This window comes from Paucibacter soli, from assembly GCF_037482845.1.
In the GTDB taxonomy this organism is placed as follows: domain Bacteria; phylum Pseudomonadota; class Gammaproteobacteria; order Burkholderiales; family Burkholderiaceae_C; genus Paucibacter_B; species Paucibacter_B soli.
On record NZ_JBBHJW010000015.1, the window covers coordinates 1 to 50,147 of the forward strand.

Here is a 50,147-nt window from a genome sequence, read left to right on the forward strand (position 1 = left end):
ACTACTCGCGGGCATCCTTCTCATTTGCTTCTGTATTCAGTTGTCGCACCACGTGCTCAGGCGGTTTGTGGCCCATCCATCAGGATCCACTCGGCTTTCCAACTGGTGACCTTGCCTTGCGAGTCCTTCTCGCCCGGAGTGAACCTGCGGCTGTAGCGGTTGTCGCCGAGCTGAACGACCTCTCGGCTCGCCGCATTGGGCTTCAGCCGATTCAGTTCTGCGGCCGGGATGCCTGGTGCGCTGATGTCCTCGGGAGGGCTGATGCGCTGCTGCAGGGACTGCAGGCGGTTCATGGCGGCCGCCGGCGGCGGCGTGCGAGCCACCGGCGTCTCTGGAGCCTTGAACAGGGTCCGGGGCTTTCCTGGTTGCGGCTGCATGCCGGGCGCCGGCTTCTGCCAGCCGCCGTACCGCTGCGTCGCCCCAGAGAGGGATCCAGCGCGGGCTCGGCGAGCCGCCACCCTCGTGGCCATTCTGTCGCGGGCAGCCTCCTCGGCCTTCTTGGCCAGGGCCTCGTTCTGCATGAACTCTTTGATCGCCTGAGCTTCGTTCCAGGCCGCGCGCTCACCATCGTTCTCGTAGAAATGATAGTAGGCGTACTTCTGATTTGTGTCGGATTCGGACTGCCTGTAGTCGACGCTCACGTCGAGCTTGTCGTCCTCTTTCAGTTGCCGGATGTATTCAGAGAGTCGCGTGCTGCCAGTTTGCTCAGCCCATTCCTTGTTGCTGACCCAGCCCTCGCAGATGAGCTTGAAAGCTTCCTGCTTCCGGTTGACCGCCTCGGGACCGCGACGACGTTTGAGTCCCTTGGCGCGCGCCTCCTCGAGAGTGTAGTCCGGCTTCTCCGGCAGACCGCCATCCGCGTATGGGTGGCGGTTGACCAGAGCGCGCAAGGCGTCGGCTACGCCGTGCTGCACTTCGTGCTCGGACAGAAACTCAATTCCCGCGGCCACAACCTCGGGAGCCTGCCTGGGCAGGTGGTGGATCTGCTTCTCACCGTGGTCCTCGGTGTACCGAGACTCCACCAGCATGGTCAGCCCGAGTGCGTTGACCAGGTAGGCCTTGGTGATCGCCAGGCGGCGTTCCTTGGCATCCGATGAGGCCAGCTCTGGGTCTACCCAGTAGCGACTCATCAGCTCGATCAAGCGAGCGAGCCGAATCGCCATTGGACGAACCACCCTGGCTTCGATATTCCGCTTGGCGATTTGATGAGTCATGTTTGAGTTAAGCTATTCGCATAATATATCATGTACACAGCTCCTCCTGTCTGCCAGCTTGCACTAGAGCAGCCTTAGCTGCTCATTCTTCAAGCATCCTGGGCCTGGACCAACCCGCCAAGGACCGGATCGGCTGCAGCAGTGATCGCCGCGCCCATCATCTTCAGGCATGCAGCCTTCACTTCCTCTGTTAGCGAAAGCCCGGCCTTCTCCATCTCCAAGGCAAAGATTCCAGCAAGGGTTTGGGGCAAAGGCATCTGCCATGGGTGCGTGAAGAGCGCCGCCGGCGGGCCGAAGGCCTCTGCCGCCTCCCTCTGCTGGAATAGGTGCGCAGAGCCATCATGGTGAAAGGCACCCCAGGCCGCAGCGATTGGGAGGCTCAGTTGGACTTGCTCATTGCCAGCGCTGAGCTTGTTGGCGATGACCTTGATCTGCTTCTTGATCTCCGCACGGATGGCGCGCGCTTCCCGGTGCTTCGGGTTTTCTGATAACAGGATCTCCGCCTTGACCAGGCGGCGCATCAGCTTCTCAATTTTGGTGGCCATAGAGCATCCCCTCAGGCATTCATCGCTGACTTTGCGATGTCGTGTTGATGATCCGCGCGGCCCGAAGTTCGATCAGCTCTGCCGACCATCGATCTTCGCGCAGACGACTCAGCTCCCGGTCTCGGACCAGGGAGGCAATTACATCGGCCGCACGTGTGCCAGCAAACTCGGCCAGGACCTCCTTCACGCGGACCGGGTGAACCGCCTCGTGCGGACCTAGATGGGTCAGGTTGAAGGAGTCACCCAGGCAGGCCTGGAAGTAGTTGAACGCAGGCTCCCCAGCTGAGGCTGCCGATTCCAACTCTGGCGCGGCTAGTGCAGCGCCATCCAGGCCCAAGAGCTGGGTCAGCGCCTGGACAAGCTGACGCTGGTCCTTTACCGGAATGCTGGACGTGGGTCCGATTGCTGCGTCGATGGAGGTTTTGATGCGGTCGAGGTGATTCATGAGGCTGTTCCAATCCCAAAGAGGGATATCACATGCTTGGCCATCTGCCCAGGGGCAGTTTTCGATGCCCTATCGGGCTTTGGCGAGCTGGCAAGGGGGAGAGTGGAAATTTCGCGAATGGCGAAGGGGTTGCTTTTGTTGAGGCGCCGATGCCCCGGGCTGGAAACGCCGAAAGGGGCTTGCGCCCCCTTGGTGTTGATGGGGTCGAGGCCTTTGCTTATGCGGCGGCCTTGAAGGCCAGGACATTGCTAGGCGGCGTATCGCTGGCAATTTCGGTCAGTTGGCCAGAAGAGATGCCCAGGACGATTTCACCAATATCGTCGTCGTCTGCAGGGAAGGCCCCGACGGGGGTGTTCAAGTCGGCGTCGATATCGCTGGCATCAAAGCTCACGGCCTTGACATCGCCGCCAACGTTCAGGGTGGCGGCATCCACGGAAGCCGGCACTTGGGCCACGACTACTTCAGCTTCTTGCTTGTCCTGTGCATTGGTTTCAGTCTTGGCTTCAGGATTGACCTGAACCTGAACTTCAGCAGCAGGTGCTGTTGCGGCCTGCGCGCCGGCCTCGACGACCAAGAAGTCATCCTTGGAGCGGCCACCAATGCAAAGGTCCTTGAGCCACTTCGGAGTCGGGCCGCGGCCAGACCAGCCGGCACCCGTCGCCGGGTCGCGATACTTCACAGCATTCAAGTAGCCAGCCTGCAGGGCCAAGTTGGTGCGAATCGCCGGGGGAAGCTTGGCAACTTCTTCGGTCTTTGCGGCAGGCGCTGGTGCAGCCACTACCGAAGCCGGAGCCGGAGCCGGAGCCGGAGCCGGAGCCGGAGCAACAGCCACCACCGGTGACACCACGCCGATTTGAGCAGCCAGTTGCTCCAAGCTGATGGCGCCGCTCTTTAGCAGGTCGATCACGCGGTCGGTAGCGGACTTGTTCAGGTCAGCCTGGATGCTCGCGATGCGCTGGGCAACAGCATCCTTGGCGACGATGATGTGCGCTGCGATGGCTTGTTCAGCGATCACCAGATCACGCGCCATCTGTTCTGCGACCGCCAGCTTGGCTTCGGGGCCGCCTTGGGTGCTGGTGATGACGGAGCCGATGCCAGCTGCCATCGAGGCCAGCATGGCGTTGACGGTGCCGATGTGAGCGATGTTGGTGCCGGTCATATGCAACTCCAGGAGAATCAGTTCAGTTGCCTTTGAGATATTACATACACCACGCTCTGTCAATGATGTTGACTCCGAATGTTTTCAAGACTCTGGCTGTTGGCGCCGACCTAAAACTGAGCCACTTCTGAGGGGTGTGCCGATCTAAAACTGAGCCGGTGTTCGACCTAACCTGCTGCCTTTTTGTGCAGCGGGGTTGATGAGTGATCACCATGGACATGATTGGCAGGATCCGGCGGCTGCACAGCCGGGGCAAGAAGAGCGAGCGCGAGATTGCGCGGATGACGGGGCTGTCGCGCAACACGGTGGCCAAGTGGCTGCATGGGGGCCCGGTGCTGGAGTCGCCGAGGTACGAACGCAGCGAGCGCGACGGCAAGCTGACGGCCTATCAGGAGACGATCAAGCTGGCCTTGAAGGCTGACGCGAAGCGGCCCGCGCATGAGCGGCGCACGGGGCGAGCGCTGTTTGAGGAGATCAAGGCGGCGGGCTATACCGGCTGCTACAGCCGCGTCACCGACTTCATCCGGGCCTGGCGCCAGGGTGAGGGTCAGGCGGCGTTGACGAAGGCCTTTGTGCCCTTGGCATTCGAGCTCGGCGAGGCCTTCCAGTTCGACTGGAGCGAGGAAGGCTTGGTGGTGGGTGGCATCTACTACCGGGTGCAGGTCTCGCACATGAAGCTGTGCGCGAGCCGGGCCTTCTGGCTGGTGGCCTACCCGGGCCAGGGCCACGAGATGCTGTTTGATGCGCACACCCGCAGCTTTGCGGCGCTGGGCGGGGTGCCGCGCCGGGGCATCTACGACAACATGAAGACGGCGGTGGACAAGGTCAAGAAGGGCAAGGGCCGCATCGTCAACGCGCGCTTCTCGGTGATGTGCGCGCACTACCTGTTCGACCCGGACTTCTGCAACGTGGCTTCGGGCTGGGAGAAGGGCGTGGTCGAGAAGAATGTGCAGGACAGCCGGCGGCGCATCTGGATCGACGCGGCCCGGCAGCGCTGGGGCTCGTTTACCGAGCTCAATGCCTGGCTGGCCGAGCGGTGCCGGGCGCTGTGGAGCGAAGTCCGGCACCCCGAGCACGAACAGTTCAGCGTGGCCGAGATGCTGGAGCACGAGAGGCCGCACCTGATGCCGATGCCCGAGCCGTTTGACGGTTATGTAGAGAAGCCGGCGCGGGTGTCAAGCACCTGCCTGGTGTCCGTGGCGAGGAATCGTTACTCCGTGCCCTGCGAGCTGGCCGGGCAGATGGTCAGCACGCGGCTGTACACGAACAGCGTGATGATTGTGGGCGACGACAACCGCATGGCTGCGCGTCACGAGCGGCTCAGTGCAGCGGGCCAGACCCGCTACGACTGGCAGCACTACATTCCTTTGCTGCAGAGGAAGCCAGGCGCCTTGCGCAACGGCGCGCCCTTCGCCGACATGCCCGAGCCGCTGCAGCAGTTGCGCCGCGGGCTGCTGCGCATGCCTGGTGGAGACCGGGTGATGGCGCAGGTGCTGGCCATCGTGCCCACGGCGGGGCTGGACGCGGTGCTGGTGGCGGTGGAACTGGCGTTGGAGACCGGGCCACCGGGGCGTGTGAGCGTGGAGCATGTGGTGAACGTACTGGCCCGGCTGAGCGATGCGCCGGCCCCTGAGAACGCGGTCACGACGCTGCAGGCGAGCGTCGCGCCGCTGGCCGACACGGCGCGCTATGACCGGCTGCGCCAGCAGGCTGAGGAGGTCGACCATGAGTGATGTGCTGATGGAACTCAAGGGCCTGCGCTTGCACGGCATGGCGGCGGCCTGGGCCGATCTCGTGGAGCAAGGCGGCCGCGAGAGCTTGGAGAGTTCGCGCTGGCTGATCGAGCGACTCTTGCAGGCCGAGGTCGTTGATCGCGGCATGCGTTCGGTCAAGCACCAGATGCACGTGGCCAAATTCCCGCTGCACCGTGACCTGGCGGGCTTCGACTTCGAGGGCTCGGCGGTGGACGGCAAGCTCATCCACACGCTGGCGCAGCTGAGCTTCACCGAGACCGGGCAGAACGCCGTCTTCATGGGCGGGCCTGGCACGGGCAAGACGCACCTGGCCACGGCCATCGGCGTGTCCGGCATCACGCACCACGGCCAAGCGGGTGCGGTTTTACTCGACGGTGGATCTGGTCAACCTGCTGGAGCAGGAGAAGGCGCAGGGGAAGGCCGGACGGCTGGCGGTGAGCCTGCTGAATATGGACCTGGTCATCATTGACGAGCTGGGCTACCTGCCCTTCAGTCAGGCCGGCGGCGCCTTGCTGTTCCACCTGCTGAGCCGGCTGTACGAGCACACCAGCGTGCTGATCACGACCAACCTGGACTTCGCCGAATGGAGCAGTGTCTTCGGCGACGCGAAGATGACCACCGCCTTGCTGGACCGCCTCACGCACCACTGCCACATCGTGGAGACCGGCAACGAGAGCTATCGCTTCCTGCACAGCTCGGCGGCGGCGAAGAAGCGGATCAAGGCGAGGGAACAGGCGCGCAAAACAGGCAAGGCCGACGCTGGCGCCTGAGCCGTTGCAACCGGCGCATCACGACAGCAAGGAGGTCAACGAACCAGGCATAGACCTACACTTATCCACAGCTGACCCTCTCACGGGCAGCGATATTCCCTGGCTCAAATTTAGATCGGCAGGGTGGCTCAAAATTCGGTCGGCGCCAACAGCGCGGGGTTCTGGGCGCACTATCGCGTACATGGTGCGGTGCTCTAAGCTCAGACGCTCCCAGTAGTCGTCGCTGAGGTCAGCGGGCTTGTTGCTCAGGAATGTCATGGTGTCACTGAAACTCAACGAGTTCGACCGAGACCTCGATGTCGTAGTGCTTTTTCATGAGCTCACAGAACTCCAGCCACTCTTTGTGGCCGGCCGGTTCATGGGTGCAATGGATGCATTCCTTGGATCCGTTCATTTGTGCCGTCACCGTGGTATGGACATCGAGGCCGAACCTCTTGGAGAAGCGGCCGACAGTCGACCCGTCCATCGCGAAAACCCAGACCGTCGAGCCATCTTGACTTACCTGCACCTGGTCGTCGGGGGTTGCTTGGTTAGAGGGGGCGCTTCCGGCACTTTTATTTGCGTCGGACTCGACAGTTAGCTTGGTGACCAGGCCTGCGTGGATCATCAGACAGTTCCTCAATTGCACCTACAGATATCACATCGCTTCGCGCTTGCAAGCCCGAACAGTCTTCTTTAATCGTTTGCTGGTTTACCCTCAAGCGCGGGGACCAATTCCATCAGCAGTGCGGGCCCCGTCCGCTCAAGATCGACAGCGGCCTGATAGCCAAGCAAGTACGCCTCCGAAGAAGTCTTCATAACGGCACAGCTTTCCATCGGACTCTTCAAGTAGCGCACCTGGGTTCCTGTCGGATAGTGCTGATTCCAGGCTCTGACGTGCTCCATGGCCATTGGAAGATTCGCCTCTCCCAGATCACTCGAGCACTGTTCATTTTCGACGGTTTTCGTATTCATCTGCGTTCTCTCCCTGCTTGGTTCCAGTCAATCTATCGATAGATATCATCACCGACCATATTCTCCAAGACCGAACGACTCTCGGGCATCATTGCATCATGAGCAGACCACCCTCCGAGCCCCCGAAATCGATTCGACTTACAGCGGACAGGCGCCGCACACTCAGAGTGCACCTGCTTGGTTTGGCCTCGGCCGGCCAATCAGTCACAGTTGCCAGAACAAAGTCTGCAGCGTTCGAATTGTTGGGCCTGGACCTCACACAGGAATTGACCGAGAAGACTCTTGCCGACTTCGGGTTCCAAATGAGCAACGATGTCGAGCCCTATCTGGCGCCTGATGGTCGCTTGGCATCGTCGAGGATCTGGGTCGTCGCTCCGGGCCCGAATCCATTGTCCCCGTCAGAGCGAGCTCGGCTCCTCGACGGTCGCCTGCAGGTTCTTGTTGGCGCATTCATTGACGACCTACTCGAGGACCCTCAGTTGCAGTTTGCTGATCTCGGTGACCGAGCAACCGAAGCCACACGCCTATTTGCGCTGACGCTCTCCAAGGCGGTTCAGGCTCGCGCCCGCTTCGCAGCGCAGAAGATCATCCCGTCCTGCGGAGACGTCGCCTCGCTGACTTTCAAGGGAGCTGCCCAGACAGGAAAGCAGCATTGAGCTCGAGCGCCAGGGGGCATCTTCCGCGGACTGAGAGGGCTTGAGCCTTCAACGATACGCGAGAGCTCCCTTGTCCTTTATGGGGTCTCGACCAGCGCCCACACATCCCCCTCTGCTGAGCCTGGGATTTGGGCCGGTGCTGCCGGGGAGGTCTTGGTGTCGTTGTTCATGGCGCCTCTATCTCGGTTGGTTTGCGCTGCAATCAGGGGGCTGGACGACGCTTGGCGTCATTCCGCTTGGCGTCGGCTACGAGCATCATGAGACCTACGCTGATGGGCGCCGGGAGGTCTCGGCACTGCATCTCGTGATCACATGCTGCGGCCGAAATCTCTTGGCGGAGCGCCTTCAAGATCTCTGGAGTCTGGTTCGCTTGAAAGAGCGGAAGTAGTTCTTCCTGCCACATTGCTTCAGCTTGCCGCAGAAGCTGCTGCTCAGCATCGGCCATGGCCTTGATGCGAGCGGCCAGCTCAGGACTCAGGAGCGGATTCGCCGTGACAGCGGAGAGGTCAATATTTTGATTTCCTGCCGGTGCGGTGGTGCTCATTTGGGTGCTTCGAAATCTGGTTGCGTCAGCCTTTCAGATATCACATCCGCCTCGATGCGCAAGCCCTTGGCAAGTTTGTCTGCAGATGATATTTACTATGAACCATGAGCCAGATCGCCCCCTCCTCTTGCCAGCCTGCATCCACCTCCCACCGCTTCGCGGTCGGAGATCGCGTGAACTGGGTCCAGGTGCCGAAGTCCGGTTGGGGTTTGGGTCAGTGCGTCGCGGGTGTGGTTCGCAAGCTTGGTGCCAAGCGCGTGCTGATCGAGGTCAAGTTCAGGCCCCCGTATAGCCGCAGCAAACTCTGGGAAAGTGCGCTCAAGTGGGTCTCGCCTTCGCAGCTGGAGCAACGAATTTATCCGTCGTCGGCGCATGCTGAGCTGATGCGGCTTGAGGTTGCCGGATTTGTCCTCACGCCCTGGATGCACCCCAATGGTGTTTCGAGGCACTTCAAGGACGGCACCTATTACGGAGCCATCGACTCTGATGGGGTTCACGCCACTAGTCCGCATCACCTGACCTGCACAGCGCCATGCACGAGTCCAGAGCAGGCTATCTCCGATGCGCACCATTCCCTCCAGCATGGTGGCTACCGGGCCCACCTGCTCACGCAGATCGACATCCGGGCGCATTGGCTTCGCACTGGCGCAGTTGTTGGCGACAAGGCGGTCACCACGCAAGATGAGATTGGATTGCTGCGCGCTCGTCTGCTCAAGCTCTTTACCGCATTCCCCGAGCAAATCCAGCCCTGCGATCCAACGCTGGTCGATCTTGCTCAATCCGTCGACTCTTCAAAGGTTGGTTCCTGTGTTTGATTCTCTCAAAGATCTCGGCGGCGATTCGGCTCCAAAGATTCCGAAGTTGCCCGATGGCGGCGGTCTTGCTGCATCCATGCTGCAGGCCTACATGTCGTCCGACACGCTCTCCAACAATGCCCTCTACGAGCAGTTGATCGAGAACGGCCTGCTGGATCGCGCCGCAGTGGAAGCCAAGGCTCCTGTGGGCAAAGATGGAGTGCACTTCAGCCTTGCAAAGCGTCGAGTCCGCTGGTGGCAGCAGCACCTCAAACAGCACGGAATCATTGAGCGAATTCCCAGTGAGCGCGGCACCTGGCGCCTTTCCGACCGCAACAAGAAGGACATGACCAAGGCGCCGCCTAAGACGGTCATGATCGGCTTCTCGACTGAGCTTGGTGTGGCGCTCTGGGGTGCTTGCAATGATGTCTTTGGCTCGATGACGGAGAGCATTGCCGTTGCCATCACCTCGCCGCCCTACCCGCTCGCCAACCCACGCGCCTACGGGAATCCTTCTCAGGAGGAGTGGGTGGACTTCGTTTGTCGCTCGCTCGAACCTATCGTCAAGCGCCTGCTGCCAGGCGGCACCATCGCAGTCAATTTGTCGAACGACGTCTTCGAGCCTGGTTCGCCCGCGCGCTCTCTCTATCGCGCGAAGTTCGAAATCGCGATGTATGAGCGCTTGGGCATGTCGTTGCTCGATCAGGTCATTTGGGAGAACCCGAGCAAGCCGCCTGGCCCGTTCCAGTGGGCCAGCAAGCGTCGCATGCAGCTCAACGTCGGGTACGAGCCGATCCTGGTCTTCTGCAACGACCCTTTGAAGTGCTTCGCCGACAATCGCCGTGTTCTCCAGCCTCACACCGAGACGCACAAGAAGCTCATCGAGCGCGGTGGCGAGCAACGTGCGCGCAGCAACTCTGACGGCTCCTACCGTGTCTACCAGGGCTCCTATGGCAATGAGACCGCTGGTCGGATTCCGAAGAATGTTCTTCGCTATGGGCACTCTTGCGCCGATCAGCGCAGCATGCGAAAGATGGCAAAGGCGGCCGGCCTGCCGGTCCACGGCGCATCGATGCCGCTCGCACTAGCTATATTCTTGGTGAAGTGGCTTTCCAGACCTGGAGATCTGATCGTGGACCCTTTCGGCGGAACACAAACCACAGCCAAAGCCGCCGAACTCCTGGGGCGCTTATGGGCCACATCGGAGATCTACGCCGAGTACGTTTGGAACGGCAAGTTCCGTTTCAGCTCGCAGATGGTGGAATAGTTCACGCTTTATGCTTGTTTGCATCACGCGAGCCTGGAACCTGTTCTACCTCAAGCTCTTGACGCTTGTCAGTTTTCGGGCTTTTCGATTTCAGGTTCAATCCGTTCCTGCAACGCGGATCGTCCTTCTGCAAGGTGGTGTTGACTCGCTGCGCGAATTTTTTGCCGAACGTATTTGAGGGCCATTCTCACTCGATTTCGATTGTGTGGCCCGCCATGTTGTCCTGCCCATCTCGTGGGGCACATGAGCCGAACAGTCGCGCTACTTGAAATTCTTGCGACCGTCAAGTACCTCTCCTGACAGTGTCCGGTGTCGCTGATCTAGGTTTCAATTCATCACATCGATAGATCGACAAAGCGTCGACAAAGACGGGTGGAGATGATAGTGATAGATCAGGACTTCAATCGCCACATAGGGCAACCAGGCGGTGATGTTCAAATGGAATCATTGTTGAGGAAGAGTTGGCTCTTCAGGGCTCATGAAGCTCTCAAGCAATTCTCTACCTCCCTGGATGATTTCAGCGACATGCGCTTGACTGACGCCCCTCGTGGCTGCGGGCGCCCGCTAGATGTCAGGCGCAAGGCTTCTATACGTGAATTCGAAACCCGCTGATTCCTATTCCTTGTACTCTCTCACCAAGCGTGAGCGCGAGTATTTGCTTTGGGCGCTTCGCGGCAAGACCGCAAAAGAGACGGCCAAACTCTTGGGTGCATCGCCCAATACGGCCTCCAAAATGTTGCGCGCGGCCGTTGTCAAGATGGACGCGCCGAATAAGTTCGTTGCGGCCATGAAAGCTAGCCGCCTTGGGATGTTGGAGATCGTTTCCATTGATTCCCAAGCTGACGCAGCTCGGGCCTCTGCTTCAGGCCACCCGGGCGTTCTGCCGGTGGATCCAACCACTTGGCCAGCCGTTCTCATCCCCCTCGAATCGGTGGAGTCCCTTCAGTTTGAGCACGTCGAGACTCAGATATTTGACAGCGACTCTCTATCGAATACTGCGTCGCCCCCTCCCTTGGTTGGTTATTCGTTTTGGAGTGTGGACACCCCTTCTGGATACATTGGACTCTGCTGGTTCTGGACTGTGATCTCTTTTGGTGTCACTGCGCTCTGGGACCCGATGAGCATTCATTCCAACTTGGTTGCAACTTCATCGGGTCTTGGCTCCAGCAATCGGCATGTGCTCGCCAGCCTTGTGTCTCGTCTGCCTTGGCAAATCGAGGCCAATCGATGCATGGACAATACTGCTTTCTCGGCAGGTAACGCGCCAAAGCGGATACGGAAATGTCCTCAGGAGGATCGACCGGGCCGGGCTTCAGGGCCCTTGTGGTTCCTTTGTGCGTGTGATATTTGAAATTCATGAGCAAGATTCCTGAGTACCTCTACCACTACACCGTCGGTCCCAAGCTGAAGCAGATTGCGGATTCGGGTCGATTGGAGCCCAAGGGCTTTGGCCTGGCTAAGTGTTGCATCCCATGTGATCATTTGCCCTTCAGGAGTTGGGCGCTGTTCAAAGCCCGAGACGTGATGCGAGGGCTGGTGCAATCGCTTCAAGCCGATCAACGCCGAAGTCAGATTGCCGCATGAGCCAAGTCCACGCCCGAGCCCGCACCACTCCGTTGATCCGAGCCGAGATCCAAGCCTCGGTGCTGAGCCAGGCCGAGCTCGCCCAGCAGTACAACGTCAGCCGCGCCACCATCGCCAAGTGGAAGGGCCGCGACGGCACGCAGGATCGCTCGCATCGCCCGCACAGGCTCGCCACCACGCTCAGTGAAGGCCAGGAGCTCATCGTCGCCGAGTTGCGTCGGCTCACGCTGATCCCGCTGGACGACTTGCTGACAGTGGTTCGGCAGTTCATCCACCCCGAGGTCTCACGCTCGGGGTTGGATCGCTGCCTGCGTCGCCACGGTGTGAGCAATTTGCGCGACATCCAGGCCGCTGCGTCGGACGAGGGCGACAAGCCGACCAAGACATTCAGGGACTACGAGCCGGGCTTTATGCACGTGGACATCAAGTACCTGCCACAGATGCCAGACGAGGCTGCAAGGCGCTACCTGTTCGTGGCCATCGACCGCGCCACGCGCTGGGTGTTCCTGCGCATCTACGCCGACCAGGGCGAGGACAGCAGCGTGGACTTCCTGGAACGGCTGCATGAAGCCGCGCCGATGAAGATCGCCAAGGTGCTGACCGACAACGGCAGCCAGTTCACTGACCGCTTCACCAGCAAGAAGCGCGAGCCCACAGGGCGGCACAAGTTTGACGTGAGGTGCCAGGCACTGGGCATCGAGCACCGCCTGTGCCCGCCTCGCCACCCGCAGACCAACGGCATGGTGGAGCGCTTCAATGGGCGCATCAGCGAGGTCGTGCGCCAGACGCGATTCGGTTCAGCAGCGCAGTTGGAACAGACGCTCAACGCCTATCTCAAGACCTACAACCACGCCATTCCTCAACGCGCGCTGGCGCATCAGACCCCGGTTCAGGCACTCAAGAAATGGCGTTCGGAAAAGCCGGACCTGTTCAACAAACGGGTGTATGAACAGGCGGGTCTTGACAGCTAAGCAGCGACGCGAAAAGCCTGTGCTCTGGTTCTCTGAGAATCCAGTTTGGGAACCGACTGCCAACAAGGTGATCTCCACTGACGGTGGCGAGACCTTCAGGCGCCCTGCACTTCGTGAGTTGCATGAAATCGCCGGAGGTATCTTCCGGTTTCGTGTGATTCCGGCGGCGCTCGCGAAGCGCTCGGGGGCTCAGATCAAGCTCTTCCAGTGGGGCAAGATTCAAAGTGTCGCTCATATCGCGCCTTCTGAAGCGGCAGCAATGGTCACTGCTGGCCTCGGTTGGGGCGCAACCCCAACGCATTGGTGGGGCTCCCTGGAGCCTCTCCCCTTGTCGCTGATTGCCGAAGGCTTGATGCAGCTTGAACGGCGTTCGGTGCCGGCGATTGGTGAAGGCCCAGACGTCTGGAGCCTTGTCGGCCTTGATGAGGCTGTGGAAGGCTATTTGGCGCGCGGACTGCGTGTGCATCAGACAACGGCCTCCGAGAATCCCAAAGTCTGGGGAGTCTGACCGATGTCAAGATTCAAGATCGTCGTCCAGGCCTGTCGTCGTGTCCGGGTGCCGCACTACGGTCCTGAGGCATACACGGTTGATCGACAGGAGCGAGAGTTCCCGTACGGGAAAGGGCGTCCTCACCGAACCGGCGCTGAGGCGAAGGAAGCCGCGCTATCGTTCGCTCGAACCCTGTTCTCCGAGTCAACGGAAGTGCAGCTGATTGCCAGGAATGGCTGTTTTGGGCGGAGTCAGATTGTTGAGCGATCTGAGCGAGAGTTCGATGTCTTCTTCGATGGCACGTCTCCCAGCCTTCGGTGGCGCATGGAGGCGGCATCTTCTATCGAATGACGCCGTAGGCACATGATTGCGCACCAAATGGTGTATATGGTATTCTGTATGTCAGCTGAATTCCTCAACACCACAAGGAGACGAGCGTGCTAAAGCCCGCCGTCGGCACTTCAACTCTGCGCAATCCCGCGACCGCCAATGACTGGCGCTCTGTGCAGACCGCGCTCATGCGCGTCGGTGAGTTTCTCCAGAAGCCTACGCGCTTGGTCCTGATCGGATCGAGCGTCGGCATGTGGTACGGCCAGCCCGGCCGTATGACAGAAGACGTCGACATCTGGTCGCCCAGATCCGAGGTCGACTTGGCGGACATCTCCCAGGCCTGCGAGAAGGCCGGCATCCACTTCGATCCTCGCGAGTACGACGTGCCGCGTGACGGCCTCTACCTGCAGATGGTCACACCCGGTGTGGTCAACGTGGGCAAGTGGAAGTCCGAGTCCTCGATGTTCAAGTCCGGGAATCTTGAGGTGGTCCACCCGCCGGTCGAGAACGTGATCGCTTCCAAGCTGGTACGCGCTCAACCCTTTGATATCGACGACATCGTCTTCTTGATGGGGCGCTTGCAGGTATCAATGACTCAAGTTCGCGCGGCCGTGGCAACTCTTCCAGAGTCCGCTCGCGAGGTTGCAGAGGAAAACATGATCTACCTGGAGATCCGCGACGAACTGCTTGCGGATGTCAACGAATTCGCGGACCGAGCAACGATGCCGAAGCGCCGCCCGCATCCATGAGTCAAAGGGCGCATTTTACATGATATCATTTACACCCGTACCAACCGACATCAAAGGAGACGGCAACATGCTGACTCGAATCCTGCGCCTGTTGGCGCCGTTCCTGCTGGGCCTTGCGCTGTTTGGCGCCGGCGCACAGACCATGCCGGATTCGTCGTCGACCTCGACGACAGCTCCGATGCAGAAAACGTACTGCCCGAACATCCCGTTTCCTTGGTATGCGGCTGGCACCGTCCCTCCCGGCTACTACAAGTCTGTCTCGACTAGCGACTGCTTGCCGATTCCGTCCTGCCCAGGCAACCAGTATTTCAATACCGGCGCTGCCGAGACCTGCATGTGCCCTGGCGGCACGAGCTGGGACAGTTCGGCCGGCTGGTGCCACGTTCCCTGCCCGGGTGGCACTTCGTGGGATGGATCCAGCTGCGCCAGCATCTGCCCGTCGGGCACCTCCTGGAACGGATCCAGTTGCGCGAGTATTTGCTCTGCCGGCCAGACTTGGAACGGCAGCGCCTGTGTCAGCTCGTGCGCTTCAGGCCAGACTTGGAACGGCACCAGTTGTGTAGGTAGCTGCCCTGCAGGGCAGACCTGGACTGGTGCCGCCTGCGTCAGCTCGTGCCCTGCCGGCACTATCTGGGATGGCTCTTCATGCGTTGGCTCCTGCCCTGCTGGGACCTCCTGGGATGGTTCCATGTGCGCCTCCAATTGCTCTGGCGGTCAAGTTTGGACTGGATCCGGATGTGGCTGCCCTGTCGGCTCAACATGGAATGGATCGTCATGCGCTCCAACGGTAGGTTCCCCGCCCGTTATCACTGGCTTCACCGTTGGCCCAGCGTCCGTCAATGTCGGCAGCAGCTACTCGGTGAATTGGGGGAGTAGTGGCGCAACTTCAGCACAGATCCAATGCTCAGGCGCATCGGCCGCAACGTACGCACTGAATCCACCTTCTGGCGGGTCCGGTTCGTTGCCGGCAACAAGGCCGGGATCGACCGACTGCGTGATGGTGGCCACCAACGCATCGGGGGGTGCATCAAGTGCGGCGCCGACGGTCACCGCTGGCTGCCCAGCAGGCCAGGTCTATGTCGGATCGACCTGCGGCGCTCCGCCCTATTTTTCATCGTTCACGGTAAGCCCAACGTCTGCTCCCATTGGGTCATCATTCACGATTTCATGGTCGGCTGCATATACAACGACAGTGTCCATCAGTTGCTCTGGCGCCAACTCTGGCGCCGCATCTGGCGGTGCTGCCGGCAGCGCAACGCTGGCGGCAACGGCTGTGGGGTCTAGTACATGCTCTGCCACAGCAATCGGAAACTACGGCATTGCTAGCGCAACAGCCCCGGCAGTAACTTCAACGTGTCCGGCATCGATGCTATACAACCCCGTCACTCAAAAGTGCGAGGTTGCCGCTCCCCCGGGTCCAGCCATCGGACCTCGCGTGGTCAATTTGATGGTGCCCTACCACCTTGGAGACGGCGCGCCTGCCTGGGCGCAGGTGCTCAGCTTGACGGTTGACGGGACCGGTACCGCATCGCTAGGTAGCTGTACAGTCTCCGCCTCCACTCCGTATTGCAGCGGCGTGCTTCCGTCTGGGAATATGTCGAATGGGCGTACAACGATCGGCTACTCCATCGAACTCTCAGGCGACTCAATCTCAGTATCCACAGACGCTGATGGTGGCCCGTTGGACTACTACCAGACGAGCGTATACGCAGGGCGCTATTTCGGGTCTTGGAGTGTCAGTATGAGCTCAATGACCTCGCGGTCGGTTGGCTGGACGGCGACAGACTACATGAATGCGTCGCGGTGACCCGCTGCATGTGAATTCATTCGTCACCATTGGCGAAAAGGCCAGCATATGCTGGCCTTTTTCTATGCACTGACCCAAACTCGCTTCTGTTCTGTTGATACACAGGAGCCCACTCTTGCGCAACGAGCCAACAGGTGATATCTCGAGCTCGTGAGTACATTCATGAATACCTCCCTGCCCGCCAACATTCTCGACTCCGTCTCTGAGCGCGACCGCCGCAGCATTGCAATTCGGGTCCTTCGCTCCGATGTGACCCTGGGCGACTTGCTCAAGCGGTGCGCCGGGGAGTCGGCTGAAGCTCGGCAGGCCAAGGTTGAGATGGCCTGCGCCCTGTTGATGGCCACGCAGGATGCTCCAGAGGATTTGCAGCTGTCAGATCCTGTGCTGTACAAGCGGCTGCGCGAGCGCATTACCGAAATCCGGATGTCTGGATGGCTGCGCTGAAGCTGACTCCGCAAGCCGCCAAGGCTATTGAGGACTTGGCTGCGACAGCCTTCTGGCGCCGGGTGGCGCGTGAAGGCTACCAGGCCACCTTCGGGTCCATCGACACCAGCGAAGCCGAGGCCATGCTGATCTCGGCCTACACCGCCGATGATGTGCGCACCTACATGACCCAACGCGGCATTCCGGGGACACCAATCGACGTCATCGAGGCGGCCAAGGTCATGATGGTCAAGGCTCAGGATGAGGGTCGCAATCTGCTGGGCCCGATCTACGCCGACGACATCAAGACCTGCCGGACGCCGTCCGTCACGGATGCCATGCTTGAGGAGAGAGTCCAGGCCCCGACGAAGATCATCGGCGGCGGGATGCTTGCGGCTCACGGAACCTTGGTCGTTCGGCCGCCCTTCCCGGCTTTCGTGGTCGGGACTTCGAAGGCGCCCGCCGGCGTCTTCATCGTCAAAGAAACGGCTCGAGCTCTTGGCCGCCAAGTCTTCATGCTCATGCAGCGCCAGCGCACGACCCCGATGTCGTCTGGCGCCATCCTCACCGAAGGCATGCTCCTGATCCCCGCGCCCGATGAGGCACACGGTGACCTATGGGAGCGCCTGGTACCGAATTCAACCCGCAGCGTTGCTTCCATGCGCGCTGTCACCAGTGATGGCCTCAATGAAATCTCCTTCACCTGGTAGCGCCCGCGTCCCGCCATGGTCCGACACCCGGAAGACCTCGAACGGTCGCACCTGCGCTGAGAACTTCGACGCCTGGTTTGCCGGCAGTTGCGTCGTCGACGCCGCCGGCGTGCCGCTGACAATCTTCCACGGCACCAATCAGCCCATTGTTTCCTTCGATGAGGAGCGACTGGGCTCCAGCACCTACTCGACCTCTTCGAAGCTCGGCTTCTGGTTCTCGGACAGTGAGATCGTCGCCGAGGACTACGCCAACAAGGCGGCGCGGATCGTGATCTCCGAAGTCGAAAAGCATGAGCGGCGCACTGCCCAGCTGCTGCGCGACATGGCGGAGGCAGAGCGCCGTAGGGACCATGCTCGTGTTGACGAGCTGACCCACGAGCTCGAGGCGCACGACATCCCCCCAACACGTGAAGGCGCCGTCGGGCAGAACGTGGTTCCGGTCTACCTGGTCATTCGCAGCCCGCTGATCGTGGACGTCAAGGGCGCAGCCCACTGCACTGGCGAAGGTTCCAAGGTCATCAAGCAGGCACTGGCGGCCGGCCATGACGGTGTCATCTTCCTCAACACCGCGGACACCGAGAGCATGACGGTGGCGAACCACTACGTGGTCTTCAAACCCCAGCAAATCAAGAGCGCGATTTCCAACTCCGGACTCTTCGGTCCAGACTCCCCCGATATCTCGGACTCAGATCCGAGCCCGGGCCTGGACGCGCAGCTTTCGAGATCCAAAGATCAGTCCCGGCCCCGGATGCGGGCCTGAGTCAACAGAAAGCGTGGATGTCATGGTCTTTCGCTTTTCCGCACTCAGCACCTGGTTCCCGAAGACGTTGCACGGCAAGACTGCCTTGTGACACAAAGTCGGCGCCGGTTTCTACTTCCTGCTGACGGTCGCGATCTTCACGGTGCTGGTCTTGGGCGACATGCTGAGGACCTCGTGGCCCCTGGTGGCCATGGCTGCGCCGCCGATGGTGCTGCACGTGATCCTGGCACTGGGAGCGCGGCGCTGTTCCAGGTGGGCTCGGATCGGCTCCATCTTCGCCGGCATCTCGCTGCTGTTCGCCTTCCCAATCGGCACGCCCTTTGGTGTCCTGATCCTGATGAGCTCGCTGCCGCGCTGGAGTGTCACCCCTGCTGATGTGGCTGGCGCTTAGATCGCCCGTGAACTGATCGTCACGCGCGACGACCCTCAACCTTCAATGTCGCGTGCTGCGATCAAGAAGCGCTTGCAAGGCTTGCTTGGCAGCTTCCCGATTTGGTGATGTGCACCGCTCGTAGTTGTCCCAGGCGCGAATCTCGTCGAGATCGCGCTGGATCGAGTCCGTTGCCATGGCGTCCATTGGCTTGCCCGCGTACTTGGCCTCCACAGATTCGGCAGTCCAGGTATTCGCCTGCGGCCTCAGGTCACTGATGGAGAACGGGTTCGACGGCAAACGAGGGGCGCTCATGGCAGGAGACTTTCCTTGTGGACGTTCACTTGGACCAAAGCTGCGAGGCCTCTCGCTCTCGCTCTTGCATCGACAGCAACGCAGGCGAGAAGTTCTCTTTCAAGCCAAGGTAGACCAGGCCGTAGTCGGTCAGGTAGGCGTGCAGGTTCGCGGCCTTCACTGCGTCAATGAACATGGTGATGCCCAGCACCGATTTGGCACCGACAGATGGCATTGGCCCTGCAAGCACGGCTCCATCATTCATGGCGACCAATGCAGATTGCCAGTTCTCATGCTTGGCGCCGCGGGCCCAGGCATCGCACGGGTGGATCACGCGCTTCAGCATGTCATCGATAGAAGGCTGCATGTTCATGTTCTCTTACCTTGGTCGGGCCGAGCGCTGCTTTTCGCCAACGTTGACGGCCAGTGATTGGTCTCGCTTCTGGATGAAGCTAGACAGCATCCGGTTGATGATGATCTGGAGGTCATTGTCGCCAATGGCGAACTCCTGGTAGACGCCCACGATTCCTGCCTGGGGATTGCGGCGGACCCAGTCAGCCAGCGCGCTCGCGGCGCCCGCGGTAGCGCCGGCTTGGATCAAGTCGCGCTCGAAGTCGCCCGGGAAAAGGCATCGATTGAAGTGCGCCAGCTCTTCGAGGCTGAACTTCGGTGCCTGGTTGTCGCTTGCGGTCATCAGCATCTCAATGTTGTGTGCAACCCAGATATCACCTGGAGCCTTGAACTGCAACCATCACGACTGCAGAAGGTTCATCCGAATCCGTCAGGTCATCTCTTCGCTGAAATCTATGCATCGCCTGCGTCATCTCGAGCTGAAGATCGGCTACATCAACATCGGCTACCGAGCTGATGGTTTCCCGGCTGCCTTCGACAAAACTCGCGCTGAGTGCAATTGGAGCGTTGACGACTTCCCTCCCGACAATGGATGGGGGAAGGCATATCCTGATGTCGCTCCCACAAGGGCCAAGGAGGCCACCTATGACCCCGTCGCCAAGGAGCAATTCAGCCTGAAGGCTTGGATCGACACCAACGCAGCAGGCAAGAGCCAGTTGCTTGTTCGCATCAACGAGAACCCAGCCATATGCAAGGGATCATTCCTGGTGGATCCCGACAGGTTCTATGTAGAGCAAGGTGGCAAGACCGTGTCGGTGATCCCGGGATTCGACTTTGGCTACAGCTGCACCAAGAAGCCGATCACCTTGGCACTTCAAGGTGACTTCAATCCGGACGCGCCGTTCACGCTGAAGGTCGCGCCGTTCCATTTCCACACGACAGACACGATCACCTTCATCTCGACCGTTTCGCTCCCGTAGTCCTTGGGTCGGGTGCACGGATCGGCTCCGTGCGACATCACTTTGTCGTGGCCGGCAGCATGCCCTGCAGCATTTCGACCTGGCGCCGCAGCTCATCTGCGGCCGATTCAGCGGCCGCGGCACGGCTGATCGCTGCGTCGTATTGGCCCAGTCTGGCCTCCAGGGCCTGGACTCTGGTCTCAGACCCCTCTCTGGCGCGCGACTCCGCACTCTGCTGCGCCTTCACCCCGGCGAGCTCGAGCGCAGCCTGGCGCAGCTCGGCCTGGGAGGCTGCGGCAAGTTCGCGAGTTGCGGCTTGTGCTTGCGCCAGATCCCTCTCCAGATCCTTGATCCTGCCGTCTCGTGACTGGATCCCCGCTTCCTGATCTGCGACACGAGCCAGGAAGTCCTCGACGCGCGCCCGCAGGCCTTCAATCGTCTGGGTGGCCTGGCCAAGAGAAACCTTGGCATCCTGGGCATGGACCAAAGCCGCCTGGCGCTCTGCATTCGCGGACTCGATCCCAGCTTGCGCAGCTTCCAACCTTCCTGCCAGCCTGTCCCTTTCAGTCGCCAACTGCAGGTTGGCGGCCTCCAGTTCCTGTACGCGCGAAGAGAGTGCCGCCTGGGTGGTGGCCAGCTCAGCCAGCTGCTCGTCCTGCTCTGCGATCCGGCCGGCCCACTTGGCCTCTTCCTCAGAGCGGACCTGGCGTAGCGCCATGCCCCAAGCCGCGGTCAGCTCGGTGGGTACAGGACTCAGCCTCTCCCGCTCTTTGGCGTCCTGAGCCAGGTTCCAGGTCTTGAGGTATGGGCCAACGGTGGTGTTGCTCCCTCCCAGAAGCTTGACCAGCTTCGCCTGGGTCGGCCTCTCCCCGCGCTGGAGCATGTCGTCACACGCGCGGTGCACCTCAGCTTCAGTAACAGCTGTCTTGGCCATGGGGACTCCTGCGATTGGGTATCGCTACTGTATCGTATTGGTAATGTATCGATACTACTCGATACGATACGACTCAGTTGTCGCCCGGGCGGCAGCACATGCATTGCCCTCTCGGGCTTTTGCGAGCTGGCAGAGCGGAGGGTTCAGCTATTGCGGGGGCCGGCGCCGCGGTGCGCCTTGCTCCAGTCGTACTTTTCGCCGTTCGGCAGGTGGCCGTTCTCAACGGTATCCACACCAGACTTGCCAACGCAGTTCTCTAGCTCGGAGGAAAAGCACACGTGCCGATTGCCCGCCTTGCGCAGGTCGACGGTGAGTTGCTGCGCGGCCTGGAACTCCTTGTCCTTGAATTGTTCGTGGCCGATGGAGCCGTCTGGCGCCTGCCAAAAAATGATGATGCTCATGTCACGATTGTAGCGCATTGAATATCGTATGCGCAGCGACACTTTGATTCCGGCTGAGGTTGCCCTGGATAACAGTTTGCCCAATTGAAACTTGATGGTGTATGTTATATCTTGTCTGAATTGATAAACGATGCCGACATCATGACCGAAGCCCTCCAGAACAACGATCTCGACCTCGCGGCAATCGACCCCCGCCGTGGCGCGAAGTACAGCCCCAACCTCCATGCGTTCCTCAAGCGCGGCCGCAACGCCGTGCAGCAGCGCCTGGCTCGGGTCTACAAGGATCCGGAGGGCGTTCTCTGGCTCGGATATCCCGATGATGAGTTCTTCATCGGCGCGCGCCTGATGAGCATCCTGTGCAATGGCGCCAAGACCGAGACCTTTGCTCACACGCGCTTGGTGCAGTCTTTGACCGAGGTCGAGGACTTCTGGCTCAGCTATGTTGTTAACGGTCGTTGCGCCATCGACCCGGCGCACACGCAGTCTTTCATCGGCGACGACAGCCGCTGGTCTGTTGATGGCGAGCAGCGCACCTGCAACTGGTGCAGCGGCGCCACCCAGCGAATGAAGCGCTGGACCGAAGTCACCGAGAAGTCTGGCTGGGTCGCAGAACCCACATCGACTGCTGTTTGAACCCCACCTGAGCCCGACTCCCATGAAGATCCCTTTCGCTACCACCCTCATCTACGGCTTCAACTGCATCGCGCGCGCCATTCGTGGCATCTCGAGCAACTCCTTCGAGGCCCAATACCTGCGCCTGGCTCGCAATGTCCTCAAGAGCGGCGTCCTGCAGGCTAATCGCACCGAGTACAAGGCCGTCACGCTGCACGGCGCCTTCCTTCGTTTTGACGTCTCCAAGGGCTTTCCTGCAGTGACGACCAAGAAGTTGGCCATCAAGTCCGTTGGAGGCGAGCTTGCGGGCTTCCTGCGCGCCGTCAAGGACTCCTCGATCTTCCGCGCCCTGGGCTCTGGCGTCTGGGATCAGAACGCCAACGAGGACCAGGCCTGGCTCGACAACCCCTTCCGTGATGGCCCCAACCAATTGGGCCCCGTGTACGGCGTCCAGTGGCGTCAGTGGCCGGCCTACAAGACCATCGACATGACGAGCCCGAAGGCTGCTCAACGCATTGAGGCGGCCGAGGCCAATGGCTTCAAGGTCGTGGCCACGGTGCCGAGTGTTGATGGCCAGGATGCAACGCAGACCCTGATGTTCAAGACCGTCGACCAAGTGCGTGAGTGCCTGGACAAGCTGGTCAACAACCCGGCCGACCGCCGCATCCTCTTTCATGGCTGGAACCCGGCGGTGCTGGACGAGATCGCCCTGCCGGCGTGCCACATCCTCTACGTCTTCTCGGTCAACGTGGCCGCCAAAGAGCTTTCGCTGCACATGACGATGCGCAGCTGCGATATCGGCCTGGGCCTGCCGTTCAACTGTGCATCGGCCGCCACCCTCATGGAGCTCATGGCTCGCCTGAGTGGCCTCAAGGCCAAGTGGCTGTCCGTGAGCCTCGCGGACGCGCACGTCTATGAAAACCATTTCGAGATGCTGTACACGCAGATGCGGCGCCTGCCCAAGGCCGCACCACGCGCCGTGCTGAGCGACCGCATTCCGTCCTACGCCGCCACCGGCCGCTATGAGCCGGAATGGTTGGAGCGCTTCGAGGCCAGCGACCTGACCCTCGAGGGCTACGAGCATCACGCAGGCATCAAAGCTGCTATGGCGGTCGGCAAGCCTGTGGGCAGCAAGTCGGCCTGATCGGAGAAATTTGTGAGCACATCCCCTGCTCCCCTGCAGCTGATCCTTGAGCAAATCTGCCGCGCATCCCCCGACTACAGCGGGTTGGCACGAAGTGCCTGGAGGCAAAGCCGACCCGCTTAGTCGCGGGTCAAGCGGCTGGCACCTCGCGCCATGCGAGGTGCTTTGTACCTTTGGTTTCCATGTGATATCTGATACTCGTGTCCTCCAAGATCATCCGCACCGAAGCGCATGCGCTCGCAGCATCGACTGAGGTTCGTGCCGATATCGACGCCGGAGCAGCTCAAGTCCGACTCCGATCACCTGGCTGCGCGCAAAGATCTCGACTCCTTTTTCGCCAAGCACCAGCACTACTTCGAATTTGCAGGCCGCACTGACCCGGGGACCGGCAAGCTCTATATCGAAAGCAAGCCCGCCCTGGATCGCGAACGCTTTCGCCTGTTCCAGGCCTATGTCGCAACGAACGATGACGGCCACAAGGTCGACGCCCAAGCCAAGAAGGCGGCGGCCGCTGAAATACCTCGCCGGCGAGCGCCTCGGTAGCGACTCCACTGGAGGGTTTGCAACTTCCTAATGTTCAGTGTTGGTGGAATATGTTTACAGGGTTGACAATCCATCGCGTATAGCGTATCTTGTGTGCAATTCCAAAGGATCAAATGAGCGCCGTCACCCACATCGCCGGAACCATCTCGCACATTTCCGCCCACTCGTGGGATGAGCACCTCAATACCTTCTCGGTGGTTGAGCTGCAGACAGCGCATGGCTTGGTGATCCTGAAGAACGTGGTGGTGCCGCGCATTTGCGATCCGGTCATGAAGATTGGCGGTGATGTGGTGTTGGCCACGACTTCGCCCGAGGGTCCTGCCGAGAAGTTCATGGTCTGGGCCGTTCGCGATTTGGATCAGGGCGTCACGTACGCCGACAAGTCGCTCTTCGTGGTGCGCGATGGCGCTGTCGCGCAGGCCTTTCTCTTCTCCCTGATGTCACTGATCGTGATCCCTGTGGGTCTGGTGCTCTTCGTTCTGCCTGGCGTCCAGGCGATAAACGCTCTCTGGAAAACCTGGCGGCGCGCGCTCGCTGTGCCGACGGTTGGCCAGATCGAAAGCGCGGTGCAGGCCATGGAGCTGTTTCAAGTTCCCGTCATGGCTCTGGTCGCCTGAGCCATCTTTCCGAAATCCGTTCAACCAATCCGAAATCCTCCACTCCCAATGAGCAACATCATCGAATCGAAGAATTCTCAGCCCCTGGTCAGTGGACCCGGACGAGTGATTGGCGTCCGCCTTGCCGCTGGTGTTGCCGCCCTCGGCATCCTCGCCTTGCTGGCGCCGCTGATCTGGGGTGCAGTTAGCGCCGGCGCCGGCCTCGTGGTCCTGGGCGCTCTGGCAGCAATCGGTATCGGCGCATTTCAGGCGCTGCCCTACCTGGGCCAGAAATGGGAGAACAAGTTGCTGGCACTGCGCAAGCTGGAGGCCCGTCAGAACCCTATCGAGCAGTTGCAGAACTACCTGATGGAGCGGCGCTCACAGGTCAACAACTTCAAGGAAGCCGTCAAGCTCATCGGAGCCCAAATCAAGAGCCTGGCGGACATGATCGATGACCGCGTCAAGAAGAAGCCTGGCTATGACGCAACTCGCCAGATGCAGTCTGTTCAGGCCATGCGTGAGGCTCACGAAAAGCTGGTCACGAAGTACAAGAACGCCGAGGCCGCGCTCGGTGAACTCCAGGAGCGCATCGAAGACAAGAAGTTCGAGTGGTCATTCAGTCAGGCTGGTCAAGCCGCGATGCGCAGCTTGAACTCGACGAGCGGCCAGGACCTGCTGAACGAGATGCTCGCCGACGAGGCTTTCTCCAGCGTCCGTGACAACTTCAACTCGGTCTTCGCTGACCTCGAGCTCGAGGCGGTTCGCTTGTCCAGCGAGAAGCAACTGACCTTCGGCAGTGAAACGCTGGACCTGTCGGCCATCAGCATCCCTCAACTCGACCGTGTGAAGGCCTGAACCATGTTCTGGAAAGTCATCAAGTGGGCCGGCACGGCCGCCCTGATCGTCATCGTCGCCCTCGCTGCCGTCTTCGGCGGCGACAGCAAGCCATCCAACCCTGATTCGTCGACGACGGATTCGACCGAACTGCAGCAGCCGGCCAAGAAGTTCAACTTCTGACCCTTTTTCGACTGACGAAATTTCCTCACTGACAAAGGATTGAATCTATGAAGACCAAGCTGAAACTGATTGTTGCCGCCGCCGCTGTGCTGCTGTCCTTCAATGCCGCCTTCGCCGCCAAGTTGGACGATGCGCCGTCGGCATCCTGCGATGGCCTGAAGGTCGCCACCGGTCCAAAGGGCAAGGGCTACTCGAAGCTGTTCGGTGACATCGCCAAGGCCTGTGGCGCTGAAGTGAACCTGTGCGAGGTGACCACGAGCGGCGGCCTGGACAACCTGAATGCCATGTCGACCAAGGATGCTGACGCCGGCATCGCTCAGCTCGACACCTGGACGACCATGAAGAGTGGCGACGAGAACATCGCCGGCCTGCAGGGCGTGATCGGCATGAACTACAACTACCTGCACGTCGTCACCTCTGCCGGCGGCTTCATGATCGCCGGCGCAAAGAAGTGGGGCGGCATCAGCAAGGAAGACGACAAGCAAGTCACGATCCAGCGCTTCAGCGAACTCCGCGGCCGCAAGGTGGCGCTGGTCGGCTCGGCCCAGCTGCTGGGTCGCCAACTGGACCGCAACCTGGGCTACGGCATGCAGCTGATCGACGTCGAAACGGACCAGAAGGCTTTCGAGCTGGTTCGCACCGGTGCCGTCGCCGCGGCTCTGTCGGTGAGCGGCTGGCCCCACGGAACGCTGAAGACCCTGAAGCAGGACTCGGGCCTGTCGCTGGTGCCGTTCGATGCTCCCGCCGCCGGTGGCCAGGTCGTTCGCACGATCAACTACAAGGGTCTGGGCGTCTTCAACAACAACGCGCTGGCCATGCCCAACATCCTGTTCTCTCGCCCCTTCAAGGGCGAGAAGGCTGCTGAAGTCGGCAAGGTCAAGGCCTGCGTGACCGCCAAGCTGCAAGAGCTCCAGGAAGGCTCGTTCGAGCCGGGCTGGAACGAGATCAAGGACCCGGGTAACACCTACGACGTCCCGAAGTTCACGGCTCCTAGTGGTAAGGCTGTCGCCAAGTCCGCAAAGAAGTAAGCCGACAACTGCTTAGGGTGCGATGTGACCACTCCGCCGGCGAATCCACTTCGCTGGCGGTTTGTTCCCAAGTTCAAGCCCTGTTGTGCCCGATCCGACTCTGACAAACATTTCCATGCAGACCCACCTTGACCCCGATCTGATCGCCGACCGCGCAGGTGACCGCAACCACGGCCTTGGACCGGTTTTGCGCGATTTGCGCCGCAGCGCCGGCATGACTCACGCTGCAGTCGCGGCCCCCATGGGCTTGGGTCGCACCAGTCTGTGCAACATCGAGCGCGGCAACCAGGCCATCACGATAGAGAAGCTCGCGGCCTTCGCTGACCACCTCGACATCGAAGTGACGATCTCGTTCAAGCCCAAGAAGGGCGGCCGCAAGAAGGGCGTTGGCAGCGCTGCAGTTGTCCTGAGCGCTCGGGATTGTGGTGTGAAGTCGGGGGTTCGTTCGTGACGCCGAGTCCTGCATTGCCCTGCGCCGCTGCCTCTGCCAATGACGCAAAGAAAAAGCTGGCGCTTCTGAAGGGCGCCAAGCTGATTCGTCGCGGCAAGCCGGTCGAGGCCGTCATGCACTACCGGGCCAAGATCATCTGCAGTCCGAAGGAAGCAATGCTTGCCTTGGGACTCCAAAAGTAAGTCGACTACATGCTCACCATTGCCGTTTCCAGCCGCTCCCTGTTCGACCTCGAGGAGGCCAACCAGGTGTTCGAACGCGAGCATCAGCGCGGCTTTGATGAGTACATGCAGCGCACCGAGAACGACCTGCTTAATCCTGGCGCAGCCTTCGGCATGGTGCGCAAGCTGCTCGCTCTGAACAGTGGCACGGGCCACAAGGGGCGAGACCGGGTCCAAGTGGTGCTGCTCTCTCGCAACTCGACGAGTGCCGGCATGCGGGTGATGAACTCTGTCCATGCCTACGGCCTCGACATCGAGCAGGCCCTCTTCACTTGCGGCTCCGACCGCTTCAAGTACGCCCAGGCGATGAACGCCGATCTCTTTCTCTGCGCAACACCTGGTGACGCCAGGAAGGCGCTGGAGAACGGTGTGGCAGCGGCGTCCATCGTGCCTGGTGCTCATCAGCAATCCGAAGCCGATACGCAGGTGCGCATTGCGCTTGACGGTGACTCCGTATTCTTCTGCTCTGAAGCCGACGAAATCTACCGCCAGCAGGGCCTGGGCGCGTTCCGCGACACCGAGCTCCTGAAGGCTCAGATCCCTCTTGGCGCGGGCCCATTCAAGCATCTGCTGACCAAGCTCTGCGAGTTGCAGAAAACACTGCCTCCAGAGAAGGCGGAAAACCTGAACATTGCCCTGTTCACTGCGCGCGGCTTGCCAAGCCATGGGCGACCTATCAGCACGCTACGTGCCTGGGACCTCTCGATCAGTGAGTCCTTCTTCCTGGCCGGGCGTCCCAAGGGGCCCTTCCTGGCCGCTTATGGGGCCGACATGTTCTTCGATGACACAGGCCAGAACATCGAGTCCGCTTCCGAGCATGGGGTTCCCGCGGGTCGTGTTCATGCCGGTGGTGAAGGCATCGTTGCCGAACCCGTCTAATGCCGAATGGAGCAGTTCGCCGTCAATCAGCGAGTCCAGGTGGTCAACACTGCCCGCCTGACCCGCACCTCTGGCCAGCCCGCCTCAGAATGGCTGCTGCGCCGAGTCGGCGCTGTTCGCGCGCCGGCGCTCGGCACTCCCGGGGCATGGATCCGCATTGATGAGTCACTTCCGCCACTGCTCCGCGGCAAGTTCCCGGCGAATCACCCTAACGGCCGGAATGTCCTCCTCTTCCCGTGGGAGTGTGAACTCGCCCAGGATCGCGGCTACGCGCCTTTCCATCGCCTAGAGTTTGCCCAAGCTCTGACCGAAGCTTGCGGCCTCATGGATGCCGCCCTCCTCGCCGGCGAAGGACATGGTGCTGATCGCACCTGGTGGCGCGACGTGACAGAAGAGCGGCGCGAGCAAAGCTCGGCCGGCCTGGGCGAGCATGTCTACCGCGTCGGTGTCGGGAGCCGGAAGGTCTCTCTCCTGGTCTACTCGAGCGTCAGCACCGCTACGGAGTGGAGTCGCCCTGCAAGTGATGACGCTATTCGGTTCGTCTACGAGGTCCGCAAGGCGACCCCGCCGCTGTACCTGGACGGTGGCGCGCGCGTGAACCGGACTGGCCTCACGCCCCTTGACCGAGTCCGAGACCGGGTTTTCGACCTTTTGGCTCCTGGCACTGTGTCTCAGCTGGCGCGACTCACGTGGTCGCTCGACCATTCGGCGCGGCGCTGAGTAAGGCATTCGATGGACCACCGCTATCTACTCATCGACTTTGACGGTGTCTTCCATCCGGAGGATCAGCACTTCGCGGTTGAGGACATCAAGGTTCCGCCCGCAATCCTGAGAGCGGCTGGCATGTTTGTGCACGTCGATCTCTTGGCGAAGCTGCTCACTCCGCATCCGGATGTCCGCCTGGTGGTTCACAGCAGCTGGCGCAAGACGCACGGCGACACTGAGCTGCGAGAGCTGCTTGGCCCACTGGGAGGCAGGTTCATTGGGGCGACTGATCGGGCCCTGGACCGGCAGTTGTCCATCTTCGACTTCGTCGTTCGCCGTCGAATCGACTCACACCGGTATCGAGTGCTCGACGATCAGGTCGAGATGCTGCAGGAGCTGGGTGACGTGGTGATCCCTTGCGATCCGATTTCCGGCATAGCTGCTCCCTCTACGCTTTTGCAGCTCAAGACATGGCTTGATGATTGACATCCTCTCCACCCAAAGGCTTCGCGCTATAGATGGAGATTCCCGGGGAGGCTCAGTCCCGAGATGGTTCCTGCCAACGGAGGCTCGACAAGCCCTCCTTGAGCCGCTGAGCGCGGCCTTGTGCGCGGCCTGGGCCGCGCCTTCACAGGCGTGAGTTCCCCGCAGTGTCCTGGGGTACTTGTCGGGCATCCGCCCGGCTGGATTGAGTTGGCCGAGCTCAGTTGTTGCTGAGCCTTGGCCAAGATGTTCCTTGCTGCATTGCGGTCGGCGTTCTCCGCGTGGCCGCAGGCCACGCATTCGAACAGCGCCTGCGTCTTACGGTTCTCTGGCGCTGTGTGGCCGCAGGAGCTACAGGCCTGGCTCGTGTACGCCGGGGGCACAGCCACCAGCATCACGACCGACCAGGCCGCCTTGTACTCGAGCATTGTGCGGGCCATGGACCAGCCGTTGCGCAGGATGGTCCGGTTCAAACCGGACTTGGCGCGCACATTCTTGCCAGGCGCGTCGAGCGTGCCGGCCGAAGAGGCCGTCATTGACTTGACCGACAGGTCTTCGATGGCGACGAGCGCGTGGCCACGCACCAGGGCGGTGGTGTGCTGATGCAGGAAGTCCCGGCGCATCGCCGCGATGCGACCGTGGCAGGCGTTGAGTCTGGCCACCGCCTTCTTGCGGTTGGCCGAGCCTTTCTTCTTGCGCGACACCTGCTGCTGCAGGCGCTTCATGCGCCGCTCGTACCGGCCGATTCGAGATGGCAGCTCGATGGGCGCCAGCGAGGCGTTGCTCGGCATGATGGTTGTGGCCGCACCGAAGTCCAGGCCAACCGCGGCGGTCGCCGTCGGCGAGCCGACATCGACCTCGCGTTCAGTCTGAAGCGACGCGACCCAGCGGCCGCGCTCCTGGCGCAGCGTCACGTTCTTGAGGTCTCCCAGGGCTTGGCGGCTGTGCCGCAGGCGCACGGAGCCGAGCTTGGGCAGGCTCACCGTGCCGGTCGCCGCGTCGTACCGGCAGTCCTGCGGCAGGCGCAGCGTGTCGCCTTCGCCCTTCTTCTTGAAGCGCGGCGCGCCGAATTTTGAGGTGAACTTGGCATCCCAGGCCTTGCACAGGTCCTTCAGGGCCTGCTGAAGCGCTTGCGCCGGCGGCTCGCCGAGCCAGGGGTGGAGCTTCTTGAGCTCAGGCAACCGCGCGCACAGAACGACATAGCCAGGGCGCTTGCGGCCAGCGGCGACCTCAGCGCGTTGATGCGCCAGCGCCTCGTTGAAGACGAAGCGACGACATCCGACCCAGCGCCGAAGCACGGCTTCACGCTGCGCCTTCAGGCGCAGTGCATATTGGAAGCCTTGGCGAATCAGCATGAATTCGTGTAACGGATATCTAGAACGCTTGGTTGACACCGCTCGCAGACGCGAGCAGCGTACGCCGCTTCACCTCCACCCAAGCGGGTCGGCTCCGCCTTGGTGCAGCTATCGCTGCTGGCCCGCTATGGATGGAGCACTACGGCGCAATTCGGTAGCGCGATGCGCTCAGCAGGCTGGCAGAGGTGGGGCGGAAGAAATTTGTCCCTTGCTGCACCAGATTCCGTGTGATATCCATTTTCGAAACCACCATCAGTATTGAGGCCCCAATGTCCGTTATCACACTGAAGCACATCACCGACTTCGCCAACCTGGATGAAGCCGACGTGCCCGGGCTCGTTGCCCACTTTCCGGGGGTGATTGATTTCATTCGAGGCCAGGTCTCCGCCCTGACTCCTGGGCAAGCGGGGGCCGATGTCGTTGAGTCAATCATCATCCAGACCGGCACTCCGCATGGCCTGGTCATGCAGATTCCCAGCAGTTCGAGTCCTGCCATGGTCAGTCCGAGTCATGTGCCCGATCACAGCCCAACTCGGGCTGTAGTCAAGGAATGCAATGCAATCAATGAACCTCGGGCCCGGCGGCCGGTATTGGGTCGCTCTGAAGTTGACGGTGATCTTCGGCATCCTGCTCTGTAGCTACTGGCAGGCAGTCCGGCCGGTCGTGTCGCAGGCGATGGTCATTCTTCAAGGCGGCCACTCCCTGCCTGAGCGAGTGGGAGCCGTAGTCGCCATGAGTTTTCTTGCCGGCATGGCTTGCTTCATGGTCTACAAATCGTGGCAGTGGCTTGGCCGTTTTGAGGTCCGGGTATTTGCCGCGCGCAAGCAAGACGATCAAGTGAGCGTGCAGAGCGCGCCGATGGATTTTGATGCTGCCGCGACCCAGCTACTTGGAGAGGTGTGCTTCCAGCGTGTTTCGGGCGGCCCGCTGCATCGAACTTCTGTGTGCCAGGAGATCGCTATGAAGCTGCTTGCCGGCGAGATCGTGGAACATGGCGAGGCACTTCAGGTTGTGCGCCAGGTCGCGCGGCGAATTTGGCACGATCAGCAAGTTGCCGAAGCCCGTTGGGATCTCGACCAGGCCCGGGGCTAACAAGGAAGCCACTTCTTGTGATCGTACCCCCGCCCCGGATCCCTCCCCTTCGCTACATCCCGCTGCCCGCCGCCCATGCTCGATGCCCCGGTGTCTACTGGCATGCCTCGTCGGCTTTTCTGGATGAGTTGGCGGCCTACCTGAAGGGTAAGCGAGTCCTGGAGGTCTTTGCCGGCAACGGATACCTGGCCGCGCGCTTGATTGAGTTCGGCGTGTCGATTCGACCGACTTCGAAGCTGACTGGCCATGATGCCCATGAGCGCGGCCTCTACACCCAGGTAGAAGAGCTCGACGCGGAGTCGGCAGTCAAGCTCTACGGTCGCGAGTCCGACGTTCTCTTGATGTCCTGGCCCACAGTGACGCCCGCAGCCTTCAGGGCTGCGCAGCTCTGGGGGCGCGGACGCCCGATCTGCTACATCGGCGAGATGACCGACTATGCGGCCGGCCGCCTGGGTGGGTGCGCGACGGACGAATTCTTTGCCGCCATCGACGTCGTGTACAGCTTCAAGAGCTACCGTGGGCGTGACGGCGATTTCGCCGTGATCTGCCAGCTTCGGTAGCGAGTGTCAAAGGCCGAGGCCGACGCGAAGTAGAGCCCGTGGCGATACGAATGCCCCAGGGATCCGCGCCGGCTTGCCATCTCGAACTGTCAGGCCTCGGCTTCGGCCATCTCTCGCAAGCGATCCCGGTTCAAGCCTTCCATGGCCATCCGCTGCTGGCACAGCGACGCGGTCTCGGCTGACCGCTCTCGGACATCAGCCGGCAGCGTAACGTCATCACGTCGAGCTTCGGCTTCGGTGAGCATCTGCAGGAGCATCGAGGGCGTCAGCATACTTGTGTCTCCTTGAGCATCGACTTCGAAAGGCTCCAACCACTCTTTGGGTCCGCGAGCAGTCGATTGGCTCCAGCGCATGCTTCTGGTGTACAGAGAGTCAGGCTGATCGTGCCCGGGGTTGGCTGGCGAACGGTCGTTTCGATCTTGTCGCCGACCTTGGCAAAGCGTTCGATGTCCATGGTTCGAGTCCCTTCAGTTTGCGATTACTTTGCAACTAGCGATGGGCCGAGAGCAGCTGCTCCCCGGCCGCGCTTGCGGCGGAAGACCTTCGCCGGCTTTCCACCAGAAGATCGGAGCTCGCCTGTTGTCTCCAGGACATCAAGCTCGTCCATGCGGCGTTCAAAAGTTCGGGGTTCCAGCCGTCCGCCCAGCACCTGCTCATAGATCGCGCGCAGCTCCGTCATCGTGAACTCGTCCGGCGCCAGGTACAGCGGAAGTGCTGAGTAGCTGGTCTTGGATCGAACACGCTCAAGTGCCGCATTGAGGATCCTGAGGTGATCGAAGGGGAGCTCCTTCAGGGAGTCGACCGGAGTCCACCTGAAGTTTTCGCTTGCGCTCGGCGCGACTTGTTGCGGCACCAAGGCGTAGTACGCAATGGACGCCGACCAGCCGCGCGAGTCCCTCAGTGCGCCCGTGAAGGTGTAGAGCTGCTCGAGGTATGGGCTAGTGAGCTTGGCCTTGGCCTGCAGCACACGGCGCGCCGTGTCCTCTGCATCCTGGTCTTCCTCCGGTCGGACAAACCCGCCTGGGATGGTCCAGGCCCCATAGAACGGCTCATCCTTGTTCCCTCGCTGCGCCACGCCGACGTGCAGGGCACCGTCGACAAGCGTCAGCAAGACGACATCGACCATCAGAAGCGGTGACTTGCGAGTAGAGCTCATGCCTCATTATAGCACTTGTGCCGAAAGTACGCCAGACCTGACAAGCCGGTTCTCTATTGGTAACTTTTCCATTTTCAGTTCAGCTCACAATTCTTTCGGCACATTCGCCGTAAGATGTGCTATAGTTGATCCCATCAACAAGCAGGAGAGAGCAATGTCTACCGCAAGCCGAGCCGCCCACCTTCTGGTCATCGATGGCCAGAACGACTTCTGCGACATCCCGAATGGCCTGCTGCCCTTGGTCCATGGAGAGGATGGCTCCGTTTTGCATCGCGAGCAGCCTGCTTTGGCTGTTCCAGGCGCCCATGCGGACATGATCCGTCTGGCTGCCTTCATTGATGCGGCGGGCTCCTTGCTCTCGCGCATCACGGCCACCCTCGACTCTCATCCCGTTGTCGCCATCGAGCGGACGACCTTTTGGCTGGACGCCCAGGGAAATGAAGTTCCTCCGTTCACGGTCGTCACTTGCGCCAGCGTTACCCAGGGCCGCTACCGTCCGCGTCATGGAGACATGATCGAGCCGGTCAGCGGTGAGCCTCTGTCGGAATTCGTCGTCGAGTTGCTCGACAAGTTGGAGCGCGTCGGCAAGACCCTGATGGTCTGGCCGGTTCACTGCGTCACCGGCACCTGGGGGCACAACATTCATTCGGCGCTTGCTGATCGCCTGTGCAAGTGGGAGATCCTCACCGGTCAAGTCGTCGACAAGGTGTTCAAAGGCGAATACCCGCTGACTGAACACTACGGCGTCTTCGAGGCTGAGACGCCCGTCCTGGAGATTGCTTCAACTCTCTTCAACAGTAACCTGGCACGCAAGCTTGATGTGAGGGCAAATCCGCTCTTCATCGGCGGCGAGGCATCCAGCCACTGCGTTCCTGCGAGCTACTTTCAGTACCTGCGTCATCGCGAAGGTGATGGCAGCGGCATCTATCTCCTCTCGGACTGCATGAGTCCCGTCCCTGGCTTCGAGCGTGACGCTGCCGATTTCTTCGAGCGCGCAAAGAGCGCTGGAAGCCAGATCGTCACTACCAACGAAGCCCTCGCAGTCCTCCGCGCAATCTGAATCAAGCACACCATGAACACGACCTTCACTCCCGTCATCCACAGCCTGCTGGAAACCGACCTCTACAAGTTCACGATGCTGCAGGCCATGCTGCACCAGCTGCCAGGCAACTCGGCCGAATACCGCTTCGTCTGCCGCAACAAGACGGCCTTCCCCTTGGCCGAGATGGTCGATGAAGTCAACGCCCAGTTGGATCACTTGTGCACCCTCCGATTCCAGCCCGATGAGCTGGAGTACCTGGCAGGCCTTCGTTTCATCAAGCCTGATTTCGTGCAGTTCCTTCGCCTGTTCCAGTTCCACAGGTCGTTCATCGAAGCCAAGGCGGACGGCGACAACCTGAGCATCGTGGCCAAGGGCCCGCAGGTTCACGTCATGGGCTTCGAGATCTTCGTACTGGCCATCGTCAACGAGCTCTACTTCCGCCGCCTGGGTAGCTTTGACCTCGGTATTGGGCGCGAGCGCCTCGACGAGAAGATCAGTCTCCTCAAGCGCGAACTCGAGAACAACACTCGCCGCCACCCTTTCGAGTTCTTCGACTTCGGCCTGCGCCGTCGTTTCAGCGGCGCTTGGCAGGATGAAGTGGTCGCGACTTTGAAGGCCCGCGTCCCCGAGTATTTCCGTGGCACCTCGAACGTCTACCTGGCCAAGAAGCACGGCGTGACTCCGATGGGCACGCAAGCCCATGAATGGTTCCAGACCTGGCAGGCGAGCCCGAACGTGCAGCTGAAGTTCTTCCAGCGCGCGGCCCTGGAAGCCTGGGTGGCTGAATACCGCGGCGACCTTGGCATCGCGCTGACTGACGTTGTTGGCATGGACGCCTTCCTCAACGATTTCGACCTCTTCCTGGCCAAGTTGTTCGATGGCCTCCGCCAAGACTCCGGCGACCCGTATGCCTGGGGTGAGAAGGCCTTGTCCCACTACGCCAAGCTGCGCATCGACGCCAACACCAAACGGTTCAACTGGTCGGACAGCCTGGACATGCCAACTGCGGTGGGGCTTTACCGCCACTTCGCTGACCGCGTGCAGGTTGGATTTGGCATCGGCACGAATCTGACCAATGACTGCGGGCACAAGGCTCTGAACATCGTCATGAAGCTGGTCCGCTGCAACGGCCAGCCCGTGGCCAAGCTCGCCGACACCCCGGGCAAGACGCTCTGCGATGACGAGACCTTCCTGGCCTACCTGCGCAGCGTGTTCAACCGCACTGCCGACTGATCGCCCTGCCCTGCATTCCAACGAGATCGACGCACGATATGAAGACCAATCTCATAGTCACCATTGGCCAAGTCAATCCCACCATCGGCGACATGGCCGGCAACATCACACTGATGCTGGAAGCGGCCCGCGCGGCGCGACAGGCCGGCGCGGATGTCGTGGTGTTCCCTGAACTGTCCCTGACCGGCTACAGCCCTGCCGACCTGCTGGATGACACGGGCTTCGCCGACCGTCTCCGTGATGCAGCTCAAACGCTTCGTCTGGCATCGCGTGAGACCCCGTCCCTTCACTGGGTGGTCGGCCTGCCGGTCGAGCGCGAGGCCGGCGTTGGCAAGCGATTCCACAACGGCCTGCAGGTTCTACTCAATGGCGAGGTTGTTCACGAGCAATACAAGCAGCTGCTGCCCACCTATGGCGTTTTCGATGAGCGCCGCCACTTCGAGCCGGGCCCGGACGCCGCCCGCGTCCTTCGTATCGGCATGGCCCAGGTAGGCTTCCTGATCTGCGAAGACGGCTGGAACGACGACGGCAAGGACTACCCGGTCAACCCCTTCCAGCGCCTGGCTGACGCTTCGGTTGACCTGGTCATCTCCATCAATGCGAGTCCCAGTCAGAAAGGCAAGCGCCAGGTTCGCCACGATGTCTTCTCGAAGGCTTGTGCGCGCCACAAGTTGCCGTTGCTCTACGTCGCCCAGGTAGGCGGCCACGATCAGCTGGTCTACGACGGCGCCTCCTTTGCGGTGGATACCGCCGGAAAGATCGTGTTCGAGGCGCCCCGCTTCGCCGCTGACGTCTCAACGCTGGAGTTCGACCTGGCGCAACGCACCTTCTCTGGCCACCAGGGCTCGGCGCTGGCGCCGGTGTCGTCTGCCGGCCTATCCGACATGGAGTTCTATCGCCAACAGATCGTGCTGGGCCTGCGCGACTATGCCCGCCGCTGCGGCTTCACCAAGGTACTGGTTGGGTCCTCTGGTGGCATCGACAGCGCGCTGACGTTGGCGCTGGCTGCCGAGGCACTGGGCCCGGACAACGTGTTGGCGATCACGATGCCCAGCATCTACTCGAGCGAGGGCAGCGTCTCTGACTCGGTGACTCTTTGCCGCAATCTTGGTGTCCAACTCCTTACCGTCCCAATCGCGGGCCCAGTGGATGCCGTCTCCAATGCGATGTTCTACAGCGACATCCGCAAGGCGCCCGTTGGTCTCGCTCAGGAGAACCTGCAGGCCCGGGTTCGCGGCACTTTGCTGATGACTTACTCGAACCAGTACGGTCACCTGGTGCTGACCACCGGCAACAAGTCCGAGCTGTCCGTCGGCTACTGCACGCTGTACGGGGATACGAATGGCGGCCTGGGTCTTATCGGCGACCTCTACAAGACCGAGGTCTTTGCTCTTTCGCGCCACATCAATGAGACTGCCGGCCGCGAGATCATCCCGGTTGCCATCATCGACAAGGCGCCGTCGGCTGAGTTGGCTCCCGACCAGAAGGACACGGACTCGCTGCCGCCCTATGAGGTTCTCGATGAGATCCTGAAGGTGCTCATCGAAGGGGACTTGCTCGAGCACCACGAATTCCAGCATGCCGTAGCCGCCGTCGAGACCTTGCAGTCCACGCCTGAGGGCCTGGACACGGTGGCGAAGGTCAAGAAGCTCATCGCGCGCAGCGAATACAAACGCCGCCAGGCTCCCCCGATCATTCGGCTCCGCGCACGGGCCTTTGGCAACGGGCGCCAGTTGCCGATCACTGCCCGCCAATACTGAGGATCAGCGATGAAGCCCTCCCGCACCACCGCCGTTGTCATCGGCCGCATGCAGCTGCTGCACTGGGCGCATTGCCACCTGATCCAGTCAGCCTTCAAGATCGCCGACCAGGTGGTCATCGCCATCGGCTCCTCCTGGCGTTCCCGGAATCCAAAGAACCCGCTCACCTTCCTCGAGCGCAAGGAAATGATCCTGCGCACACTGAGTCCGGAGCAGCAGTCCCGAGTCCGATTCGTCGGAGTCCGGGACGTCTACGACTCGCCTCGCTGGGTCTCAATGGTCCGGACTCGAGTTGAAGCGCACTGCGAGCCCGGCGAGCAGATCACCCTGGTTGGCCACTCCAAGGACGCTTCGAGCTCCTACCTAGCTCAGTTTCCAGGCTGGGGCTACATCGACGCTGGCAGCCCTCTGGCGGTCGACTCAACGGCACTGCGAGACATCTTGTTCGGCCGTGGGTTGGCGCCGGCGGCAGCCTTCGCCGAGATGGCGCCTTTCATGCATGACGGGATTCTGGACTACCTGGCCTCTTGGACTCGGGACCCGGTCTACGCCGAGCGCTGTGCTGAGCACATGGCCAATGAGGCCTACAAGAAGAAGTACCCCGGGCCAGTCTATAAGACCGGCGACGCCATCATCGAGGCCGCCGGCCACGTTCTGATGGGTGAGCGTGGTGGTGCGCTCGGCTTTGGCACCCTGGCTTTCCTTGGCGGACATACCGAGGATGGGGAGTCTGGCGTCGACACCGCGATCCGTGAGGCTTTCGAGGAGTCCACCTTGGCAAAATTCCTGACCCCGGAGCAGCTGCGCGCCTCTATCGTTGGTCAGCGCGAGTTCAACGCTCCGGGGCGCAGCCCACGTGGCCGGATCGAAACGACGGCTTGCTACTTCAAATTGGAGGGCTATACCAGGGATACGCTGCCCCAGCTCTTCGGTCGTGATGACGTCAAGCCCAAGCCGCTACTCTGGCTGTCGCACTCGGACTTCTCCGCGAACATGCATCGCATGTTCGACGACCACGACTGCATTGGTGAGGGTCTGTTTGGAGCAATGCATCCGCTGGTTGAGCTGCAGGCGACGTGATCCGTTTCGGGATTTGAGCCGGATTTGTGAATATTCGGCTCACATTTTGAGTCGCATTTGGTAGAATTCGACTCATGAACACATCGAGGTCCCCCTGGATCTGGCAGCATCCTGGCTGGCCCAAGATGACGTTCGACATGAACGTCGCTGCGCCTGCGCTTCTTGACGCCCGGCAAAAGCAAGGCGAAGTCGTAGGCAAGTCGCTTGTTATCGGATTCGACAAGGCCTGCGAGGTTTCGCGCGAGGTCATGATCCAGGAAGTCGTGGCCACGGCCGCCATTGAAGGTGAGGCATTGGATCCCGCATCTGTGCGTTCTTCGATCATGCACCAGCTTGGACTGGCAGATGGAGGTCACCGGGAACGGCATGTGGACGGCTTGGTGGAAGTCATCAACGACGCCACCAACAATTTCGCGGTTCCACTCGACGCTGATCGACTGTGCAGGTGGCAGTCGGCCCTCTTCCCGGGCGGCACTCGGGGCATCCATAGGATCGCTGTCGGTCGTTTTCGTGACCACGATGATCCCATGCAGATCGTCAGTGGGCGCCCTGGCAAAGAGGTCATCCACTACCAGGCGCCAGCGTCTAGCGACGTGCCAAATGAGATGGATGCGTTCTTGGCTTGGTTCGAAGTCACCAACCCGGCCAGGGCCGCTGAGAGTCCTGGAGCGACGCGCATCGACGGCATCGCTCGGGCTGCCATTGCCCACCTCTGGTTCGAAAGCATCCACCCTTTCGAGGATGGGAATGGTCGAATCGGGCGCGCCATTGTCGACATGGCGATAGCACAGGACCAGAAGAGGCCTGTGCGGCTCTTCAGCCTATCCAGCCAGCTGAGCGATTCTCGCCGGCACTACTATGACGCTCTCAACCATGCGCAGCGTGGCACCGGCGATGTGACGCAATGGGTTGCATGGTTCGCCAACCAGTTCTCAGCCGCGTGCAACAGGACGAGCCTGGTCATCGACCAGGCGATCAAGAAGAGCCAGTTCTGGTCCGAGAACGCACAAGTCGAGATCAATCCTCGTCAGCGCAGGGTTCTCCAACGTTTGCTCGACGATGGCGACGGCGGCTACCTGGGTGGGTTGAATGCTGACAAGTACATGAAAATGACCGGCGCATCCAAGGCCACGGCATCCCGCGACCTGGCTGACCTGGTGGCAAGCAAGCTACTTTGGGCCCACGGCCTGGGTAAGGCCGTCCGCTATTACATCGCTGTGCCAGGCTGGACTCACGGGGTCGACCGCGGTACGGCATCGACTCCGATGGACATGCCGCTCTCCCCGTCTCTTGGAGGTGGAATCCTCACGCCAACGGGGATTCCAATGCGTACATTGACTAGTGAGGACCTGGACAGCGCGAAAACATCCCCAAGAATCAAGCAGAGGCCTCGCCGACCATGAGCCGGAGCCATGGGCCCGGACATCGCAAATCGGCTCGAAATCCAAGCTCAAGGTGCATCAGGCCTGGTGCGGTCTTCTCTCAATCGCTCGGCTATTTGTCGCTTAACTTCGGCCTGCAATTCAGGTGCACGATACGTAACAGTGCACCTCGATTTGTCGGCCAACAGTTGGACATACCCTTGTGGGCTATCCCATCGCATGAGGACAGCATCTTGCGTTCGTCGGTCGACTGATGGGCCAAATCGCGAACTGATGGACGAAATCACGTCGGTGAGCATCCGACTGTCACAGCCAGAAACCCGATCCACAGTGATTCCTCGGATCGCATTCTTCTTGGTGACGTGAAGCTCGTAGATCGAATGCGCGGCCCATGACGGAACACCAGCATCGGGGATGTAGGCCGGGCCCAACTTGTCTCCACTGGAGCCAACAAACGGCTTCGAGATCCAACAGATCCTCTTGCGAGGACTGGCATCGCTGTCGGCCTCAGTGCACATCGGAAACGCAGGTCGTTCCACCCCGAGCTCAAGCCCTAGGTACCTCAGGGGCTGGGCATTGCAGGGGATTACCGAGCTCAAAAAGACCAAGACAGAAGTTGCTGCGATCCTCATGTTCTTCGCGCTCCAGCCTTTGTAGAGTCTGCATTGTCCAGTTGGATGGGCGTCGAAAGAGCAAGGAGCTCTTTGCGCACGCGCATCGGTCTGCCTTCCCTGTTCAAGAACGACCCGGAGTGACGAATCGCCATCTTTTCTAGCACCCAAACATTGCCATCCGTCCTTGGCCCTGCCAGCTTGCACCCTCATCACGGCGCCGATAGCGCGCCCTTCGAACTAGCTCCCTCGTTCTTGCATTCGGTGTCCATAAGCCTTGCCAAGGTGTCACCGATCCTCGAGATCATCAAAACAAGTGATCGAACTGATTCGTTTGCTCGACTCCCTCGTATAGCTACATTGACGGCGCGGCATGTGGCACCTAAACGTTCAGTCGCAGCCACGATTTCTCGCGCATCTTTCTCCATTGCTTCGGTCATACGCAGAATCTGCATCTGAACGTCGGCCTGCGTCAGGAGTGCGCGCAGCTGTCGCTGCCACGGCTGCATCGTCGGCAGTATTCTTAGAAGCTCCTGGATCACGGCATCCAGATCGCTAATGAGTTTGACCATCAGCAGCGCTGCTGAGTCGTCGAAGGATTGCTGCTGCGATTCAGCACCTGGGGTTGTCCGCGCCTGTTCGTTCTCCATGCCCGGCCTAGTCAATCAACTTCGCAAACAAACTGCAGGCTGCGGATCGTCGTGGACAACTGCACCTGCAAGCCTAAAGCAACGCTCATGCGCACCAAAACCTCTAGCCCCGGGGGAGTGCCACGAATCATCTCGAGCACGGTTGGCTCTGACGTTGCTGCGAGCTTTGCCAAGTCTCCAGGGCGGACCTGTTTTTGCACCATGTGCTTCACCAAGTCCATTGCGAGTTGTTCTCGCATACCTCGAATCACCCGCTCGGCTCCGACTTTTACGTCAACCTCCGTTGTCACTGTCTGTCCGGCGATTCGACGTTGTAATGCCAGCCATTCCGTGAATGCGGCAATGGTCTTGGCGCCGACGCTAGGCGTCCAATGAAGTGCCCGGATGAGCGCAGCATCGGAACTTTCGATGACTTGCCTTGCGGAGGTATAGCCGTGCTCGACCAGTGCATCCCTGACCGCTGTCGGCAAGCTATGCATCTGATCGTCCGCTTGCAAAGCATTTGCAACAGCGTACGGCTGCGGGAAAGCTGCAGGGCTGTTTTTGACCATAGTATTTTGCGGGCGCGAATGCGCCGATGATAACTAGTGCGTTGCCGATGCGGCTATTTCGCAAGCCTCAACTTTGGCGCTCTGCGGCTGTCTTGCGCGGCACGCCTCGGCTTTCAGTTTGGGAGGCAATCAAGTGCAAGCTGGCACAAGGTGCGGGGGCTTCGGGGGCAATGTTGTTTCTGGCCTTGGCCATACGCAATATTGGAACCCTATGACCGCAGACGCAAACATTACCTGGATCCCGATGCCCGACATGTTCGAGATTCGTTGTCCGCTGCCTGGCAACCTGGCCGGCGACTACGACATCGCCGATTCTGGACAGGATGAAGCAGAGATGCGTGAGAGCCTGTTCGAACTGCGCGCCCGCTATCCCGAGAAGCCCTACACCTTTCATCGCATCCGCGGCGAGGAAACCCAGATCCATATCTGACTCAGCTCCGCCTGGCCGAGCCCTTGGACTTGGCCGACCCATGTGATATCTCAATTGGGCAACCCGCTCAACGGAGATCGTCATGATTCAATCGCAGCCCCATTCCCCCAAGGGCTATGTTGCCGGCCAGGCCGGATACCTGTACCCGGCGCTCGGCGACGCGCCTCCGCCGGCTGGAGCGAAGGTCCTCCTCCTCAATGCCGGCTGCGTTTGCATCACCGGCGTCTGGACGAATGACGGGCGCTTCCTGGCCTGGAGCCCATTGCCTCGCGAAGAGGACTACCACTATCCCTCGCGCGGGGCGCCCCAGCCCGGCAGTGGCGACCTGTTGCTTCTCACCGTCGGCGGCATCTGTGTTTTTGGGCCCTGGACGAACGACGGCCGTTACCTGGGCTGGGCTGAGAAGCCGACTCGTGACCGCGCGAAGGAGCGCGCGCTAGACCAGGTGGATTCGCTGCGCGTGATGCGCCTGGCCGCCTAATCTCATGAGCGACGACGACTCCCCGCTCGACATCTCGCCGTTCACCGATCCCCAGTGGTGGGCCATGTGCTCGATCAACATGGATCTGCCGCACCCGCTGGACAAGGCTGACCTGAGCAGGCCATTCGTGTACCAGCGCGGCTATGGCGTCTTCTATGTCCCCGGCGGCCGGCACCAGGCCGTGATGTCGCTTCTGCTTGCCTTCCAGCATGGGCTGAACTCGGGGGTCGATGTGGCCAACAAGTTGTCGCTGGAGTATTCCAGCGGCACCGCCGACCATTGGCTCGAACACACGCCTGGAGCGGCCTTCAAGAGTTCAGTGGGAAAGCATGTCCAGGTCGCCGGACCCGACAGTTTGACGGCCATCGAGCGCCGCATCCTGGGCTCCGTGCAGTACGTGTTTCGTTGACTGGTTTGGTAGGTTGCGACTTCACCAGTCGGTTGCAACTTCATCGGCGCCGGGCTGGCAGGCCTGCCTTAGCTCGCGACTGTGTTGACCAGCTGCGCAACTCCGTCCTCGCCAACTTTGGCCAGCCAGATGACGACACCCTTCTTTAGGTCGCCCACCACCCTCTTCCCGAATTCGCGTCCTTTTGAGGTATTGCCATAGGCCGCAGCCGCCGGCGACGACAGGATGGCCTTGTCGGCCTCCACAACCAGGGTCAGCACGGCGAGACCCTTTGACGTGTAGTGCGAGCTCCCCTTGCGGCTGACGAGGTCCGCGCGCCTGGCCGCTTCTCGCGCCCTGGCGATGGCCTCGTCCTGTGATCTCACGATCCCAGCCTCCGGCGAGTCCAGGTGGGCCTGGACCTTGCGTGCGAGTGCCGAGGTCATTGGATGGGCTGGGAGCCGGTTCAGATAGTCCATGGCTTCTCGCAGCAGCTGCTCAGTCGCCAGGTGGACCTCCTCCGCCAACTCGGGGAATTGGTGTTGTGGTCCCGTACTCATCCAGCGCTCCTTTGCGTCATGCCATCCAGGCCCGGGGCTTGAGCCCCGGACTCAAAGTTAACACTATGCCTGCTCTGAGCAGCTCAGGGATGCAGGAAAAGGCTATTGCGCGAGCTCCACCGACTCGATTTCGTCCTCGTCCAGGCCCTCGTCTTCGAGATGCTCTTCTTGGATCTGATCCTTGCCAGGCTTGGACTTGCTTTTCTTCGCGGCCGCCTTCACGGCTGCGATGGCCATGAGCTCTGCGTATCGCTCCATCACCTCGGCGCCGGTCGTGAACTTCACATCCAGGCCCAGGACCGCGGCAATGTCGATTCGAACCTTAGCGATCAGCTCTGCCTCTTCCGGAGTCGGCATTGTTGTCGGCCAACCCTTCACGTAGTGCAGGTGTTTCGGGAGGCTGGCTTCGATCTCGACTCGGCGCTTGGCGCCTTCCTTGGCGCGCTCGATGCGAGTGCGAAGTTCTTCGGTCAGCAGATGAGGCGCGACCTCGGCCAGCCAACGATTCCCCTGAAAACCGAAGCCCGAGATGGCTTCGAGCTCGACCATCTGAACGTAGACATCGTGGTTCTGCTCGGCGCCGGCGGAGGCCACGAGATCGGCATAGGCCGACATTATGCAAAACGCGCACGAAACCCTCGACGCCCCGTACACCGTATAGGCCTCGTGCAGCTGCAGGCCGGCATCAGCGATCTCCTGCAGGACGTCTTTGAGGCTCCACTCGATGACCGCGTTCCAGGCCATGCCAATGGCGCCCTTGCGAGTCAACTTCTTGTCGACGCCGGAGATTGGCATCTTGGCGCGGTTCGCGCTCTCTTCGCGGCGGATGCCTGTGACGTTGATGATTTCCTGGTCAGGGAAGCGCTTGCGCAGCGCGCTTGATATCACTGCGTGCTTAAGTTCGGATGTACAGAATCTCATCGACGGCGTGCTCCAAGGGAGGATCACCTTGACGCATTCGAGGTTCACATATCGACGCACGTTTGCGGCCCATCGACCTTGCCAACGGGCCAGCATGTCGCCGGCCTGACGTCGCACCGTCAGCAGCTCCCAGCCAAGGTGCTTGGCCAGGCGCTCGCATTCCGGCAGACTTTCCTGCCACTCAACGCGACCCAGGTCCGAGTGCACCAGGAGTCGCGGGCCGGTATGGCCGATCTCATCGAGATAGCGCGCCACCGAGGTGGCTACCGCGACCGAATCCTTGCCACCGCTCACGCCGATGGCCACGACCGCATTGCGCTCCAGCATCTTGGTGATCTCGGGAGTGACGGCGACCTTGCGATTGGTCATTGAAGACAGGTCAGGGGCTGGGAGCCGGAGGAAAAGTCTGCTGATGTCGACGGTGCTGGTCATTGGCATTCCTGGTTGCACCGTTCAGATATTTCATGTGCCGCAGACTTTCAAGGGCGCTGCTGGCAGTCTCTTGGCAACTCTTCTTTCATGTGATATCTCGTCAGCATGAACGCCCTGCTTCGCCTTCCTGCCGCCATCTTGCATTTGGCCTTCTCCGTGCTCTTCTTCAGGCCGGCCTTCGCACTTCTGCCCAATCGAGTTCGTTGGTCAAGTGCTGGCTTCATTGCCATGGCTGCGCTCTATTTCGCGGCCTCCCTGGCACGGCATGGCTACTTCTCGAGCTTTCCGCTCGAGGGCTTGATCGTCGGGCGCCTGATGTTCTTGGGGTTCTTGCTCTTGTTCTTCGGTGGCCAGCGCTTGGCTGAGCTGACCCGGTTGCGCGGCAAGCCTCGTCCTTCAGGCCGGGGAAAGAAAGCGCCGAGCCTGGCGTCCAGCCAGGCGAGTTGGCACGTTTCTAATTCATGTGATATCTCAATTTCGTGAGCATCAAGGCCTATCGATTCCAACTGCGCACTCGACCAGCGGTCGAGGCGCAGTTGCGACGGTACGCCGGCATCGGTCGGCAGGTCTGGAACAGGGCCTTGGCTGAGCAGCGTCCGCGGCATGCTGTGGCCACACAGAGAACGCGGACATACATGCCGCGAAGAACATCCTCGATAGGGGCATCGCCCTCTTCGAGGCCGAACGTACGGCCGCGGGGCACGCGGTCTGGTCGAAGGAAACTTCGACCGCAGCCTGTGGAGGAGAGGTCAGTCAAGCAGCGGCCCAGCGTCAAGCTCGGTCGAGGCGCGCAGCTCCGATGAAGCAGGAACCCACCGAAGCAAAGGCTTTGGTATGAGCTTGTCTCATCCCAAGGTCGGCGCAGTAGGAATCCTCGGCCTTCAGGCTGGGGAGGTTGTCAAATCGACTCCGATCTCGTTCGGTTCTATTCGCTAACGTGGGAGATGATTGCTGCTGCTGTTGCGATCATTCGTCTGCAGATCTGGCGTAAGTCGCAGCCAGCTGCTGACGCCATCCAGGAGACATCGAAGTGAGCATCAAAGATCACACTTCATCGGCTGATGCCGTGGCACCATCTGTTGCGCTCGAGGCAATTACCGTCCCCGGCGACTTCCCTGGCGTCAAGGTGCGCTGTGAGAGTCCTCATTGGAGTCGCAAACTGCAGCTCCTGCTCAAGGCGGAGCTTGGTTGTACCTGGGGTGCTGATGTCCAGGTGCCGTGGAATGACCGCCGCCCCTTTCTGATGGTCCGCCTTGGCCTCCGCGGCTGGTTCTTCAGTTGGGGAACAGAGGGTGACTTCGAGCGCTGCTCGCTTCCTGAGTACACGGCCCGCGGGCTCGTGATGGCTCACCGTGCGCTCTCCAAGAAGAAGGTAACCTCATGATTCGCTTCGTTGATCTCCGTGGCCAAAAGACCGGATCCCGGTTCGCTTTCTTCGATACCGTCTCTGCTTCGTTCCTGAAGCTTGGCGAAGCCCAATGCTGGGATGACCTGGCGGACCTGATGGTGTCGACCAAGCACGGCTGCGCCACCTGCGGGATTCCCATCGAGCAGCTGGTCGCGCTGCTCCCTGAGTGGGCCAAGTCGCCTGGCCAGGATGTGGACTCCTTTACCGTCTTGATCTCCTCTTTGGGCCTGGACCAGGCCCCGTCTGATTCCGTTAGGGCTCGAGTCCTGAGTGCCCTACGCACTTATGGCGAGCGGACCGACCAACCCGACATCTCCAAGGCTGCGGAAGCCTTGATGCCGGCCGCGCACCCCTTTGAGCCGCCGGCTGAGTGGGTGGAGCAGTACCGCGGCACCTTCGAGAGCGTGGCCGACCCTGACTGCGGCGTGGACCCCGACGAGTCGCACCGCTATTCAGCCGAATACTGGCAGAGCCTGACCGACGCCGACCGCAAGCAGCGCTTGGCCAACCCATCCCTGGGCCGCGAGGACGGCCAGAAGGATGCCGACAACCTCAACGCCGCCTGAGCACATTCAATAACGACACCATGACCGACATATCGACACCCGAGCGCCGCACCTGGCGTCGAGATCGCATCGCCGAGCTACGCGCTGAGCTTGGAGCGCTGCTCGACGAAGAGGCCCAAGACGGCTCACCAAAGGTTGACTTGGCCGCCTTGCGCGAGGAGTGCCGAAAGCTCAAGGCGATTGGCGACTACATGCCGGCGATCAAACTCTACCGGGCGCGCACTGGCTTGAGCCTTATCGAGGCCCGCGAAGTCATCGACGGTCTCGGCTGAGAGAGCCGTATGCAGACGCCGACCAGAACGCCCATCCTGACGACATCCGACCAGAATTTCTGGGACTCGATTCCCCATGGATGGTTCAAGGAGACGGCGCTGCCTCCGCACTTTCGCAATCGCAGATTTCGATGCGAGCGCCTGCAGCTCCTCGGCCTGCTCAGGACCCGCGTTGTTGGCCAGTACCCGACTGTTTGGCGAGAGTGGTCGAAGCTGCCGGTCGAGGTCGCGCAATCAACTGACGTTGCCGAATGACAAAGGGCGGCATTGCCGCCCTTTCCTTAACCGAGCCTAGTGACTTAGGGCTCCCGCCTATCCCCCAGCGGGTGCACCTCGATCAAACCGAGGACTCGAAAAAATCCGACGCTCTCCCCAGCCTCGCGGCGCCGACGCGCTTCGGCGAGTGCCTTGGCTGATGCACTGTGTTGGCCCACCAGTGCCGCTGCGGCTTCGACCTCTTGGTCCGGAACTCGTTGCTTTGCATGCGGATGGAGAGAAGCTGCGGTTTCAGACATGGATCATTTTTCTCAGATTCACGACTGCAGGTCAACCCCAATTTTTTGGGCCTGGACACGTAGGCTGAATGATGCTGAGGCAACTTTTTCAGTATGCGCGCCAACGTAAATTTACGACTTCAATCGTAGACCCAGGCTAATGGCATTTGACCCGGTTGCGCGGCAAGCCTCGGCCTTCAGGCCGGGGAGGATGTCAATCTCCCAGAATCGCATGCACTCAAGAGCGCGGCCTCGTTTTTTTTGTTTTGAGATCGTCTGCCGTTGCGGCACTCCGCGCATTCTCCATGGCCGTCAGGACGTCCTGTGGTGGATTCCAGGCCGCTGCTGAGAAGCACGCATGGCCTTGCATGTCAGGGAATCGTGCATCGACTTCGGCGACCTTGCTTTGTTTGATCCTTCTCCATACATCTCCGGCGTCTCGACGCTTGCAGTTCAGATCTTTCCTAGACACTTCTAGCTTTCGCATCGCTGTCTGCAGGTGGTAGTTAACCGCGGAAACGCTCAAAGAGGTGATTTGCCCAATTGCCCATGCGCTTTTGCCCTCCATGGTCCACTTCAGGCACTCAATTTCGCGAGCGGACATCTTCGGGCGGTAAATCGGCTTACGAAGCTCCGGACCTAGAAGGCGCGTCGTGGAGTCTTGTGCATGGACAGCCAGCAGTTGCAGATCTGCAAGCATGCGGGTGAGCATTATCTCGCTTCGAGGGATCTTCTTCGGCCTATCAATGCCAAGCAAAAAATGACAATCCCCGGGCATGTGGAGTGCGACTGCAATGCCGGTGCAGTAACCGAAAGGGGCCTGCGTCTCCCATATGTCAGCAGCTCCCGCATCTACGTATAGCCGCTGGTCGTAGACGAACGGAATAGAGAGGTCCATCAGTCGCTGCATGACCGGATCAGCCTTGGTCTGATCCATGTTTTTGGCTATCTCAAGAAAGGCCTGAGGGGTGTTGCTGACGCTGCGTGCAATCGCGTTCGGTGATGAAAGATTGCCTACCATCATCACCGCTGAAATCAGACCAAAGTCCATTTCGTTGGCGAACGCAACCAATGCCTTCTCCAGCGCCGGAAGGTCGCGAGCCTGGCTGACATCGAAGTAGTCTTGCTGTCGCATGCGGATACTGGCGAGCCTTTAGGTTGGCAAGGTTGCTAGGTTGCTAAACAACCTCCACGCGTTGAGACTGCCCCATTCGAAAACTGCTTTCTGGGGTAAAGAATGGCAACACCCGACACTTTAGATGTTAACGCCTGGCACTTGGTCGATCTCCAGGCAAACACAGGTGCGGTATGGCGGCCGCACCTGCAGCACAGCCACACGCGCGTAGATGAGATGAACCTATCAGGTGCCAATCAGACCGGGTTCACCGTGTGGGCGACGATGTTTTCAGGTCACCAAATCGGCATAGGTTGGGCCTGGATAAGCATCGGCCGTCAGGTCGTTGCTATGGCCAATCCAATGCAGATATCAACCAACATTAGGCTGTTCAACGCCGATGGAATCCAACTCAGGGAAAGCAGTGTAGTAGTGCACCTGAACGATGTCATTCACGATCTGCCGTGGCAGCAGTTCGTAGTTAAGTCCACTCGGCGCAACGATTCAAAGCACTACGGATTGAACAACGCCAGATCGTGGTCAGGGGCGATAGACGCACGAACACATGGTCGATGCCTGGGTAACTATTGAAAAGCGTCTCTGGCATACCCCCCCTGTGGTGGGTTAGCGAGGTAGGCTGGCGAGGGGCGGTGATGCACCGCGTCTTGGTTATGGTTCATCTCGCGGGCGTCATGTATCAGGTGTTCACGACAAGCCCAGGGCCGCCTGCGTTCGCTGCAAACAGTTCCAATGGGGCATTGCCGGTGCGACTGGTGCGCAAGTCGATGTAGTGAACGATGGTCAGTTCTCGCTAATTAACAAGACCCACCACCTTGCGGTCACCCTTCCAGCGCTTGCCGGGGTCGGCGCTCAGGTCAAGCTTCGGGCGCTAGCTGATGCCCCAGGCTTTGCCGCATTTGGCGTCGCAGCCCAGCACCATCGTCAGACCAAACCAGAGAATTGTCATAGTCCTCATGGCTGACTACTTTGTCCCGGGGGCTTGGTCAGTGCAGCCAGGGCCTGCTCAAGCTTGGGGGCTACCTCCGTTTCCAGCCAGGCGCACCACTCTGCCGTCTGCAGGTGCATCGTGCAGCCGCCGTGCTCGACGGTGCGGCCCTTGGAGCGGTCCACAGACCGGCAGACGGACAGCGCGTCTTGCAGTGCGTCCACCAGCGCTCCGTCAGCCTCTACTGCGGGGGCTGGGGCAGCGGCCAAAGCGACCCGCGCCAGGTGGCGCCAGTGTTCGCGCTCCTCGTTGGGCTCGTTGCCATTTAGCGTGTGCTGGCAGGTCGTAGCCGAGCCCCATCCGTCCCATGCTCATGCCTGCATCGCATTTACAAGCAGCGCCCCGGCCACACTGGTGCACATATGGCCCTCCAGGCTTGGCTCCTAGAGGAAGGCGAAAGCCAGATTCCAGCCCGTCCTTGCGTGCTTCGCGCAGTTCATGTTCCGTCGCACGCATGATGACTCTTTCCGTGGATGATTCAGCGCACTTCCGCGCTCGCCGCGACACTCATCTTGCGAACCTTGTCGAAGACTGGTCTCATCGCCAATGCTTTGCGTAACGAATCTTGCGCTGCCGGCTGACCCTCGAAGTGCGGGAACTTGTGGCCCGGAGGCGGCAGGCTCTGCAGCATCCAGTGCGTACAGTCCTCCTGGTTGCACGGAATGCACTCGTCAGCCTCACCCTTC

Annotated in this window: 68 protein-coding genes and 1 pseudogene (1 of these 69 running past the window's edge); 45 read left to right on the forward strand and 24 right to left on the reverse strand. The window is 60.7% G+C overall.

Annotated features, from left to right (window positions below; all coding sequences use genetic code 11):
* Positions 1-56: 56 nt before the first annotated feature.
* From WG898_RS24060 to WG898_RS24075, 4 genes are all read right to left on the reverse strand, one after another.
* Positions 57-1,214, reverse strand: coding sequence for a hypothetical protein (locus WG898_RS24060; protein ID WP_339605315.1), 1,158 nt, complete (start codon positions 1,212-1,214; stop codon positions 57-59).
* 89 nt (positions 1,215-1,303) lie between these two features.
* Complete coding sequence (locus tag WG898_RS24065) at positions 1,304-1,759, reverse strand: hypothetical protein (protein ID WP_339605316.1); 456 nt, start codon at positions 1,757-1,759, stop codon at positions 1,304-1,306.
* A 19-nt stretch (positions 1,760-1,778) separates the two neighbouring features.
* Positions 1,779-2,204: a hypothetical protein gene (locus WG898_RS24070; protein WP_339605317.1), complete on the reverse strand. Its 426-nt coding sequence runs from the start codon at positions 2,202-2,204 to the stop codon at positions 1,779-1,781.
* A 217-nt stretch (positions 2,205-2,421) separates the two neighbouring features.
* Positions 2,422-3,363 carry an H-NS family nucleoid-associated regulatory protein gene (locus tag WG898_RS24075; RefSeq protein WP_339605318.1) on the reverse strand — a complete coding sequence of 314 codons (942 nt, stop codon included), beginning with the start codon at positions 3,361-3,363 and terminating at the stop codon, positions 2,422-2,424.
* Positions 3,364-3,575: 212 nt separating this feature from the next.
* On the opposite strand from WG898_RS24075, the gene istA reads away from it, so the two are divergent.
* Complete coding sequence (istA, locus tag WG898_RS24080; RefSeq protein ID WP_339605319.1) at positions 3,576-5,096, forward strand: IS21 family transposase; 1,521 nt, start codon at positions 3,576-3,578, stop codon at positions 5,094-5,096.
* Positions 5,089-5,887 (forward strand): annotated as a pseudogene (gene istB / locus WG898_RS24085) (IS21-like element helper ATPase IstB). The gene istA and the pseudogene istB overlap by 8 nt, the downstream one beginning before the upstream one ends.
* A gap of 262 nt (positions 5,888-6,149) precedes the next feature.
* Here the strand turns inward: istB and WG898_RS24090 are convergent.
* The gene (locus WG898_RS24090) at positions 6,150-6,494 is read right to left on the reverse strand and encodes a hypothetical protein (protein WP_339605320.1); all 345 of its coding nucleotides are present in this window, start codon (positions 6,492-6,494) and stop codon (positions 6,150-6,152) included.
* 68 nt (positions 6,495-6,562) lie between these two features.
* Positions 6,563-6,841, reverse strand: a complete 279-nt coding sequence (locus WG898_RS24095) for a hypothetical protein (RefSeq protein WP_339605321.1) — start codon at positions 6,839-6,841, stop codon at positions 6,563-6,565.
* A gap of 266 nt (positions 6,842-7,107) precedes the next feature.
* On the opposite strand from WG898_RS24095, the gene WG898_RS24100 reads away from it, so the two are divergent.
* A complete protein-coding gene (locus tag WG898_RS24100) occupies positions 7,108-7,497 on the forward strand; it encodes a hypothetical protein (RefSeq protein WP_339605322.1) in 390 nt (129 codons plus the stop codon).
* 202 nt (positions 7,498-7,699) lie between these two features.
* On the opposite strand, the gene WG898_RS24105 is transcribed toward WG898_RS24100, so the two are convergent.
* Positions 7,700-8,041 (reverse strand): hypothetical protein, encoded by a 342-nt coding sequence (locus tag WG898_RS24105; RefSeq protein ID WP_339605323.1) that lies wholly within the window; start codon positions 8,039-8,041, stop codon positions 7,700-7,702.
* Positions 8,042-8,145: 104 nt separating this feature from the next.
* Between WG898_RS24105 and WG898_RS24110 the strand changes: the two genes are divergently transcribed.
* The 7 genes from WG898_RS24110 to WG898_RS24140 all read left to right on the forward strand — a co-directional run bounded on the left by WG898_RS24110 (position 8,146) and on the right by WG898_RS24140 (position 14,226).
* The gene (locus WG898_RS24110; RefSeq protein ID WP_339605324.1) at positions 8,146-8,856 is read left to right on the forward strand and encodes a hypothetical protein; all 711 of its coding nucleotides are present in this window, start codon (positions 8,146-8,148) and stop codon (positions 8,854-8,856) included.
* On the forward strand, positions 8,849-10,102 hold the full coding sequence (locus WG898_RS24115; RefSeq protein WP_339605325.1) for a DNA methyltransferase: 1,254 nt from the start codon (positions 8,849-8,851) through the stop codon (positions 10,100-10,102). The genes WG898_RS24110 and WG898_RS24115 overlap by 8 nt, the downstream gene beginning before the upstream one ends.
* A gap of 592 nt (positions 10,103-10,694) precedes the next feature.
* A complete protein-coding gene (locus WG898_RS24120; RefSeq protein WP_339605326.1) occupies positions 10,695-11,453 on the forward strand; it encodes a helix-turn-helix transcriptional regulator in 759 nt (252 codons plus the stop codon).
* A gap of 5 nt (positions 11,454-11,458) precedes the next feature.
* Positions 11,459-11,686, forward strand: a complete 228-nt coding sequence (locus tag WG898_RS24125; protein ID WP_339605327.1) for a hypothetical protein — start codon at positions 11,459-11,461, stop codon at positions 11,684-11,686.
* Positions 11,683-12,657, forward strand: a complete 975-nt coding sequence (locus tag WG898_RS24130) for an IS481 family transposase (RefSeq protein WP_339605328.1) — start codon at positions 11,683-11,685, stop codon at positions 12,655-12,657. Before WG898_RS24125 ends, WG898_RS24130 begins: the two co-directional genes overlap by 4 nt.
* On the forward strand, positions 12,632-13,165 hold the full coding sequence (locus WG898_RS24135) for a hypothetical protein (RefSeq protein ID WP_339605329.1): 534 nt from the start codon (positions 12,632-12,634) through the stop codon (positions 13,163-13,165). Before WG898_RS24130 ends, WG898_RS24135 begins: the two co-directional genes overlap by 26 nt.
* Before the next feature lie 419 nt (positions 13,166-13,584).
* Entirely contained in the window at positions 13,585-14,226 is a 642-nt protein-coding gene (locus WG898_RS24140) for a hypothetical protein (protein ID WP_339605330.1), read from the forward strand.
* A gap of 246 nt (positions 14,227-14,472) precedes the next feature.
* Here WG898_RS24140 and WG898_RS24145 read toward each other — a convergent pair whose 3' ends face one another.
* Positions 14,473-14,916 (reverse strand): hypothetical protein, encoded by a 444-nt coding sequence (locus tag WG898_RS24145; protein ID WP_339605331.1) that lies wholly within the window; start codon positions 14,914-14,916, stop codon positions 14,473-14,475.
* Between the two features lie 1,279 nt (positions 14,917-16,195).
* Between WG898_RS24145 and WG898_RS24150 the strand changes: the two genes are divergently transcribed.
* The 4 genes from WG898_RS24150 (at position 16,196) to WG898_RS24165 (ending at position 18,317) form a co-directional block, all read left to right on the forward strand.
* Positions 16,196-16,477 (forward strand): hypothetical protein, encoded by a 282-nt coding sequence (locus tag WG898_RS24150; protein WP_339605332.1) that lies wholly within the window; start codon positions 16,196-16,198, stop codon positions 16,475-16,477.
* A complete protein-coding gene (locus WG898_RS24155; protein WP_339605333.1) occupies positions 16,465-17,166 on the forward strand; it encodes a hypothetical protein in 702 nt (233 codons plus the stop codon). Before WG898_RS24150 ends, WG898_RS24155 begins: the two co-directional genes overlap by 13 nt.
* Positions 17,144-17,926 (forward strand): ADP-ribosyltransferase-containing protein, encoded by a 783-nt coding sequence (locus WG898_RS24160; protein ID WP_339605334.1) that lies wholly within the window; start codon positions 17,144-17,146, stop codon positions 17,924-17,926. The genes WG898_RS24155 and WG898_RS24160 overlap by 23 nt, the downstream gene beginning before the upstream one ends.
* Positions 17,927-18,077: 151 nt before the next feature.
* Positions 18,078-18,317 (forward strand): hypothetical protein, encoded by a 240-nt coding sequence (locus WG898_RS24165; protein WP_339605335.1) that lies wholly within the window; start codon positions 18,078-18,080, stop codon positions 18,315-18,317.
* 42 nt (positions 18,318-18,359) lie between these two features.
* Here WG898_RS24165 and WG898_RS24170 read toward each other — a convergent pair whose 3' ends face one another.
* From WG898_RS24170 to WG898_RS24180, 3 genes are read right to left on the reverse strand one after another with little or no spacing between them, the layout of a single operon-like run.
* Positions 18,360-18,611, reverse strand: a complete 252-nt coding sequence (locus WG898_RS24170; RefSeq protein ID WP_339605336.1) for a hypothetical protein — start codon at positions 18,609-18,611, stop codon at positions 18,360-18,362.
* 25 nt (positions 18,612-18,636) lie between these two features.
* Positions 18,637-18,963, reverse strand: coding sequence for a hypothetical protein (locus tag WG898_RS24175; RefSeq protein ID WP_339605337.1), 327 nt, complete (start codon positions 18,961-18,963; stop codon positions 18,637-18,639).
* A gap of 6 nt (positions 18,964-18,969) precedes the next feature.
* Positions 18,970-19,290, reverse strand: coding sequence for a hypothetical protein (locus WG898_RS24180; protein ID WP_339605338.1), 321 nt, complete (start codon positions 19,288-19,290; stop codon positions 18,970-18,972).
* Between the two features lie 106 nt (positions 19,291-19,396).
* Here WG898_RS24180 and WG898_RS24185 point away from each other — a divergent pair, with 106 nt between their 5' ends.
* Positions 19,397-19,921, forward strand: coding sequence for a hypothetical protein (locus WG898_RS24185; RefSeq protein WP_339605339.1), 525 nt, complete (start codon positions 19,397-19,399; stop codon positions 19,919-19,921).
* Between the two features lie 37 nt (positions 19,922-19,958).
* On the opposite strand, the gene WG898_RS24190 is transcribed toward WG898_RS24185, so the two are convergent.
* Entirely contained in the window at positions 19,959-20,834 is an 876-nt protein-coding gene (locus WG898_RS24190) for a DNA-binding protein (RefSeq protein WP_339605340.1), read from the reverse strand.
* Between the two features lie 143 nt (positions 20,835-20,977).
* Positions 20,978-21,235: a hypothetical protein gene (locus tag WG898_RS24195; protein ID WP_339605341.1), complete on the reverse strand. Its 258-nt coding sequence runs from the start codon at positions 21,233-21,235 to the stop codon at positions 20,978-20,980.
* Between the two features lie 141 nt (positions 21,236-21,376).
* Between WG898_RS24195 and WG898_RS24200 the strand changes: the two genes are divergently transcribed.
* From WG898_RS24200 to WG898_RS24255, 12 genes are all read left to right on the forward strand, one after another.
* On the forward strand, positions 21,377-21,868 hold the full coding sequence (locus WG898_RS24200) for a hypothetical protein (RefSeq protein WP_339605342.1): 492 nt from the start codon (positions 21,377-21,379) through the stop codon (positions 21,866-21,868).
* A gap of 22 nt (positions 21,869-21,890) precedes the next feature.
* A complete protein-coding gene (gene thyA, locus WG898_RS24205; protein WP_339605343.1) occupies positions 21,891-22,991 on the forward strand; it encodes a thymidylate synthase in 1,101 nt (366 codons plus the stop codon).
* 231 nt (positions 22,992-23,222) lie between these two features.
* The gene (locus WG898_RS24210) at positions 23,223-23,534 is read left to right on the forward strand and encodes a hypothetical protein (protein ID WP_339605344.1); all 312 of its coding nucleotides are present in this window, start codon (positions 23,223-23,225) and stop codon (positions 23,532-23,534) included.
* Between the two features lie 113 nt (positions 23,535-23,647).
* Positions 23,648-24,151, forward strand: a complete 504-nt coding sequence (locus WG898_RS24215; protein WP_339605345.1) for a hypothetical protein — start codon at positions 23,648-23,650, stop codon at positions 24,149-24,151.
* A 48-nt stretch (positions 24,152-24,199) separates the two neighbouring features.
* Positions 24,200-24,988, forward strand: a complete 789-nt coding sequence (locus tag WG898_RS24220; RefSeq protein ID WP_339605346.1) for a hypothetical protein — start codon at positions 24,200-24,202, stop codon at positions 24,986-24,988.
* Between the two features lie 3 nt (positions 24,989-24,991).
* Positions 24,992-25,150 carry a hypothetical protein gene (locus WG898_RS24225; protein WP_339605347.1) on the forward strand — a complete coding sequence of 53 codons (159 nt, stop codon included), beginning with the start codon at positions 24,992-24,994 and terminating at the stop codon, positions 25,148-25,150.
* A 47-nt stretch (positions 25,151-25,197) separates the two neighbouring features.
* The gene (locus tag WG898_RS24230; RefSeq protein ID WP_339605348.1) at positions 25,198-26,178 is read left to right on the forward strand and encodes a type 2 periplasmic-binding domain-containing protein; all 981 of its coding nucleotides are present in this window, start codon (positions 25,198-25,200) and stop codon (positions 26,176-26,178) included.
* A 115-nt stretch (positions 26,179-26,293) separates the two neighbouring features.
* Complete coding sequence (locus tag WG898_RS24235) at positions 26,294-26,629, forward strand: helix-turn-helix domain-containing protein (protein WP_339605349.1); 336 nt, start codon at positions 26,294-26,296, stop codon at positions 26,627-26,629.
* Complete coding sequence (locus tag WG898_RS24240) at positions 26,626-26,811, forward strand: hypothetical protein (protein WP_339605350.1); 186 nt, start codon at positions 26,626-26,628, stop codon at positions 26,809-26,811. Before WG898_RS24235 ends, WG898_RS24240 begins: the two co-directional genes overlap by 4 nt.
* 9 nt (positions 26,812-26,820) lie before the next feature.
* On the forward strand, positions 26,821-27,729 hold the full coding sequence (locus tag WG898_RS24245) for a 5'-nucleotidase (RefSeq protein WP_339605351.1): 909 nt from the start codon (positions 26,821-26,823) through the stop codon (positions 27,727-27,729).
* Between the two features lie 6 nt (positions 27,730-27,735).
* On the forward strand, positions 27,736-28,449 hold the full coding sequence (locus WG898_RS24250) for a hypothetical protein (RefSeq protein ID WP_339605352.1): 714 nt from the start codon (positions 27,736-27,738) through the stop codon (positions 28,447-28,449).
* Between the two features lie 12 nt (positions 28,450-28,461).
* The gene (locus WG898_RS24255; protein ID WP_339605353.1) at positions 28,462-28,920 is read left to right on the forward strand and encodes an HAD domain-containing protein; all 459 of its coding nucleotides are present in this window, start codon (positions 28,462-28,464) and stop codon (positions 28,918-28,920) included.
* 26 nt (positions 28,921-28,946) lie between these two features.
* Here WG898_RS24255 and WG898_RS24260 read toward each other — a convergent pair whose 3' ends face one another.
* Positions 28,947-30,272, reverse strand: coding sequence for an RNA-guided endonuclease InsQ/TnpB family protein (locus tag WG898_RS24260; protein ID WP_339605354.1), 1,326 nt, complete (start codon positions 30,270-30,272; stop codon positions 28,947-28,949).
* A 269-nt stretch (positions 30,273-30,541) separates the two neighbouring features.
* Between WG898_RS24260 and WG898_RS24265 the strand changes: the two genes are divergently transcribed.
* From WG898_RS24265 to WG898_RS24275, 3 genes are read left to right on the forward strand one after another with little or no spacing between them, the layout of a single operon-like run.
* Positions 30,542-30,910 (forward strand): hypothetical protein, encoded by a 369-nt coding sequence (locus WG898_RS24265; protein ID WP_339605355.1) that lies wholly within the window; start codon positions 30,542-30,544, stop codon positions 30,908-30,910.
* Positions 30,879-31,364 carry a hypothetical protein gene (locus tag WG898_RS24270; protein WP_339605356.1) on the forward strand — a complete coding sequence of 162 codons (486 nt, stop codon included), beginning with the start codon at positions 30,879-30,881 and terminating at the stop codon, positions 31,362-31,364. Before WG898_RS24265 ends, WG898_RS24270 begins: the two co-directional genes overlap by 32 nt.
* Positions 31,365-31,381: 17 nt before the next feature.
* Complete coding sequence (locus WG898_RS24275) at positions 31,382-31,924, forward strand: hypothetical protein (protein WP_339605357.1); 543 nt, start codon at positions 31,382-31,384, stop codon at positions 31,922-31,924.
* Positions 31,925-32,013: 89 nt separating this feature from the next.
* Here WG898_RS24275 and WG898_RS24280 read toward each other — a convergent pair whose 3' ends face one another.
* Genes WG898_RS24280 through WG898_RS24290 form a run of 3 tightly spaced genes read right to left on the reverse strand, consistent with a single transcriptional unit; the run spans position 32,014 to position 33,080 of the window.
* A complete protein-coding gene (locus WG898_RS24280; protein WP_339605358.1) occupies positions 32,014-32,196 on the reverse strand; it encodes a hypothetical protein in 183 nt (60 codons plus the stop codon).
* Complete coding sequence (locus WG898_RS24285; protein WP_339605359.1) at positions 32,190-32,378, reverse strand: hypothetical protein; 189 nt, start codon at positions 32,376-32,378, stop codon at positions 32,190-32,192. Before WG898_RS24285 ends, WG898_RS24280 begins: the two co-directional genes overlap by 7 nt.
* Before the next feature lie 24 nt (positions 32,379-32,402).
* Positions 32,403-33,080, reverse strand: coding sequence for an NUDIX hydrolase (locus WG898_RS24290; protein WP_339605360.1), 678 nt, complete (start codon positions 33,078-33,080; stop codon positions 32,403-32,405).
* Positions 33,081-33,234: 154 nt separating this feature from the next.
* Here WG898_RS24290 and WG898_RS24295 point away from each other — a divergent pair, with 154 nt between their 5' ends.
* From WG898_RS24295 to WG898_RS24315, 5 genes are all read left to right on the forward strand, one after another.
* On the forward strand, positions 33,235-34,140 hold the full coding sequence (locus tag WG898_RS24295; protein ID WP_339605361.1) for a cysteine hydrolase family protein: 906 nt from the start codon (positions 33,235-33,237) through the stop codon (positions 34,138-34,140).
* A 12-nt stretch (positions 34,141-34,152) separates the two neighbouring features.
* The gene (gene pncB, locus WG898_RS24300) at positions 34,153-35,355 is read left to right on the forward strand and encodes a nicotinate phosphoribosyltransferase (RefSeq protein WP_339605362.1); all 1,203 of its coding nucleotides are present in this window, start codon (positions 34,153-34,155) and stop codon (positions 35,353-35,355) included.
* Positions 35,356-35,393: 38 nt separating this feature from the next.
* Positions 35,394-37,115, forward strand: a complete 1,722-nt coding sequence (locus WG898_RS24305; RefSeq protein WP_339605363.1) for an NAD+ synthase — start codon at positions 35,394-35,396, stop codon at positions 37,113-37,115.
* A gap of 9 nt (positions 37,116-37,124) precedes the next feature.
* Positions 37,125-38,195 (forward strand): adenylyltransferase/cytidyltransferase family protein, encoded by a 1,071-nt coding sequence (locus tag WG898_RS24310; protein ID WP_339605364.1) that lies wholly within the window; start codon positions 37,125-37,127, stop codon positions 38,193-38,195.
* A 74-nt stretch (positions 38,196-38,269) separates the two neighbouring features.
* Positions 38,270-39,598: a Fic family protein gene (locus WG898_RS24315; RefSeq protein ID WP_339605365.1), complete on the forward strand. Its 1,329-nt coding sequence runs from the start codon at positions 38,270-38,272 to the stop codon at positions 39,596-39,598.
* An 802-nt stretch (positions 39,599-40,400) separates the two neighbouring features.
* On the opposite strand, the gene WG898_RS24320 is transcribed toward WG898_RS24315, so the two are convergent.
* Positions 40,401-40,838 carry a hypothetical protein gene (locus WG898_RS24320; RefSeq protein ID WP_339605366.1) on the reverse strand — a complete coding sequence of 146 codons (438 nt, stop codon included), beginning with the start codon at positions 40,836-40,838 and terminating at the stop codon, positions 40,401-40,403.
* 11 nt (positions 40,839-40,849) lie between these two features.
* Positions 40,850-41,389 (reverse strand): hypothetical protein, encoded by a 540-nt coding sequence (locus WG898_RS24325; protein ID WP_339605367.1) that lies wholly within the window; start codon positions 41,387-41,389, stop codon positions 40,850-40,852.
* Positions 41,390-41,600: 211 nt separating this feature from the next.
* Between WG898_RS24325 and WG898_RS24330 the strand changes: the two genes are divergently transcribed.
* From WG898_RS24330 to WG898_RS24340, 3 genes are all read left to right on the forward strand, one after another.
* A complete protein-coding gene (locus WG898_RS24330) occupies positions 41,601-41,819 on the forward strand; it encodes a hypothetical protein (RefSeq protein ID WP_339605368.1) in 219 nt (72 codons plus the stop codon).
* Between the two features lie 82 nt (positions 41,820-41,901).
* Positions 41,902-42,300, forward strand: a complete 399-nt coding sequence (locus tag WG898_RS24335) for a hypothetical protein (RefSeq protein WP_339605369.1) — start codon at positions 41,902-41,904, stop codon at positions 42,298-42,300.
* A gap of 4 nt (positions 42,301-42,304) precedes the next feature.
* Complete coding sequence (locus tag WG898_RS24340) at positions 42,305-42,709, forward strand: hypothetical protein (RefSeq protein WP_339605370.1); 405 nt, start codon at positions 42,305-42,307, stop codon at positions 42,707-42,709.
* Between the two features lie 68 nt (positions 42,710-42,777).
* Here the strand turns inward: WG898_RS24340 and WG898_RS24345 are convergent, their stop codons facing one another.
* Together WG898_RS24345 and WG898_RS24350 are read right to left on the reverse strand one after the other, a co-directional pair.
* A complete protein-coding gene (locus tag WG898_RS24345) occupies positions 42,778-43,248 on the reverse strand; it encodes a hypothetical protein (RefSeq protein WP_339605371.1) in 471 nt (156 codons plus the stop codon).
* Between the two features lie 102 nt (positions 43,249-43,350).
* Positions 43,351-44,601: a phosphoadenosine phosphosulfate reductase domain-containing protein gene (locus tag WG898_RS24350; RefSeq protein WP_339605372.1), complete on the reverse strand. Its 1,251-nt coding sequence runs from the start codon at positions 44,599-44,601 to the stop codon at positions 43,351-43,353.
* Between the two features lie 105 nt (positions 44,602-44,706).
* Between WG898_RS24350 and WG898_RS24355 the strand changes: the two genes are divergently transcribed.
* The 6 genes from WG898_RS24355 (at position 44,707) to WG898_RS24375 (ending at position 47,102) form a co-directional block, all read left to right on the forward strand.
* Positions 44,707-45,084, forward strand: a complete 378-nt coding sequence (locus WG898_RS24355; protein ID WP_339605373.1) for a hypothetical protein — start codon at positions 44,707-44,709, stop codon at positions 45,082-45,084.
* Complete coding sequence (locus tag WG898_RS25340; protein ID WP_444718996.1) at positions 45,081-45,404, forward strand: helix-turn-helix domain-containing protein; 324 nt, start codon at positions 45,081-45,083, stop codon at positions 45,402-45,404. Before WG898_RS24355 ends, WG898_RS25340 begins: the two co-directional genes overlap by 4 nt.
* 227 nt (positions 45,405-45,631) lie before the next feature.
* Entirely contained in the window at positions 45,632-45,985 is a 354-nt protein-coding gene (locus WG898_RS24360) for a hypothetical protein (protein WP_339605374.1), read from the forward strand.
* Complete coding sequence (locus WG898_RS24365; RefSeq protein ID WP_339605375.1) at positions 45,982-46,575, forward strand: hypothetical protein; 594 nt, start codon at positions 45,982-45,984, stop codon at positions 46,573-46,575. Before WG898_RS24360 ends, WG898_RS24365 begins: the two co-directional genes overlap by 4 nt.
* A 20-nt stretch (positions 46,576-46,595) precedes the next feature.
* Positions 46,596-46,847, forward strand: a complete 252-nt coding sequence (locus WG898_RS24370) for a hypothetical protein (RefSeq protein ID WP_339605376.1) — start codon at positions 46,596-46,598, stop codon at positions 46,845-46,847.
* 9 nt (positions 46,848-46,856) lie between these two features.
* A complete protein-coding gene (locus WG898_RS24375) occupies positions 46,857-47,102 on the forward strand; it encodes a hypothetical protein (RefSeq protein WP_339605377.1) in 246 nt (81 codons plus the stop codon).
* A gap of 477 nt (positions 47,103-47,579) precedes the next feature.
* Here WG898_RS24375 and WG898_RS24380 read toward each other — a convergent pair whose 3' ends face one another.
* The gene (locus WG898_RS24380) at positions 47,580-48,476 is read right to left on the reverse strand and encodes a helix-turn-helix transcriptional regulator (RefSeq protein ID WP_339605378.1); all 897 of its coding nucleotides are present in this window, start codon (positions 48,474-48,476) and stop codon (positions 47,580-47,582) included.
* Positions 48,477-48,578: 102 nt separating this feature from the next.
* On the opposite strand from WG898_RS24380, the gene WG898_RS24385 reads away from it, so the two are divergent.
* Positions 48,579-49,046, forward strand: coding sequence for a DUF4902 domain-containing protein (locus tag WG898_RS24385; RefSeq protein WP_339605379.1), 468 nt, complete (start codon positions 48,579-48,581; stop codon positions 49,044-49,046).
* Between the two features lie 381 nt (positions 49,047-49,427).
* Here WG898_RS24385 and WG898_RS24390 read toward each other — a convergent pair whose 3' ends face one another.
* A complete protein-coding gene (locus WG898_RS24390; RefSeq protein ID WP_339605380.1) occupies positions 49,428-49,625 on the reverse strand; it encodes a hypothetical protein in 198 nt (65 codons plus the stop codon).
* 314 nt (positions 49,626-49,939) lie between these two features.
* Positions 49,940-50,147 carry the end of a hypothetical protein gene (locus WG898_RS24395; RefSeq protein WP_339605381.1) on the reverse strand. It continues 215 nt past the right edge of the window, so the window shows 208 of its 423 coding nt (coding positions 216-423); its start codon lies beyond the right edge, outside the window — the gene reads right to left on this strand; it ends in the stop codon at positions 49,940-49,942.

Coding starts and splice junctions, on each gene's coding strand:
- WG898_RS24060 (WP_339605315.1), bottom strand. CDS start 1,214: ATGACTCATCAAATCGCCAAGCGGAATATCGAAGCCAGGGTGGTTCGT.
- WG898_RS24065 (WP_339605316.1), bottom strand. CDS start 1,759: ATGGCCACCAAAATTGAGAAGCTGATGCGCCGCCTGGTCAAGGCGGAG.
- WG898_RS24070 (WP_339605317.1), bottom strand. CDS start 2,204: ATGAATCACCTCGACCGCATCAAAACCTCCATCGACGCAGCAATCGGA.
- WG898_RS24075 (WP_339605318.1), bottom strand. CDS start 3,363: ATGACCGGCACCAACATCGCTCACATCGGCACCGTCAACGCCATGCTG.
- istA (WP_339605319.1), top strand. CDS start 3,576: ATGGACATGATTGGCAGGATCCGGCGGCTGCACAGCCGGGGCAAGAAG.
- WG898_RS24090 (WP_339605320.1), bottom strand. CDS start 6,494: ATGATCCACGCAGGCCTGGTCACCAAGCTAACTGTCGAGTCCGACGCA.
- WG898_RS24095 (WP_339605321.1), bottom strand. CDS start 6,841: ATGAATACGAAAACCGTCGAAAATGAACAGTGCTCGAGTGATCTGGGA.
- WG898_RS24105 (WP_339605323.1), bottom strand. CDS start 8,041: ATGAGCACCACCGCACCGGCAGGAAATCAAAATATTGACCTCTCCGCT.
- WG898_RS24110 (WP_339605324.1), top strand. CDS start 8,146: ATGAGCCAGATCGCCCCCTCCTCTTGCCAGCCTGCATCCACCTCCCAC.
- WG898_RS24125 (WP_339605327.1), top strand. CDS start 11,459: ATGAGCAAGATTCCTGAGTACCTCTACCACTACACCGTCGGTCCCAAG.
- WG898_RS24130 (WP_339605328.1), top strand. CDS start 11,683: ATGAGCCAAGTCCACGCCCGAGCCCGCACCACTCCGTTGATCCGAGCC.
- WG898_RS24135 (WP_339605329.1), top strand. CDS start 12,632: ATGAACAGGCGGGTCTTGACAGCTAAGCAGCGACGCGAAAAGCCTGTG.
- WG898_RS24145 (WP_339605331.1), bottom strand. CDS start 14,916: ATGGAACCATCCCAGGAGGTCCCAGCAGGGCAGGAGCCAACGCATGAA.
- WG898_RS24150 (WP_339605332.1), top strand. CDS start 16,196: ATGAATACCTCCCTGCCCGCCAACATTCTCGACTCCGTCTCTGAGCGC.
- WG898_RS24155 (WP_339605333.1), top strand. CDS start 16,465: ATGGCTGCGCTGAAGCTGACTCCGCAAGCCGCCAAGGCTATTGAGGAC.
- WG898_RS24160 (WP_339605334.1), top strand. CDS start 17,144: ATGAAATCTCCTTCACCTGGTAGCGCCCGCGTCCCGCCATGGTCCGAC.
- WG898_RS24170 (WP_339605336.1), bottom strand. CDS start 18,611: ATGAGCGCCCCTCGTTTGCCGTCGAACCCGTTCTCCATCAGTGACCTG.
- WG898_RS24175 (WP_339605337.1), bottom strand. CDS start 18,963: ATGAACATGCAGCCTTCTATCGATGACATGCTGAAGCGCGTGATCCAC.
- WG898_RS24180 (WP_339605338.1), bottom strand. CDS start 19,290: ATGCTGATGACCGCAAGCGACAACCAGGCACCGAAGTTCAGCCTCGAA.
- WG898_RS24185 (WP_339605339.1), top strand. CDS start 19,397: ATGCATCGCCTGCGTCATCTCGAGCTGAAGATCGGCTACATCAACATC.
- WG898_RS24190 (WP_339605340.1), bottom strand. CDS start 20,834: ATGGCCAAGACAGCTGTTACTGAAGCTGAGGTGCACCGCGCGTGTGAC.
- WG898_RS24195 (WP_339605341.1), bottom strand. CDS start 21,235: ATGAGCATCATCATTTTTTGGCAGGCGCCAGACGGCTCCATCGGCCAC.
- WG898_RS24200 (WP_339605342.1), top strand. CDS start 21,377: ATGACCGAAGCCCTCCAGAACAACGATCTCGACCTCGCGGCAATCGAC.
- thyA (WP_339605343.1), top strand. CDS start 21,891: ATGAAGATCCCTTTCGCTACCACCCTCATCTACGGCTTCAACTGCATC.
- WG898_RS24210 (WP_339605344.1), top strand. CDS start 23,223: ATGCGCTCGCAGCATCGACTGAGGTTCGTGCCGATATCGACGCCGGAG.
- WG898_RS24215 (WP_339605345.1), top strand. CDS start 23,648: ATGAGCGCCGTCACCCACATCGCCGGAACCATCTCGCACATTTCCGCC.
- WG898_RS24220 (WP_339605346.1), top strand. CDS start 24,200: ATGAGCAACATCATCGAATCGAAGAATTCTCAGCCCCTGGTCAGTGGA.
- WG898_RS24225 (WP_339605347.1), top strand. CDS start 24,992: ATGTTCTGGAAAGTCATCAAGTGGGCCGGCACGGCCGCCCTGATCGTC.
- WG898_RS24230 (WP_339605348.1), top strand. CDS start 25,198: ATGAAGACCAAGCTGAAACTGATTGTTGCCGCCGCCGCTGTGCTGCTG.
- WG898_RS24235 (WP_339605349.1), top strand. CDS start 26,294: ATGCAGACCCACCTTGACCCCGATCTGATCGCCGACCGCGCAGGTGAC.
- WG898_RS24245 (WP_339605351.1), top strand. CDS start 26,821: ATGCTCACCATTGCCGTTTCCAGCCGCTCCCTGTTCGACCTCGAGGAG.
- WG898_RS24250 (WP_339605352.1), top strand. CDS start 27,736: ATGGAGCAGTTCGCCGTCAATCAGCGAGTCCAGGTGGTCAACACTGCC.
- WG898_RS24255 (WP_339605353.1), top strand. CDS start 28,462: ATGGACCACCGCTATCTACTCATCGACTTTGACGGTGTCTTCCATCCG.
- WG898_RS24260 (WP_339605354.1), bottom strand. CDS start 30,272: ATGCTGATTCGCCAAGGCTTCCAATATGCACTGCGCCTGAAGGCGCAG.
- WG898_RS24265 (WP_339605355.1), top strand. CDS start 30,542: ATGTCCGTTATCACACTGAAGCACATCACCGACTTCGCCAACCTGGAT.
- WG898_RS24280 (WP_339605358.1), bottom strand. CDS start 32,196: ATGCTGACGCCCTCGATGCTCCTGCAGATGCTCACCGAAGCCGAAGCT.
- WG898_RS24285 (WP_339605359.1), bottom strand. CDS start 32,378: ATGGACATCGAACGCTTTGCCAAGGTCGGCGACAAGATCGAAACGACC.
- WG898_RS24290 (WP_339605360.1), bottom strand. CDS start 33,080: ATGAGCTCTACTCGCAAGTCACCGCTTCTGATGGTCGATGTCGTCTTG.
- WG898_RS24295 (WP_339605361.1), top strand. CDS start 33,235: ATGTCTACCGCAAGCCGAGCCGCCCACCTTCTGGTCATCGATGGCCAG.
- pncB (WP_339605362.1), top strand. CDS start 34,153: ATGAACACGACCTTCACTCCCGTCATCCACAGCCTGCTGGAAACCGAC.
- WG898_RS24305 (WP_339605363.1), top strand. CDS start 35,394: ATGAAGACCAATCTCATAGTCACCATTGGCCAAGTCAATCCCACCATC.
- WG898_RS24310 (WP_339605364.1), top strand. CDS start 37,125: ATGAAGCCCTCCCGCACCACCGCCGTTGTCATCGGCCGCATGCAGCTG.
- WG898_RS24315 (WP_339605365.1), top strand. CDS start 38,270: ATGAACACATCGAGGTCCCCCTGGATCTGGCAGCATCCTGGCTGGCCC.
- WG898_RS24320 (WP_339605366.1), bottom strand. CDS start 40,838: ATGGAGAACGAACAGGCGCGGACAACCCCAGGTGCTGAATCGCAGCAG.
- WG898_RS24325 (WP_339605367.1), bottom strand. CDS start 41,389: ATGGTCAAAAACAGCCCTGCAGCTTTCCCGCAGCCGTACGCTGTTGCA.
- WG898_RS24330 (WP_339605368.1), top strand. CDS start 41,601: ATGACCGCAGACGCAAACATTACCTGGATCCCGATGCCCGACATGTTC.
- WG898_RS24335 (WP_339605369.1), top strand. CDS start 41,902: ATGATTCAATCGCAGCCCCATTCCCCCAAGGGCTATGTTGCCGGCCAG.
- WG898_RS24340 (WP_339605370.1), top strand. CDS start 42,305: ATGAGCGACGACGACTCCCCGCTCGACATCTCGCCGTTCACCGATCCC.
- WG898_RS24345 (WP_339605371.1), bottom strand. CDS start 43,248: ATGAGTACGGGACCACAACACCAATTCCCCGAGTTGGCGGAGGAGGTC.
- WG898_RS24350 (WP_339605372.1), bottom strand. CDS start 44,601: ATGACCAGCACCGTCGACATCAGCAGACTTTTCCTCCGGCTCCCAGCC.
- WG898_RS24355 (WP_339605373.1), top strand. CDS start 44,707: ATGAACGCCCTGCTTCGCCTTCCTGCCGCCATCTTGCATTTGGCCTTC.
- WG898_RS24365 (WP_339605375.1), top strand. CDS start 45,982: ATGATTCGCTTCGTTGATCTCCGTGGCCAAAAGACCGGATCCCGGTTC.
- WG898_RS24370 (WP_339605376.1), top strand. CDS start 46,596: ATGACCGACATATCGACACCCGAGCGCCGCACCTGGCGTCGAGATCGC.
- WG898_RS24375 (WP_339605377.1), top strand. CDS start 46,857: ATGCAGACGCCGACCAGAACGCCCATCCTGACGACATCCGACCAGAAT.
- WG898_RS24380 (WP_339605378.1), bottom strand. CDS start 48,476: ATGCGACAGCAAGACTACTTCGATGTCAGCCAGGCTCGCGACCTTCCG.
- WG898_RS24385 (WP_339605379.1), top strand. CDS start 48,579: ATGGCAACACCCGACACTTTAGATGTTAACGCCTGGCACTTGGTCGAT.